The sequence below is a fragment of the Rheinheimera mesophila genome, assembly GCF_000986865.1.
Lineage (GTDB): Bacteria > Pseudomonadota > Gammaproteobacteria > Enterobacterales > Alteromonadaceae > Pararheinheimera > Pararheinheimera mesophila.
This window is the reverse complement of sequence record NZ_LAVS01000003.1, coordinates 115343-163026: the sequence shown is the minus strand read 5'-3', so window position 1 is coordinate 163026 and position 47684 is coordinate 115343. Positions and strand designations below refer to the sequence as shown.

Genomic DNA, 47684 nt, shown 5'->3' with positions numbered 1-47684 from the left:
ACAGCACCATGAGTATCTGGATGGCAGCGGTTACCCAGCCGCATTAAACGCAGACGCCATACATAAGCTGGCCCGCATAGTCGCTGTGGTCAATGAATTTGACAATCTTTGTCACCCGCAGGATATGTCGCAGGCCCGCTCACCGCACCATGCCTTATCCGTGATGTATAAAACCATGAAAGGCAAGCTGGGTGATCTGGAAATGAAGATGATGATCAAGATGATGGGGATTTATCCACCCGGAACCGTAGTTCTGCTGTCGGATCAAAGAGTAGGCATTGTTATGGCCGTGAACTCTGACTCCATGCTCTACCCCGATGTGTTGATTTATGATGCCGACGTGCCCCGGCTTGAAGCGGCTATCGTCACTTTAGAAGCCAACAAACTGTCGATTGAAAAAGTCATCAAGCCAAAAGCCTTACCCCCGGAAGTTTTCGCCTATTTAAACCCAAGAGCTCAGGTGAGTTATTTTGTTCAACAAAAAAATTAAGTCAGCTCAACGACTTCAGCTCATTATTCCGGACTGGAGCATTTTTTGCTACTGAGCTGCGTCATTTCGCTTTATAATGTCAGACCAGTTGTAAAGCTCCCTTTAACTTCTGTATACAAATCAGTGATCAGCTGTCAGGATGTAGTACGCTGAATTTTTAAACTGCTGTTTTGCAGACGACTTAACGTGGTTAATAAAGTGGTTTTATTGATCACCGGACAGAACTAAAAATTTATGAATAGTCATCCAGACTCAGAATTACTGATCTCTTTTATCTGGTTATTGACCCTGATCGCAGGTATAGCCTGGGGTTTTATGGTCAGGCCCTTACGTATAGCGCCCAAAGCCAGTGCCAGATTCTTTTTTGCTAATCTATCGTTAGGCTCTGGTATTTACCTGCTGAGCTTACAGAGCACAGCAAACAATTTCCTCCGTTGGTTTATCGCAGACTTGGCCATTTTGACCAGTTTTATGCTGATTGGCTGGGGCATACAACAACTCTTCAAATTTCGCGCAACCACAAGCCGTGATAGTTCGGTCCTTCTGCTCACCGCCTTGTTGATGCTGGTCACTCATCTGTATCAACCTGATACGGTGGTGTTAGGTATCTTGTTTTCAGTCACGGCAACGCTGTTTTTATACTCAGCCAGCAGTACCAACTTTCGGGCTATTCAAAAGGATTTTGGCAAGGTCGCAGCCTGTCTGATGTCTGCACCTTTATTTGTCGTGACGCTGATTTTTTTCGCCCGAACCCTGATCTTGCTCTGGCCAGAAACCAAAGCCGATGCCTTTGTTGCAACCTATACCGCAGAGGCTGTGCCACTGTTATGGTGTTATGTGGTCCTGACGCTAACGATCAATATCGTGATGATAGGAGGCGCCCTAGCCCGTCTGGTGGCTAAAATCCGTCAGTTTGCCGAGCGGGATCAACTGACAGGCTTATGGAATCGCAGAGCTGTGCTGAAAAAACTGCAGGAAATGCATGAGCTGTGGCAAAAGCAGCAGCAAAGCTATAGCCTGATTTTATTAGACTTAGATCACTTTAAACGGATCAATGACAGTTTAGGACATGATGCCGGAGATGCCGCTTTGCGTCGCTGTGCCACAACCCTGTCCGCCGTGGTTCGTACTCAGGATCTGGTCAGTCGTTATGGCGGTGAAGAATTTCTGCTGTTATTCCCTGGGGTCACAGCGGTTGAACTACCACTGATCGCAGAAAAGATCAGAACAACGCTGGCTGGCTGTCAGTTAATCTGGCACAACATTCCCATAGAACTCAGTGCCAGTCTGGGTTATGTCACAGTATATCCGGGTGCCAAAGCCGAACATTTGCTGACATTGGCCGACAAAGCTATGTATCAGGCTAAAGCCGAGGGTCGAAATCGGGCTTGTCTGGCAAATCCTCAATAAATGGCGGCGGGTTAGTAGCTGAAACAGCACCGATACTGTGGAGCAGATGCCGGATGATCCGTTCCGCCTGCTGTTTATACAGAGGCCACTGCAAATAATTGCCCTGAGTCAGCACCACGACCATCTCCAGCTCAGGAAACACGGCAATATACTGACCGCCATCTCCTTCAGCGGTGTAATACGAAATACCGTCTTGCTGTCGTAACCAGAAGTAGTAGCCGTAATCGCCCGCCACACTTGTGGCCTGGCGACGGGTCATTTGTCGCACCCACCCGGCAGGCAATACCTGCTCCCCCTGCCATTGCCCCTGCTGCAGATATAACACCCCGAGTTTGAGCATATCCCGGGGTCTGAGCCATAAACGAGCCGCCCCTTCAGGCAATCCATCGGGTTGGGTTTCCCAGCGATAGGAGCCGAAACCCAACTTATCAAATAGATGCTGTTTAGCCCAAAGTTGCAACGGCTGCTTCAGCTCACGCTGTATCAGTTGCAACACCAGGTTAGGTAAAGCACTGTTATAAGCCCAGCTAGTACCGGGTCCGGTATTGGGCTGTTGCAACAGATAATCGACAAAATTTTGCTGCTGCCAAAGCTTCAGCAAAGCATCCCCTGTCCATTCATCCCAGACAAAACCAGCCTGCATCGACAATAACTGGTGCAGGCTAATGCTGGCTTTTATCGGATCAGCCTGGATCATCGGATGCTCAGGTAATAGCTGTGCCAAAGTGCTGTCGACAGTCAAAGCTGTCTGCTGTATGGCGATTCCGGCTAAGGTAGCCGTGACGGCTTTTGTAACAGACGCCACATAATGGGGTTGCTCTGCAGACCAGACAAACTCCTGCTGACCTTTGACCAGGCTAATGCCTTGCTCAAAATGGATAAAGTCGTTATTGCCTTTTTGATAGTACTCCAGCACCAAAGCGCCGGATTTATACAACAGCAGACTATGCACCTGCTGATAACCCGGCTTGATTTTATTTTCAATCTGCAACAACAGTTGCTGCACTGCGGCTTGATTAAGCCCTGCATCAGCAGCACTTTTTCGTGGTAAATACAGCTCAGACTCAAAGGACTGAGCAAGAACAGCCGAGGCATCTGGTACGAATAACTGCGATGCTGCGGCGCTGGCCAAAGCGCAGTACCCCAACAAGCCGACGGCTACACTTTTGCCCGCACCGCCTGGCACAGTGTTAAAACTCCAGAGTCCGGCCAAGGCGTTGACTTTGCAGCGCCAGCTCTATCAGGCGAATACCTTGCAAAGCTTCAGTGACAGAAACCAGGTGGGGTCTGGCTTGCTGTAAACCAGCGACCAGGTGCTGGTAAAACCTTTGATAGTTGCCAGCCAGAGTTGGATAAGGCCGCTGCCCCCCGGCATCGGCTAGTACACCATACATGACTTCTGCTTCCTGCCCCCAGCCTACACCTGTGGGATGCTGGCCAGCCCTTAGTGCATCTTCTTGCGGATCCAAACCTGTTTTATGATAAGACCCCAAATCCCCCTGCAGAATAAAACGCGTGGTTGGATGTGCCGAAAACGGGCTGGAATGCAGCACCACTTCTTTGTCGGCGTAATGCAACAACAGGTGAAAATAATCCACAGTTTCGCTGCCCTGACGTAAGGCACGACAACGGGCTGTCAGTGCCTGTGGTGGGCCAAATAAGGCAAGGGCCTGATCAATCAGATGTGGCCCCAAATCATACAAAATCCCACTTCCCTCTCCTTCCTGCTCACGCCAGCGTGGCCGTGGTACAGGCCGGAAACGGTCAAAGTGCGATTCAAAGTAGCGGATAGTTCCGAGTTGACCTGAACTGAGCAACTGCTGCAACGTCAGAAAATCGCCATCAAATCGTCTGTTATGGTAGACAAATAACTGACGTTGTTGCTTGTCCGCCAGCTCAAATAGCTGCTGCCCTTGCTCTTCTGTCAATACAAAGGGCTTCTCCACCAGTACATGTTTTCCAGCCAGCAAGGCTTGTTTTGCCAACGGGTGATGACTGTCGTTAGGTGAGGTGATCACCACAAGCTCGGCGTCAGAAAGCTCGATAAGCTGATCGCCACTTGAGTAATGCTGTATATCCGGATAATCCAGCCTTAATTCGGGCTGACGACTACTGATCGCCACTAATTCAAGTTCGGGTTGCAGTCGAATAAAAGGCAAATGAAAGGTTTTGGCGGACAAACCATAACCAACAACGGCAGTTTTGATCATAAAAGCTCAAGTCACAGAAAACGCATCTGGACCTAGTGTAATACGGCAAATACAAAGAGGGAGAGAAATATCCGAGAAAACAGTAGCGTATGGTACGGGTGAGCACCATGGATGGTTGCGAATACAAAAAAACCAGCTCAAGGCTGGTTGATTCTTACTGGATGTTAAACCAGTAAAATGGCGGAGCGGACGGGACTCGAACCCGCGACCCCCGGCGTGACAGGCCGGCCATGCTTTAATAGAGAGCAACCGACTGAACTGATGTCGCCAGACAGCATGCAAAATTTAGCCGTAAAAAAACCAGCTCTAGGCTGGTTGTTTTGTTTACTGAGTCACAAACCCAGTAAAATGGCGGAGCGGACGGGACTCGAACCCGCGACCCCCGGCGTGACAGGCCGGTATTCTAACCGACTGAACTACCGCTCCGCGCTGGAGTGAGCTTTTGCTCTAGAGGCTGGTTTGCTGAAATGGCGGAGCGGACGGGACTCGAACCCGCGACCCCCGGCGTGACAGGCCGGTATTCTAACCGACTGAACTACCGCTCCGGAATCAGACAAACGATAAATGCTTAAGTGGCGGAGCGGACGGGACTCGAACCCGCGACCCCCGGCGTGACAGGCCGGTATTCTAACCGACTGAACTACCGCTCCGAAGAAGCATTTATTAAATTGGCGGAGCGGACGGGACTCGAACCCGCGACCCCCGGCGTGACAGGCCGGTATTCTAACCGACTGAACTACCGCTCCGCGCCAATACAGCGCAGCATTTTCAATTGGGTATGCTGCGTTGCGGCGGGAATAATACGGATTCACCGGTGGGCCGTCAACGACTTTTTTGCCGCTTTTGTTTATTCCTTAATCATCCGGCAAAGAAAGTTCCAGAATGTCGTTTTTCTTGTCGTTTTTTTGCGCTGGCTTGGTCATTTTTACTTCGCCCGGCCCCGGCATCGCAATAGAATCCAAATCCATTGAGTTATTCTTTTTCGCAAACAAGGTTTTAAAAGAACGGTCGGTCGCTACCATCCAGATAGCAAAACCACCACCGCCAAGAATCACCAGATTACTCAGGATCACTAAAGCCCAGGGAAAAGAGGTTTCCTCCTGTTTAACCGGCTCGCTGACCGCAGGCGTTAAAGAGGCTTTTGCCAATTCAATTGCTGCAGCAGCTTCTGTGTTGGCCTCGCTACCTGCAGGTGCCACAGGCTCAGGCTCAATCACTTCGGCGACAAAAGAAGCCACAGGTAAGGTAATCACCACATCACGTCCGGTCACGGTTTGGGCAAACAAGGTACTTTCCACCCTGTACGTACCGCTGGCGTAGTTAACAATTTTCAGTTTTTTGTCGGCCTCAGCGCTTTCCCCCAGGGTAAAGCTTTGCACTTCATTATTAGGAAAACGAACTTTGCCCTGCAGCGCAACAGACTTCGGATTAATCACCGGATCCGTGACTTTAAAGGTTAGCCAATGCAAGTCCTCCGCCTTTGTCGCTTGAGCGACCTCGAAACTAATCGGGCTTTTATGCAGAATCACTGGTTCCTGGACCACTTCCCGTGTGTACAAAGGGGTTTTGACCACAAATTTAGGTTGCCACTGCCCTGGTTTCATATCGAGTTTAAATTCACCCGTGAAAATACCATCCCGTGGTTTTTCATCAAAATTGCGTCCATCATCGGCAAAGGTCGTCAGTTCAATCACGCCAGCACCAAAATTGTCGTACTCGGCGTTGTTACTGCTGATAAACAATACATCCAGGCGCAATAAGTCACGGAAATCTTTAGCGACTATAGGTTTCCCACCATTGGTCAGCGTTGCGGTTACTTTAATAATTTCGCCCGCCATCAAATGCTCAGGTAAGGGATCGACTTTGAGTTCAATCTCTGTCAGTACCATGATTTTACTTTCAGGCAAAATTTGCCCTATGGCTTGCCAGGGCCCCGGGGTTGGCTGTTTTATTTTGATCAAATCATAGGTTTGATCGTCATACCATCGCACATCCTGATCCTCTGCATTGACGACATTAATTTTGCTGCCATCAGGCCTGACTAAGATCACGGAGGGAGAGCCACGTTTACGGAAGAACACCATGGTAATTTCTTCCACTTCGTAGTCGATGCGAAACCTGTTATCAAACAGTGGGATCTGATTTTTCGCAGGTAAGTCAGGCAATAAACTTAAACCGGTAGGATCCTCAGCGACAGGCTCAGCATCCACTGGCGCTGGGCTATCCTGCGCGACAAGTTGTAAACTGATGCACAGCAACAACAAAGAAATTAGTTTCGCCACAAGCAGCAGCCTCCTTTTTTCTGTACCAAATCCAGACGCTGCTCATGCAACTGCAATTCAGCTTCAGAGGCAAACACCACAGGTAAACGACTGGTTCTCTTCAGTTGCCCCACCACCACATTTTGCTGCGTTGTGGCTTGTTCATCATTCGCCAGGTTTAAGCTGACCTGTCCCCCTGTCATTGCCAGATACACATCAGCCAGTATCTCAGCATCCAATAATGCGCCGTGTAAAGTACGGTGGCTGTTATTGATATCGTAACGACGGCACAAGGCATCGAGGTTATTTTTTTGTCCCGGATGCGCCTCACGGGCCATTTTTAGAGTATCCAGCACAGCACATAGATCAGTGACAGGTGCCAGAGCCGGGCGCAGCAAACTAAATTCGTGATTGATAAAGCCGACGTCAAATGCGGCGTTATGGATCACCAGTTCTGCCCCCGCTATATACTGGCAAAACTGCTGAGCTATATCGGCAAAGCGGGGTTTACCAATTAAAAACTCATTGGTAATGCCGTGAACCGCTATAGCTTCCTGATCAATCAGCCGATCAGGTTGTAAATAAACATGGAAATTGTTGCCGGTCAGCCTGCGGTTGACCAGCTCCACACAACCAATTTCGATGATTCGGTGGCCTTCCTGTGGGTTTAAACCTGTGGTTTCGGTATCCAGTACTATTTGTCTTTTCAGCATTCTGATTCGTGTTCTTGCCGCTTTTACGTTAGATTATACGCCGATTTCAGTTGTGGGAAGTATCGATGCGTAAAAGGGTGGCGATTTACACAGACGGGTCTTGTCTTGGAAACCCGGGGCCTGGTGGTTATGGCGTAGTTTTACGCTACCAACAACACCAAAAAGAAATGTCTGCAGGTTACCAACAAACCACCAATAATCGGATGGAACTATTGGCGGCTATCGTTGGCCTTGAGAGTCTGAAACACCCCTGTGAGGTGGACCTGACCACAGACAGTCAATATGTGCGTTTGGGTATCACGCAGTGGCTGAGCAACTGGAAAAAAAACAACTGGAAAACCAGCCAGAAACAGCCGGTGAAAAATCAGGACTTATGGCGCCGTCTGGATGCCGCTTGTCAGGGACATCAGGTGAACTGGCATTGGGTCAAAGGTCATGCCGGTCACCCGGAAAACGAGCGTTGTGATGAATTAGCCCGGGTTGCGGCTACACATCAGGCGACTGAAGTGGACGAAGGTTTTCAAGCGTCCATCTGATAGGCGACCGCGCAGTCAGCGGATGATAGGCCACAACAGTGACACTGCGGTCACAATCAGCAATACAGAGAAGCTTTTACGCACCCAGAGTTGTGGCAGGTAAGCGGACACCACAACGCCAAGCAAGCTGCCACCGGCACCGATCAAACCTAACCAACCAATCAACTGCAGTGGTAAAGCTTCTCCCTGAAGGGACATTAGTGCGTAATGGCTGATAAACCCAGTGCTGCTTTGCAGAAAAATAAGTGCCAGGCTACAGGCGATGGCGCCAGACATCGGAATAGCAGTCACTGCCAGCAGCAGTGGCACAATCAAAAAGCCCCCCCCTACGCCTACTAATCCGGTTAATAATCCCAGACTCATTGCCACACTAGCCAACAGCCAGCCAGAGTTAATTTTCCATTGCCAAATCGTCTTACGCCACATATTGGCAGCACTGACCAGCATCAACATGGCAAGGATCAATAACTGTATCGAGGAGTGCAGCCATTGCGCTAAAACGACACCAAGCAGAGTGCCGAAAAAAGCCGGCACGGCAAAACGTCCAAACAAAGCAAAATCCAGATGACGACGCCACAAATAGGGCAGTAACGCAATAAAACTGATTTGGGCGACCACACCCAAAGAGGAAACTATGGCGACTTTTTCCGGTAAATGCACTAAATGTACCAGTACAGGCACGGTCAGGATCGATCCTCCTGAACCTAACAAGCCTACACTCAAGCCAATAATTAAGGCCGAAATCAGGACCAGAGCCGACATAAAAAACCCGCCACTTCTTAATAACTAAAAGAAATATTAAACTTCACTTAAGGAATAAGCAAGTTGAAGGGGCGGTGTATCCGCATAAAAAAAGGCCAGCGCTGGCTGACCTTGGATAACTAAACAGTACTGGTTTAATCGGCTTTTAATAACGCCTCGACTTCTTTGACAAAATCAGCATCGTCCGGCGACACTTTACTGCCGAAATGCTTCACCTGCTGCTCGTCTTTGCTCACCAAATACTTATTAAAGTTCCAGGATGGCTTTTCACCTGTTTTGGCAATTAAGGCTTTAAATACCGGGTTGGCGTCATCACCCCGCACAGCGCTTGTGGCAAACATGGGGAAAGTCACACCGTAGTTGATGTAGCAAACTTCCGCCGTTTTTTCGGCGTCATCATGCTCCTGCATAAAATCGTCAGATGGAAAACCCAATACGACTAAGCCCTGGTCTTTGTACTTCTCATACAAGCCCTGCAGCGCGGTGAATTGTGGAGTAAAGCCACATTTACTGGCCGTATTGACGATTAATAAGGTCTTGCCTTTGTAGGTTTCACATAAATCCAGTGTTTCTTTTTTACGTAACTGTGGCAGTGAATGACCAAGGATTTCGCCGCAGCTATTCGCAAAAACTGTCCCACTTGCACTGAGCAACAGCGTTGCAGTCAGCATCTTCTTTATTGTTTTCATTGGTAGCTCCTGTGATTACATGCTGTGAACTGTTACGGACCAAGTCAGATGCTGGATCTGAGCTTTGGTAACAGACCGTGGTCCAGACCAGGTTCTTTCATGCCATGATAAAAAAGGCGGCCTGAGCCGCCCTTATCGTTCCTGGCAATACCGCCAACTATTGCACTAAAGCCAGAGCTTCTAAAATTTCACGCGGCTCCACTTCAGGGCCATTTAAAGACTCATCCCAGTTGGTGCCAATCAACACGCCATCGTCATACATTTCCTGCAACCAGCCTTCACAGAACACATCCAGCGGAATAGCTTCTGGTTTGTAGTCTGACCATTCGTCCGAGCAATGCACTAAAGCCGCTTGCTGATTCGACCAGAATGGCATCACGTCTGTATCTTCAAAATCAACAGACTCCACCACCAACAAGTCTTCGCCATTGGCTAAAGTCCAAACCACACCATGGGTTTTGGCTTCTGCAATAAAATTTTGAAACACCGGATCATGTGAATATTCGCCCATGGCAACCACCTTTCTCTGAACACTAAGTTGAATTGGCACTATTAGAGCAGAAAACCCGATTAAAGACGAATTAAAATCCCCTTTCCTCTGCGCTGCTGTTCCCCTGTTTTTTAAAAATAACGTACAATTGCCGCATTCTAACCAACAAGATGAGTGACTCTATGGCTCAGTATATTTACAGCATGTACCGCATGTCGAAAGTGGTGCCGCCTAAGCGCACTATTTTAAAAGACATTTCGCTGTCGTTTTTCCCTGGTGCAAAAATTGGTGTGTTGGGTTTAAACGGTTCAGGTAAATCCAGCCTGTTGCGCATTATGGCAGGCGTGGATAAAGAGTTTGATGGTGAAGCCCGTGCTTTATCTGGTATCAATATTGGCTATTTGCCACAGGAACCAGAACTGGATCCGGAAAAAACAGTTCGCGCCGTGGTGGAAGAAGCTGTCGCTGATGTGAAAAACGCCTTAACCCGTTTGGATCAGGTCTACGCCGCTTACGCGGAAGAAAATGCCGACTTCGACGCTTTAGCCCGTGAGCAAGGTGAGCTGGAAGCTATTATTCAGGCCAAAGACGGTCATAACCTTGACAATATTCTCGACCGCGCTGCCGATGCGCTGCGTCTGCCGCCATGGGATGCGCTGATTAAGCATTTATCGGGTGGTGAACGCCGCCGGGTTGCGATTTGCCGTTTATTGTTAGAAAAACCAGATATGTTACTGCTGGACGAACCGACCAACCACCTGGATGCTGAATCTGTGGCCTGGTTAGAGCGCTTCCTGCACGATTACACTGGCACTGTAGTGGCTATTACCCACGACCGTTATTTCCTTGATAACGTCGCTGGCTGGATTTTAGAGCTGGACCGCGGTGAAGGTATTCCGTGGGAAGGTAACTACTCGTCCTGGTTAGAGCAAAAAGATGCCCGTCTGGAGCAGGAAGAACGCAGCGAAAACGCCCGTCAGCGCTCTATCAAACAGGAATTGGAATGGGTGCGTACCAATCCCAAAGGCCGTCATGCTAAGAGCAAAGCCCGTATGGCCCGTTTTGAAGAGCTGCAAAGCCAGGACTTCCAGAAACGTAACGAAACCAACGAGTTGTTTATTCCGCCAGGACCACGTTTAGGCGATAAAGTGCTGGAAGTGAAAAACCTGCGTAAAACCTTTGGTGACCGCGTGCTGATTGACGATTTAAGTTTCAGCATTCCTAAAGGCGCCATAGTGGGTATTATCGGCCCGAACGGTGCCGGCAAATCGACGCTGTTTAAGATGATCACTGGGTCGGAACAACCTGATGCAGGCACTATAGAAGTGGGCGAAACTGTGCAAATTGCCAGCGTCGATCAGTTCCGTGACAGCATGAATCCGAAAAATACCGTGTGGCAGGAAATCTCCAACGGTCAGGACATTCTGCAGATTGGCAACTTCCAAATTCCAAGCCGTGCTTATGTCGGTCGCTTTAACTTTAAAGGCAACGATCAGCAGAAGTTTATCGGCGAGTTGTCCGGTGGTGAGCGTAACCGTGTGCATTTGGCGGCGCTGTTAAAAGCTGGCGGCAACATGTTGTTACTCGACGAACCAACCAACGATTTGGACGTTGAAACTTTACGGGCTCTGGAAAACGCCATCCTCGACTTCCCGGGCTGTGCCATGGTGATCTCGCACGACCGTTGGTTCCTGGACCGTATTGCCACTCATATTCTGGATTACCGCGACGAAGGCAAAGTGAACTTCTTCGAAGGTAACTATTCAGACTACGAGACCTGGATGAAAGCCACTTACGGTGCTGATGCAATGCAACCACACCGGATCAAATACAAAAAGATCTGATTAAAAAAAGGGGGTAAAGCCAAAGCTTTCCCCCCTTTTTACTCTGGTTTGCTGTTTACACTGCGTCTTCGTTTTCTTCGCCTGTGCGGATACGAATCACACGCTCGACATCAAACACAAAAATTTTGCCATCCCCAATGCGGCCTGTCTGAGCCGTTTTGATAATAGCCTCGATACAACGCTCCACTTGCTCGTCCGGCAGCACCAGTTCAATTTTTACTTTAGGTAAAAAGTCGACCATATACTCAGCACCACGGTACAGTTCAGTATGGCCTTTCTGCCGACCAAAGCCTTTGACCTCAGTCACTGTCATGCCGGTGATATTAATTTCGGCCAGAGCTTCGCGTACATCGTCTAACTTAAACGGCTTAATAATAGCTTCAACTTTTTTCATGACTTCCTCAGCGCTGTTTCCGCATCCACGATGTGATGGGGTATCTTCTGTCTTTACCAAAGTTGCGGCTGGTCACTTTTGGACCCACGGCCGACTGGCGTCTTTTGTATTCGTTGATATCAATCAGGTTTAACACCCGACGAACTGTCGCTTCATCATAGCCCATCGCCACTATGGCGGGCAGTGACTTGTCGTGCTCGACATAAGCTTCAATCATGGCGTCTAAATCATCATAAGGTGGCAGATTGTCCTGGTCGGTTTGATCCGGCGCCAGCTCAGCCGATGGCGGTCTGTCGATCACCCGTTGTGGGATCACAGGCGAGAGGCTGTTGCGATAGTCTGCCAAACGATACACCAATGTTTTTGGCACATCTTTAATCACCGCAAAACCACCACACATATCGCCGTATAGGGTGCAGTAACCGACCGCGTTTTCGCTTTTATTGCCTGTAGTCAGCAGCATACGGCCGGTTTTGTTCGACATCGCCATCAACAGTACACCACGAATACGGGCCTGCAGGTTCTCTTCTGTCGTATCTTTTCCTTTGCCTTTAAACAGCGGTGTGAGTTGCTGCATAAAGCTGTTGTACATAGGCTCAATAGAGACTGAATCAAACTCAACACCCATCACCTGGGCCTGAGCTTTGGCATCTTCCACACTCATCGACGAAGTGTAAGCAAAAGGCAGCATCAGGGCCTGTACTTTATCGGCCCCTATTGCATCCACAGCTATCGCCAGCGTTAAGGCCGAATCAATACCACCGGATAAACCTAAAACAGCACCAGGAAAACCATTGTGCTGAATATAATGGCGGGTCGCCATCACTAAAGCAGCATAGACTTCGGCTTCAACCGATAAGCGGGGTGCAAGCTCCGTATGGCCATACTGCTGACCAGGGACCGCTAAATTGACAGTCGCCAGTTCAGGTTCACAGGCTTTACCACGGAACACTAATTGCGCATCCGGGCTCACGACCAGCGACTGGCCATCAAACACCAGCTCATCCTGTCCTACGACTTGATTGACGTAGACAAACCCCAGATGCAGATGTTTAGCTAAGGTTTGTAACAGCTCTTCACGCTGCTGCGCTTTGCCTATTTCATAAGGCGACGCGTTTAATACCAGAGCCCAGTCAGCGCCTTGCTCTTTGGCTAAAGCGGCCGGAGCACCTTGCCAGACATCTTCACAAATCAGTACGGAAAAACGTTGGCCTTTGAGCTCAAAACAACAGGCTTCAGTACCTTCAGTGAAATAACGTTTTTCATCAAACACGCCATAATTAGGCAGCGCCTGTTTGTAATAACGCGCTATCACTGCCCCGTTTTGAATGACAGAAGCGGCGTTATACAAGGCTTCGCCATCACGCCATGGGTGGCCCAGCACCAGCGTATTAGGCAACTTAGCGGCACAAATCTGTTGCAGACTTTGCTCGACCAGTAACTGAAAGTCAGGCCGCAGCAATAAGTCTTCCGGCGGGTAACCTGTTAAGGTCAGTTCAGGAAATAACAACAGATCGCTTTGACTGCCTGCGGCAATCTCCAGCACTTTAGCAGTATTTTGCGCCACAGCAGCCACAATAAAGGGCTGTTGTACCAGGGTAATAGAGACAGCAGAGGACATCTGAACCTGCACTAAAGGATGAGAAAACTGCCGCTATGGTAGCGATTTTTAGCGCCGGACTCAATCGAGCCCGAACCATAAGCCGAAACCTGTACTCATTTTAGATATTTAACATCAATGCAACTAAACTTACTCTGATGAATCCACAAGGACGTTTTGCCTATGCGTGCCTCTCACTTACCCAGCGCATCTGAGGCCTTTAGCCTGATTGAACTGTTGCTGGTGTTGACGCTCCTCGCGCTAGTGTCGACCATAGCAATGCCCGACTTAAGAGAGTTTTGGTTGCGCCTGCAAGCAGAACATTTTATGCGGCAACTGAGTCAACACTTAGCTTATGCCAGAGTACATGCCATAGCTCAGCAAGATCCGGTACAGATTTGCCCGCGCCATGGCACAGTCTGCAGCTCAGACTGGAACTCAGCCCCTATTCAACTGCATCAAAAAGCCTTACAAAACTGGCAGGATCTGCTGCTACGTGAACTAAAGCATCCGGTACATAGCCATCAGTTGTTTTACAACAGACCGTCACTGCAGTTTCGCAGTGACGGTAGTCTGGATTTATTAGAATCCGGTACTTTTATCTATTGCAGCAAAACGCCTTATCAGTGGCACTTCAGATTAACCGTCAGCCAGGCTGGGCGGAGTCGGTTATGGCAGGAAAATAAACCCTGCCCTTATTAGAAACTTAATGGGTCCAACAGACTGAACCGGGTTCACTGCTTTTTTGACCATAACTGTTCAGCAAAAATACCTGACAGCTTTTATCTTCGGTCTGAGCCTGTTGAGCCTGAGCTTTAAGCTGATAGCCCTGCTCTGTAACAACAGCACTTATTTTATAACGACCGGATTCTGTTAAAAACTGTTGAGCAGCAAAGCCAAGCTCAGTCAGATCTGCACTGTATCGTCGCTGATCCACCAACAACATTTCCTGTAAGCCAGCCACTTTTAATAGCGTCTGCATCGCTTCAGCTCTGTAACTTTTCAGTACATGATCCTGATAGCCAGGTAATAAGACCGAGGTTAAAATACCTAAAATAGCCAATACAACGACCACTTCAATAAAGCCTAATCCCTGCTGTCTGCCCCTCATTCGTAAACTCCTTCTTCGTTGTGATAGGTTCCCATCAACTGCCAGCGTGGGAAACTGTCTTGCCGAATGGCTTTGCTGCAATGAGTGCAATCTGGGCTGATCTCCAGCATCTGTTCAATCAGTACCTGCTGGCTATGCGGATCGATCAGCGAAAAACCGCCTTGCTCATTCGCTTTCACTTTCAAGGAACCAGCGGCTTGCACTAAAGGTAAGCTGGGCTGGCGATACACTGCAGAGCCATGATGTAAATGCAAAGCCGTCAAAGCTGAGCTACTTTGTTCTGCACTGCATAACTGCTCAGGGTTCTGCTTAAGCAGATTGAGATACACCACACCTGCAGCCACTAAAGGAGGCTGAGTCAAACGCCCATTCAGTTGGCTGAACCAGCCATGTTTTTGCTGAATGTGCTGCCAGTCTTGCGGCGTTAATAGTGCAAGCTCGGGGGAGCCGGGTAAAGTTCTGTCGACTAAGTCAGGCGGGGATGAGGTCATGTCACTGCTTGGTTTGAGTACAACCAATACGGTGTTTTGTTGTCGTAACGCGGCCAGTACAACCAACCATTGGCTCCGTCTTGAGTGAAAATCACTGCCAGAGCCTCCCACTGGCACGGCAGCATACAAAGTGCGGATAAACTGAACATCGCTGAGATTGAGCATGGATAAGTCAGCAACAGTCTGCATAGTGTGAAACTGCTGCTCCTCAAGCTGAACCTGCCAGAGTTGACCGGATTTCGTGCTGAACAACAGACTGTCTGACACAGTATCTCTGTCGTGATCATAAAGCACCAAAGCACCAGACAATCCAGCTATATCCTGTGTGGCAGCCAGTCTGCTTTGCAGCCGTCCTGTCATCATATCGATTTTATACAGCAGTGTTTTTGTTGCTGCTTGCGCTGTATTTGCTAATAGCACGGACAAAGCGGGCAATACAGGTTGCTCTCTCGGCTCGAGCATCAATAAGGGCTGAGCCGCAGAGCCTGCTAAATCTGCAAATCCGGCAACAGTTGCATCCAGACTCCACAGCAGCTCGATCCTCTGCTGCTCATCCAGTCTCAATGCAAAATAAACCGCAGGACTGACACTGCTGCCACTGACAATGATCAACTGATCTTCAGTTCCAAGCTGCTGCTCTGTGATCAACAAAGGCTGATGGAGCTGGGTGTCCATCTCTGCTAATTGCTGTTGTAATTGCGACAATACAGGCAATAAAGACCAGGGCAACCACCACAATGTGTTTTCTGCTTTAGCATCAGTGAATAGCTTCAGCACACCTGCATAACTGACAAGCTTATAACTGGCATCTTTAAAGCCTGGCACAGGCTGACTTTGGCTGTCTATGGTAGCGCAGGATAAACTGTCCAGCAGTGCAGGCAAGTTATTCAACCACTCTGTGGTTTGTTCAGTACTAAGCTGCAGATGCAGTGCAACGGCCTGATGTTGCGCTGTGGTCAGCTCGGTCAGTTGTACAGAACCCACTTCAGGAATATGGCTCCAGTAAGAAGCAGCCCAAAGTTGCTGACTGCACAGCAACAGACATAGCGCTAATTTATAAAACTCCATCCCCGCCTCCTTCAGACAAGGATTGTCTGACTAAGACACTGGTGACTGTGTGGTGATGCTGGGCGTGGCGCTGCGAAGTCTGCACCTGATACCACTCGCATCTGAACGTCAACTCAGTCCAGGCCGCATAATGCGCCGGACAGGGGCCAATCGAATACCGATCGGATTCAGCTGTACTTTGTTGCAGTTGCTTCAATTCCTGCAAATGCTTGCTTTGAGTTTGCTGTTTCAATTGAAAAGCTAAGGTAGCACTGCCTGCTAACTTTTGACTCAATTGTGTTTGCACCAGCATAGATAAGCTAATACAACTCAATACCAGCATTAATATCAGGGTGGTGATCAGAATAAAACCTTTAGAACCTGACATCATAACGACCTCCTCTTATAAGCGTGTGTTGCTAAATGCCACAGAACTGCTGACTAACAGGCGCCGGAACGGGTCAGAAGGAGCCTTAAACCACTCTTGGCCCATCTGATACAACTGATTGTTTTGATAACTAAAGTCTTCATCTAAGCTGCGTAGCAGCACGTAAAATTTGATATTGATAATACGATGTTTCTGTTGCTGCCAGTGCGCAAGTTGCATCTGCCTGGTTGCCAGATAATAATCAACCTGACCGTCTAAATTGCCGTCCAGACCGAATTCAAAATGCATTCTCTCGACCCCGTCCAATACAGAGTCTGTGGTCATCAGATTTTGTCCGGCAGCGTTACGGATCAACCGTTTACGCATCAATACAGGAATAACCTTGCCGGAGTGTTTTTGTTCCGCAATATAAAAAACCTGATGAGAATAGGGCCAATACGAGGAATCTGGCATTAAGTTAGCACTGGAACTGGTCACAAATTGACTAGTGGCAGGTGAAGTTTCAAAATAAACCCGGTTCTGACGCATTTGAGTTGCGGTCAGGCTGACCCCCACAATTCGTTTAAACTGCAGTAGCTCAGAGCCAGCCTTGGGCTGATTCAAACAAGCCAGATGATGATGCTGTTCCACCAGTTGCGCATACAATCCCAGATAGGGCTGGCCTTGCACTGGAAAACTGCCGGCATCAAAGTCTGCGGCACAATCGCCCAACACAGGAGCAAGCTGATGAGTCGCTGATGCAACATCAGCCAGACTGCGGCCAGCGAAAAACATCAGATTAGGTAACTCAGCCTGGAACACCGTCATCAGCATCTGACTGTTTTGTTGTAGTTGTACCAATTGCTGAGTTTGACGATTGGACTGCTGAGTCGCAAACAAAGTCCCAATCAGAAAGGCCATCAGCACTAAACCCAGGGTCAGGCTGATCAGCAACTCCACCAAAGTGAAGCCACGCATTTTAAGGGACCACCATAGAAATTTGCAGACGGTTGGGTGATACATCGCAGACAGAGGCTGGGCGCTGGAGTTGTACTTTAGCCACAGAGCGCCAGCTCAACTGGATCTTTGTCTGCCCGGCCTGCTGTCCGATACAAAGCGCAGGTTGTTGTAACAGCTGTAAACTTTGTGAATGACCAGAGGCACTCAAGGTACTGTATAAATGATACTGACTGAGTTGCGCTGCATCACAGAGATAATTTGGGCTGCAAACAGCAGGCTGCTCAGTTGTCCAGAGTGGATGTGTACCCTGGTAATCGGCAAAAACCCTGTTATGGCTTGCCATTCGTTCAGCCAACTCGGCTGTCAGAGCTAAAGCTATGGTGTGTTGGGTGGCCAGAATGACTTGCTGACGCGCAAACAAAGAAGCGCCTAAAGCGCCCAGTCCTGTCAGGCACAGCAAAAATAAACTGATCAGAACTTCGGTAAAGGTAAAACCAGAGGCCTGTGGCATATCCCGACGCCCGTGCAAGTCCATTTACCTTAAATTTACCTCTGTTCCTTAAAAGGTCAAACTCTGTCGGCAGTTTTTCCCAATGGTCGCACCAGTAGCGTCTTAGTAGACTTCACTCCAGGCACTCATGCTGCTCGGTGTGGCTGCGCTGGAACCTGCACTGCTATCCAATTGCCACATTTGTTGAGCGACGCCGTTTTCGCTTAATAAATCCCGGGCGGTTTCGAGCGATCCTTTGTCGTATCTGAAAGTGGCTTTGCCGCCGCCATCTACATCAAATACAAAAGTTGCCTCAGCTTTGCCAAAACTCCACTCACCGGTATTGGCGTCCTGCAACGGGTTGGCGAATACCACAGCGCCCCCCAATACGCCACCATTACCGCCACCCGAAATAGTAAAAGTCTGACCTGTGACAATAATCAGGCCTTCAAAACTGGGCGTACCAGAAAAAGACAAGTTCCCTTCCACCACTAAAATACCGGCACCGCTGTTGTTTCCTTTTAATTGCAGCGGACCGCTGTGATAAGTAATACGGGGAACTGCTACTGTGCCCATATTATTCGGAGCAACGCCACGTTGTGCCACAGGCAACGCATAATACTCAGCCTTTAACGCCGCAATAAACTCAGCCATTTTCTGCGGATCACCAAAAGGGTCATCAAATTCAACTTTTTTGATGCCACCTTTGTAATTATCCATCCGGCCCTTGCTGTTAATATCAGTTTCCATCAGCTCGACATTAGCATCAGTGTTGGTGGCAAGGGCTGGTCCTATCGCATTTCCCTGAGCGTCCAGCTCACCGATGATTTCAAATGAAGCACTGTTCGCGGTGTCAAAGGTTTTGATGTTGCCTATGATATTCATCGCCGCAAGATTACCCGAGGCTTTCGCTTGTTGATACAAGGCCTGTACTTTGCGTTGAACGCCGGTATTACTGATAGTGCCGACGCTGACAAGAAGCGCAAATCCAGGATTAGACACATAATCAACAGATTCCAATCGCCACTGTGCACTGTTTTGTAAATTCTGCTGGCCTGCGTTAATCGCCGCCAGAGTCGCGGCACTGTCTCCCCACAAACCAGCATTTGCCGGGTCATCAAACCAGACTTTCGCGCGTACCAGGCCACTTTCTGCGGCCATAAAAGCTTCTGAAGCCTGTTTTTGATTAGAAGCAATGCGCTCCGCCAACTGGGTATTGCCTATGCCTGCTATGCCAACCACGGTCGCGACAGCTAACAACATCAGACTGACAATCAGTACTGCACCGCGTTCTTGGTATCTCATGACTCAGCCTCCTGAAGCTGCAGCTACAAATTTTTGTGTCATCACCGCATTGCGCAGTGCCACCCGAAAGCTGAACTGATGTTGCTGGCTATAATCCGCTGCTCCGGTACTCAACTGGACCTGGGTGAGTAATGTCACCGCATTGCCACAAGCAACCACCACTGATTCTGCATCCAGGCAACTAAAAAGCACTGTCTGTATGTTATCAGCGATCACAGCCGCAGCTTCGCCTGTCACGGTACGGTGAAGCTCTGCATCATTCGTCAGTTGATAGGTGATCACGGCTGCGCCCTGATTGATCGTCAGTGTGTCAAAGCTCGCATTCAGAGCCACAGCACTGGCCCCTCGGACATCATTCAGCACACTATCAGTGACAAAACTGACATGGCCCTGCAGCACACTGAAACGCTGTGACTCGCGATATGCGTGTTGCCCGGCAACAAAAATCTGAATGCCACCCCAAATCAGAATAATGCCAAGGGTTAAACCAATCAGTAACTCAACCAGAGTCAGGCCATAGTGCAACGCTATATTGATCGCCCGGCCAGACCTCATGGATATAAATCCAGCGCGTAGGTGAAATGAGTCTCCGCACTGCCGCTAAACCGGCTCTCATCCCAATTGACATGAATAATGTAAGTGGTCTCTCCAACTGCAGGTGCTGTGATCGTCGCGGCCAAACCGGGCAAAGTTAAACGTCCATCCTCAGCACTTTGCCAGTGTTCTTGCCACTGCTGAGCCAGTTCTGCTGTGGTTAAAGGTGCAGCAGACGCACTGTTGGCCCAGAGACGTTCCCCGGCATCCATTGCGATCACTGTTGCTAAAGTACGTTGGTATGCTGAATGACTATTTTGCAAAGACTTGAGCTGTAAACCAGCCATACCTAACAGACCAAAGGACAGGATCAACACCGAAACCAGAACTTCCAGTACACTGAATCCTGCTGAGAATCGGAGTGAGAGCATCAACTACATCCTCCCTGCTCTACGGCTATCTGGCCCCCTAAACTAACGAAGAGATGACGATCTAAATCAGCATATCCGCTATACGACAAGGTGATACAGGCTTGCGCCGCCGCCCGGCCTTTGGCATCAAACAAAACAGTGGTGTCATCGGCCAGCAGGATGTCTGCAGTATCATGACTCATTGATCGTAAAAGCTGTGTATCTGCAAGCCGGGTAACGTCAGCCTGCCACCCCTCGTCTGTGTCGGACAAGGTGAGTTGTATCGTCTGCTGCTGCTTGATCGCTTCAGAGCGGGTGAACTGAAGTAACGCCAGCAGTGCATTCGCCTGACTGCGTACCGTATTTTGTTTGAGCATAGTATCCATCGCAGGCACTGCAATAAGGGTCAGGATCAACATCAGGCTTACTGCCATCATAAGTTCGATCAAACTAAAACCTGAGTGCCGCTGCTGAAGCATTTACCAGCACTCCTGTGGATTAGAGCCGCCTTTTTCACCGCGCTGGTTTAGAGTAAAAGTGCTACAGAGGGAATCTGCACTTTGGGCTCCAGTGGCTGTTGCGGTCAATGTAAAGGCTGTGTCCGTTATTTCGGCGGAAATAGTGTAAAAACCACCGCTGGATGAGGTTGCTAAAGATAATCCGGTGTAACTATTGCTCTGCGTGAACTGGCGTTCTAATTGCTGCGACAGGGTAAACAAGCTTTCTACCGCGTCAGCCCGGCGGGATACCATGATGTAATCCTGGTACGCGGGCAAGGCTATGGCAAAAAGGATACCAGCGACAGTAATGGCGATCATTAACTCAATCAGGCTGAAACCCAAATCATAAAACTTGTTCAAAGACGGTGAACTCCTGCGGCAAAACCCCACTGCGCCAGTAGCCTAACTTTAGCAAAGTCTGCTGCATTAGCCAGTGGCTGGCTCCACAGCCGCAGGATTTAGTGCCTGACTTCTGCACAGAGCAGAAAATCAGCCAAAAAAAAGCCCCGTATTCACGAGGCTTGTTAGTTATCTTAATTCTGCTGGCACCGCAAAAATCACGTTTTCTTCACGGCCTGGATGCTCAATCACTTGTTTACCCCCCCATTCCGTCAGGCGCTGCACCACTTGCTGCACCAGCACTTCAGGCGCAGAAGCCCCGGCAGTCACGCCGACAGATTTAACGTCTTTCAGCCAGTCCTGCTGAATATCCGCTGCAGTATCAATCAGATAGGAGCGGCAACCCATTTTTTCAGCCAGTTCCCGCAAGCGGTTCGAATTACTGCTGTTCTTCGCGCCAACGACCAGCAACAATTCGGCTTTGGCCGAGAGTTCACGCACCGCATCCTGCCGGTTTTGGGTGGCGTAACAAATATCGTCTTTACGCGGCCCTTCAATATCAGGGAAGCGTGTGCGCAGCGCATCTATCACATCAGCGGTATCATCGACAGATAACGTAGTCTGGCTACTGAAACAAAGCTGGGATGGATTTTTCACCTGCAGCTTTTCGACATCTTCCACAGACTCCACCAGATAAATACCACCTTGTGGGTTGTCGTATTGGCCCATAGTGCCTTCGACTTCCGGGTGTCCGGCATGACCAATCAGAATACATTCAATACCTTTACGACTGGCGCGGGTGACTTCCATATGTACCTTAGTCACCAAAGGACAGGTGGCATCAAAGACTTTCAGGCCCCGTTGTTTGGCATGTTCACGCACCGCTTGCGATACGCCATGAGCACTGAAAATCACGATGGCGTCATCCGGCACTTCGTTCAGCTCGTCGACAAACACAGCACCAGCGCGACGTAAGCCATCGACCACAAACTTGTTATGTACCACTTCATGGCGCACATAAATCGGCGGCTCGTAAATTTCCAGCGCACGAGACACTATGCTGATAGCACGGTCAACTCCGGCACAAAAACCCCGTGGATTGGCGAGTAAGATATCCATAATTAATTGATAACCTGTACGATTTCAACATTAAAGGTCAGAGTCTGGCCGGCCAGCGGATGGTTAAAATCCACAGTGACAGACTCGCCCACCACTTCACGAATAAGTCCTGGCAATTCAGAACCGTCTGGCATCGCAAAACCGACGATCATGCCGACTTTGGCCGGAGCCTCGGCTGAAAACTTACTGCGGTCGACATAATAAATATTGTCAGGATTGGGCATACCGTAGGCATCTTCCGGTGCCAGGGTAAAAGTACGTTTATCCCCAGCCGCCATACCGCTTAACTGAGCTTCAAAAGCAGGCGACAAGCTACCATCGCCCATTTGCAACTTGGCTGGTTTGTTATGCACGCGGGTACTTTCGGCGGCACTGCCGTCGGACAACTTAATATCAAAGTGAAATATCACAGTACTGCCTGGACCTATGATCACTGCTTGTCTCCTGAAGTGGCTTGCTGGTTTTCGCTGCTGAAGCTATCCCAGATCAGTAAAACGGCGCCAATGCTGATAGCACAATCGGCAATATTAAAAATAGGGTAATGCCAGTTCTGATAAAACACATGCAGAAAATCCACCACATAACCGTACAGGCTGCGGTCGATTAAATTGCCAATAGCACCACTGATAATCAGGCTGAGCGCCAAAGATAACTTCAACTGGCTTTTGGCTAAACGGCTTAACCAGATGGCTAATACGATGCTGACCACTACAGCGATCAGGGTAAAAAACCAACGTTGCCAGCCACCAGCATCGCCTAAAAACGAAAAGGCAGCGCCATAGTTGCGGGCATAAGTAAAATTAAACACCGGCAACAAAGACACAGATTCGCCTAAGCTGAAGTTCTGAATCACCCAGATTTTGCTCAACTGATCAGCCACTAACACCAACAGTACCAACCACCACCAGCGCCAGCCAGTTTCTCTGAATAAATGCATCAGGCAAACTTCCTTACTTCACCAGCACCTTCAACGTTATCGACACAACGCAGACAAATCAGCGGATGTGCTGGATGCTGACCGACATCATGTCTGTGGTGCCAGCAACGATCACATTTAGGTGCAGTGGAGGCATTGACTACCACAAACAGGTTGTCCATGTCGGTGACGACTGCATCCGCAGGCGCCGCATCGCTGGACACCACCGCAGTAGAAGTGAGCAAAGCAAAACGTAACTCATCACCAATCGACATCAGATCTGTTGCCAATTGACCTTTGGCATACAAGGTCACTTCAGCCTGCAAGGACGCACCAATTTTGCCATCACGACGGCCTACTTCCAGCACCTTGTTGACGGCATCACGCACTTCCAGCAGTTGTTGCCAGAAGGCATTATCAAACTGACCGGCTGGTACATGATCTAACCCCTGATACCAGACTTCGGTAAAGACAAACTCGCTATGCTGCCCTGGCATCACTTCCCAGATTTCCTGCGCTGTGAAGCTCATGATAGGCGCCATCCAGCGCACCATGGCCTGCACCACATGGAATAACGCAGTCTGACAGGAGCGACGGGCTAAACCATCAGTTTTAGCCGTGTATTGACGGTCTTTAATCACGTCTAAGTAGAAACTACCCAACTCGACAGTACAGAAATTCATTAACTTCTGGCTGACCTGATGGAACTGATAGTTTTCATAGGCGTCGACAATTTCCTGCTGCAATTTAGCCGCACGTTGCACCAGCCATAAATCCAGTTGCACCATCTCTGCAAAGGGTACCGATTGTGTCTCTGGCTCAAAACCTTTTAAGTTCGCTAAAAGGAAACGGGCTGTGTTACGGATACGGCGGTATTTGTCGGCAGCGCGGTTTAAGATTTCATCCGAGACTGTCATCTCTGAGGTGTAATCTGTGGTGGCGACCCATAAGCGCAGAATATCAGCACCTAACTTGTTCATCACGTCCTGTGGCGACACCACATTGCCCAGCGACTTGGACATTTTGCGGCCTTCGCCATCGACGGTAAAACCATGGGTCAGTACTTGTTTGTAGGGCGCGTGGTGTTTAATCGCTACACCTGTCATCAGAGACGACATAAACCAGCCACGGTGCTGATCCGACCCTTCTAAATAGAGATCCGCCTGCGTGGCACCATGGAATTCAGCACGAGGCTCAATCACACAAGCGTGCGTCACGCCTGAGTCAAACCAAACGTCCAGCGTGTCTGTCACTTTGACATATTGAGCGGCATCAGCACCTAATAATGTTTCTGGCTCTAAGTCAAACCAGGCCTGAATACCAGACTGTTCCACCAGCTTGGCCACTTGTTCCATTAAAGCCGGCGTATTGGGGTGCAAGGCACTGGTGTCTTTATCAACAAAAAGTGCAATAGGCACACCCCAGGTCCGCTGACGGGAAATACACCAGTCCGGACGACCTGCCACCATGTTTTCAATCCGCTGCTGACCCCAGTCTGGGATCCAGCGGGTTTGGTTAATTTGTTCTAACGAGGTGCTGCGCAGGCCTTTTTGTTCCATGCTGACAAACCACTGTGGTGTGGCACGGAAAATAATAGGAGTTTTATGGCGCCAGCAATGCGGGTAGCTATGCGTTAAGGCTTTATGCACCAAGAGCTTGCCAGCCTCTTTTAAGGCTTCCACCACAGAATCGTTGGCTTTAAATACATGCTGACCAGCAAATAAAGGCGTATCCGGCAGATAAACACCGTTTGCCCCCACCGGGTTAGCTACTTCTAAGTTGTAGAGCTTACCGACAGTAAAGTCTTCCGGGCCATGGCCTGGCGCCGTATGTACGGCACCAGTACCAGAATCGGTGGTGACGTGCTCACCTAAGATCACCGGCACGGCAAAGTCATACAGCGGGTGTTTTAATTGCACCAGCTCCAGTGCCTGACCTTTGCAGAAGCCTAAATTATGGTAGTGCTCCAGACCAGCACGGGCCATCACTGTAGTGACTAAGTCTGTGGCTACAATTAAGCGCTCTGGGCCATTGGGGCCTTGTTCGACTTGTACCAGGCTGTACTCAATTTTGGCATTCAGCGCTACAGCTCGGTTAGCAGGTATAGTCCATGGCGTCGTGGTCCAAATCACCACAGACACAGGGCCAGAACCAGTGTGACCTTCAGGGTGATCAAATTTATTCACGTCCGCTTCGTTCACCAGGGTGAAACGTACATCAATAGCTGGCGATACTTTATCCTGATACTCCACTTCAGCTTCAGCCAAAGCAGAACCACAGTCGGTACACCAGTGCACTGGCTTAAAGCCTTGCTGCAGGTGGCCATTATCAATGATACGGCCTAAAGAGCGGATGATATTGGCTTCTGTGGCAAAATCCATAGTGCGGTATGGATTGTCCCAATCGCCTAACACGCCTAAACGAATAAAGTCGACTTTTTGTGCTTCGATTTGCGTCAGTGCATAATCACGGCATTTTTGACGGAACTCTGCAGCGCTTAATTTCACACCTGGCTTACCGTATTTCTTCTCAACCACCAGCTCTATCGGCAGACCGTGACAGTCCCAGCCCGGCACATAAGGGGCATCAAAGTCAGACAAGGTCTTGGCTTTTACAATCATATCCTTGAGGATTTTATTGACCGCATGACCAATGTGAATGTTACCGTTGGCGTATGGAGGGCCATCGTGCAGGATAAAGGTTTTTTTACCTTGTTTGGCCTGACGAATTTTCTGGTACAGATTTTTTTCTGTCCAGTTGGCTAACATCTGCGGCTCACGCTGCGCCAGGTTGGCGCGCATGGCAAAAGCCGTGTCCGGTAAATTCAAAGTCTGCTTGTAGTCAGTCATCCGTTGTTGTTCCGTGTTCTTTAAAGTTTAAATTCGTGTCACTGTGCCGTGCTTTAAGCGGATGGCAAAGCAAAATAATCGCGCGCCTGCTGCGCATCTAAGGCAATTTGTTGCTGCAATTGCGCAAGGCCATCAAAACGTCGCTCCGGCCTGATTTTCTTTTTTAAAATCACTTCGATCTGTTGGCCATATAAGTCGCCGTTAAAATCAAAGAAATGCGCTTCCAGTTGCTCTTTTTTACCTTGTAGCGTCGGTCTTGAACCAATATTGGCCACACCATGGTAAAGCCCCATTTGGGTGACAGCTTCAATGGCATAGACGCCATGCACAGGTAAATTCTTTCGGTACAGCCAGACATTGGCCGTCGGGAAACCCAACTGCCGCCCGACTTTCTGGCCATGCCGCACCCGCCCCATTAACGAAAAAGGCCGGCCTAACATCTGGGCCGCAAGTTCAAGTTGATCCTGCTCCAGCGCCTGTCGAATTAAAGTGCTACTCACGCGCTGATTGTTTTGTTTCAGGCTGGCTGTGTTACCCAAGCCAAACCCATGTTTGGCCGCCGCTTGCTGTAACAAGGCGAAATTACCGGCGCGATTTTTTCCAAAACAAAAATCATCGCCAACAATTAAATGCTTAACGCCAAGCTTGTTCAGTAACAAATCCTGAATAAATTGTTCCGGCTCCTGACTGGCAAATTGACGGGTAAAAGGCACGCAGAGCATGCGGTCCACCCCTTGTTGCGCCAGCCAGTGGTACTTTTCGCGAAAACGACATAACCGCGCGGGCGCACCGGCTGGGTTAAATAATTCCAGTGGCTGAGGCTCAAATACCATCACCACTGCAGGTAACTTTAACTCCGCCGCTATAGCTTTCAACTGAGCCAGCACAGCCTGATGCCCCAGATGTACGCCATCAAAATTACCGATAGTTAACACACAGCCCTGATGTCTGGGTTGAATTGTATGTAAGCCGCGAATTAACTCCATCCGGTATTTTTACTCTGCTGCCGTCGAAAAGTGCCCGATTATAACCGCATAATCATTTGCTTTCAGCATTTGTCTGGCGTTTAAAATCGCTCAAACGCACACCAAAGGCAAAAAGTAAAACAAAGTAGGCCAGGATAGCAAAAGCAAAATAGGCCAACAAATGCAGCACTTGTCCTGATAAACCTAAGGCAATCCAGCCAGTCAGATCCGGTGTCACATAAAATAAACACCCAGCCATTAATGCTGCAGCACTAAAAGCTTTGGCAATAAACCAGCAGGTTTTGCTGCTAAAGCTATATATATCGCGCTGTTTCAGGCCACGATATAACAACCAGGCATTCAAAGTACCTGATAAAGCGGTCGCCAGCGCCAGACCAACGTAACTTAAAAAAGGTGCCAGCATCAGGTTAAAGCCCATATTGGCCACCATAGCAATAATGGCAATTCGCACCGGCGTTTTAATGTCCTGCCGCGCATAAAAAGCCGGTGCCAGCACTTTAATCAGCATCAGCGCTACTAAACCGCTGTTATAAGCAATCAGGCTGTGCGAAGTTTTAACGACGTCCTCAGCCGTGAACTCACCACGCATAAACACCGAGGCAATAATAGGTTCAGCCAGCACTATTAAGCCCAGCATAGATGGAATGCCAAACAAACAAATAAAACGTACTGCCCAATCCAGAGTGTATTTAAAGGCGGCCTCACTGGCTGCGGCGTAATGACGGGATAAGCCAGGTAAAATCACGGTAGCAATAGCAATACCGAACAAACCTAACGGAAACTCCAGTAAACGGTCGGAGTAATACAACCAACTGACGGCACCTGTGACTAAAAAGGATGCGATTATGGCATCCAGTAGCAAATTAATCTGACTAACCGATACGCCAAATAACGCCGGGATCATCAAAGTGCGGATTTTTGTCACGTTTGGATCCTGCCAGCCCCAACGTGGCAGCACTAATAATCCGGCTTTGGCTAAAAACGGCAGTTGGAATAAAAACTGAATCAAGCCCCCTAAAAACACCCCCCAGGCGATGGCCTCCGCTGGATTTTCCAGCTGTGGTGCCAGGTAAATAGCCGAGCCTATCATGGCGACATTTAAAAACACCGGGGTAAAAGCCGCCACAGCAAATTTGTTATAGGTGTTCAGTACCGCACCGGATAAAGCGACAAAAGTAATAAACCACAAATAGGGAAAGGTAATTTTCAACAGGAAACTGGCCTGCAGGTATTTGTCGCCCTCTGGCGCTCCGTCCAAATAGGCATTAAACCAACCAGCGCCGAATAACATCATCAACACAGGAGAGCCAACCACAGCCAGTACAGTGACGACTGTGACAATCAAGCCTAAAGTGCCGGCCGCTTTGGCAATCAGCTCGCGCACCGCATCATCACCATGTTTTTCTTTCACTTCAGCCAGTACAGGCACAAAAGCTTGTGAAAACGCTCCTTCAGCAAATAAACGTCGTAAAAAATTCGGAATACGGTTGGCCATAAAAAATACGTCGGCCATAGCGCCAGCACCTAACACATTGGCGACAATCACATCCCGGACTAAACCAAGCACCCGTGAAATAAGGGTCATAAAGCTTACGATCATGCCCGATTTTAATAATTTTCCTGACACAGACTGCTCCTGCAACGACATTTCTGTTATTTTCACCTGAGTCAGAGTGGATTACCAGCCAAGGGCTGATTTTATTCTGCAATCTGTCAAGGAAAGCATTTGACAAGGGCCTACAAAATAGGCATATTATGCGGCCTTTAAAGGTCCCGGTTTAGTTTTTAGGAGTGTTACCTTGGCTAACATTAAGTCTGCTAAGAAGCGCGCTATTCAATCTGAAAAGCGTCGTCAGCAAAACGCAAGTCAGCGCTCAATGATGCGTACTTTCATGAAGAAAACATACGCTGCAGTGTTAACTGCTGACTTAGCTGCTTCACAAGAAGCGTTCAAAAAGATGGTTCCAATTTTGGATCGTATGGCAGACAAAGGTCTGATCCATAAGAACAAAGCTGCCCGTCATAAGTCACGTTTAAATGCACATGTTAAAGCTTTAGCGACTAAAGCTGCTTAATAGTCATGAAGCTGTTGTTCGCAACAGCTTATTGCAACAGTGCATTAAAAAAACCACCGCAAGGTGGTTTTTTTATGTCTGATTTCACACCGATGTCAATCATGCACTTTTGCATTCACGGCCATCCATGGCACTAATAGCCTCAGAGCGCTGTACTATTTCTTTTCACAATAGAGTTTATGCAACAATCGAATCAAAGCGACAGCTTCTTCGCTCTGGATCCGATAAAACACGGTTTGCGCTTCTTTGCGGGTTTTCACCAGTTTTTGCCGTCTGAGTACAGCTAAATGTTGAGACAAAGCCGACTGACTTAAACCTAACTTTTCGTTCATTTCGGTGACTGATAATTCAGACTCCAGCAAATAACACAAAATCAACAAACGGCGTTCATTGGAAACCGCCTTCAGCAGCTTGGCTGCCTGTGCCGAGTTCTTCAGCATTTCTTCCAATTTCATTTTGTTGCTTCTTTGATCTAAAAACAACATTATGCAACTCTGGGCTTTACAGTGGCAATACGATCTATTCTCATCTGTCGTGTTTCAGACTGCACCTGACTCATCAGAACGCGACCATGCATTCGGATCGCCATACAACTGACTCCCTGCTTTCACCTTTTATCGCAATAAGAAACTTCATGCAGATCTGAGCATGGTACAGTGGACGCACTGGTTGATCACAGAGTGCATAACACAGATGAACATTTGGCAAGGAATTATTATCGGCGCTTTATTCGCGCCATCAGTTTGGGCTGCGACTACTCCAGCCTCAATGGATCAGGATTTAGCCTATCAACTGGTGGAGTCGCTCACTGTTGAAGTCGGTCCCCGCATCGCAGGTAGCGAAGCCGATCGTCGCGCCGTGCAGTGGGCGCTGAATAAGTTTACACAATTGGGTTATGACAAAGTATGGACTGAAGAATTTGATATGCCCGGCTGGACCCGCGGTCAGGCCAGCCTTGAGGTCGTTTCGCCTTTTGCTCAACCTTTTGTATTGACGTCCTTGGGCGGTTCGGTCGGGACTCCTAAAGCAGGTATTCGTGCCTCTGTCGTGATGTTTGACAGTATTGAAGCTTTAGAAAAAGCCGATGCGGCTGCTGTGAAAGGTAAAATTGTGTTTATTAACAAGCCAATGACCAAAGACAAGTCAGGCTCTTTTTACGGGCAAGTGGTGGCAGCTCGCTCTCGCGGTGCAGTAGAAGCGGCCAAATTAGGGGCTGTGGCTATAGTGATTCGTTCCGTAGGCACCAGCAACAACAGGTTTGCCCATACCGGAACTATGAAATATGACGAAACTATCGCTAAAATTCCGGCAGTGGCGATCTCTGTACCTGATGCACAGAATTTGGCAAAAATGCTCGAACGCTCATCCAGAGTAGAGTTAAAACTACAGATGGAAAATCAATTAGAAAAAGCCACCAGTCACAACGTCATCGCAGAAATAACAGGCACAGAAAAACCTGAAGAAATAGTCTTGATCAGTGGCCATCTGGATTCATGGGATCAAGGCACTGGCGCGTTGGATGATGGTGCTGGGGTGGCCTTAGTCATGGCCACAGGCGCCTTGATTAAACAAAAAATCAAGCCAAAACGCACCATCAGGGTTGTGTTATACGGTAATGAAGAAGGGGGATTACTCGGAGCCAGAGCCTATGCAGCCAAACACCATAAAGATTTGGACAAGCATGTGTTAGCGGCAGAATCTGACTTTGGTGCAGGCCGGATCTGGCAAATCGAAAGCCGTTTTGGTGACAAAGCTCTGCCTTTTGCCAAAGAGTTGCAACAAAAACTGGCTCATCTGGATATTGCTTTAGGTGGCAATAGCACTTATGGCGGCCCTGATGTATCCGTATTGGCGCAGGCTGGCGTGCCCGTTGTTGCCTTGTCGCAAGATGGCACTGATTATTTTGATTATCACCATACCCCCAACGACACGCTGGACAAAATAGACCCGGATTCGTTAAAACAAAACTTGCAAGCTTGGCTTATCATGACTGAAACTGTTGCCAACAGCTCAGTTAATTTACGTCACTAATGGCCAAACAAATTAAAAAGGCCTCGCTTTTAAGCGAGGCCGATAAACAAAAACTATTAAAAAAGGCGGGCAACAAAAAGCCCCTGACTCAACCTCAGACTACGACTTCTGCTTCTGCGGTTGGACGCGGCCTGTCCGGTTCCGCCAACAGGCTTGCCACAGAGCAATACACTGTGGTTTCCACCAAAAAAAATATCAAACTCTGGCTGAGTTTGGTTTTGCTCCTGCTGATGGCCTTTGTGATAGCACCTAAACCTCAGTTACTGGAGTACCACAGCGCGGGATTAACGACTCAAAGTATTTATATGCCAGGCTGGTTTGGTGCTGAAGGCATTATTCTTGATACCAATCAACGCGCAGTATTGGCAGAGGATGAACAAAGGCTGTATTTATGTTTTGCTGACCAAAGCAAAGAACAGTGCGCTAAATACCAGTTACGTCAGCAACAAGGATTTATCGCGGCAGCAATTTTTTGGGCTTCGTCCGATCGATAACATCAGATGTTGGATCAGGAATGCCGGCGACAACAGATCCGGCATAACCAAAGCTGTATCCCCACCACCAGAAAAATCATCGCCGATGGATAGAGTAAAAAACTCTGCCCATAGTTAAACAACAAAACGCCGCAACTCAGATAAACAAAGGGCTGCAACTCATAACACCAAAAGGGCAATGTGCCTTGCTCTTTAAATTTAATTCCATATGGACTACGACGTTTGTCTGTACGTATTACCCAGACTATTGCACCAACAAATATCAATACAACACCTGATAAGGCAGCAGTCCAGTGTGGTAGCCAGAGTGCGGTTTGCGCCCCGCTAATCACGTATAAGTAAGGTAAAGTTTCATAAAGCCGTTCCGGGATCATGATGCTCTCCTTGCAGGAATGAACTTCACTTTAACTATAGTTAAAAAGTTAAATATTTGTTATTTAACGTCGATTTTTGTATCCAAAAACACCTAAATTATTGAGTCTGAAAGAAACTATTTTTAGCGATAAAAGGTCATTATCAAAGGCTGGCGAAAAACCCATAGCTCCCTACTGCGACTTCAAATGGGGCGGGTATATAATACGACAATTCACAGTCAGCTTAAGGTGGAGTAGTACATATGCATGACGAAGAGCTGGACTTATTTTTACAGGAAATGGCTGGAGTAAAACGCTTCACTGCTGATGCTGTTGCTGATCCAAATGGGGAGCATAGCCCAAGCCTGGCGCAACAGGCCCGGCGTAAAGCCGCCGAGCAAGACATGGAATACGATCCTAATTACCTCTCCATGGAATATGTCGATTTGGTGGCACCAGACGAGGTGATGGCCTACAAAAAAGATGGTGTGCAGGATGGTGTGTACAAGAATCTACGGCTGGGCAAATATCAGATGGACGCCACTCTGAATCTGTTGGGTAAAACCCTGGTGGAAGCACGCGCTGCTTTGTTTAGCTTTATTGCGGAGTGTCACCAACGAGGGATCCGAACCTTGTTGATCCACCACGGTATGGGACGCGATAGTAAACCTCATCCTGCCATTTTAAAAAGTTACTGCTTTAAATGGTTACCACAAATACCAGAAGTATTGGCTTGCCATACCGCCTTAAAACCTCATGGTGGTTATGCGGCCACTTATGTGTTGTTGCAGAAAAATGCGGAGCAAAAACGGGAAAACCGTGAAAGACACCAGAAGAAATAACAAATACCCCCACCAGGTGGGGGCATTTGGTCAGTTCAATCCTTCGACCGACTGCTGTCCTTGTGAACCTTGAGTCACTTGAGTAGCTTCAGCTTTTGTTAAAAAAGCCGACAATGCCATTAATAACACCAAAATGGCGATTGCAGTAAAGCCAAAACCGCGACTGGACGCTTTACGCATACAAAACCTCAGACTAAAAAATATTGTTATTGTTCTTGCTTTTTTGTGGATCTTGATCAATCCAAAACCAGTGTAGACAACTTGTTGTTTAGTTACAAGATTTACAATCATTTACAGTCAATTTTCTGATAAAGAAACAATCAGAGACAGACCAAGCGTCTCTGACTCAGCCGATGTACTGAGGGGCTTTAGTCTTTTGTGGCGAGTTTTTGCTGCAATGCGGCTACTGCCTGACGGGCAGCTTCCTGTTGCAAACTATAAAATTGCTGTTGATATTCAAACTCTACCGCCTGACTGTGCTCTTTACAGTGCACTAACTGACGCATCGAACTTTTGGTTTGTCGCACTAAAGCCGTAGGTACTGCGGCTAAGTCAGCCGTCATCGCCAAAGCTCTGGGCAAAAGTTGCTCGACGGCTAATACTTCTTTGACTAAACCGTACTGCCAGGCCTGTTCAGCCGAAAGTTTTTCACCACAAAACAACATAGCCATCGCTTGTTGCCAGCCGATCAATTGTGGCAGTAGCCAGCCATGCCCTCCACCAGGGTGCAATGCTAACTGGAAAAAGCGGCTGTCAAACCAGGCCTCTTTGCTGGCTAAACGAATATCACAGACCATGGCCAGATTCATTCCTGCCCCAACGGCGGGACCATTCACCAAGGCAATGGTGAGCAAAGGAGAATCAGCCACCTGACTAAAGGCCTGATACAACTGCCTGAGTTCTGTGCCATCTCCATCTGCCGCATGTTGTAACACAGCTAAATCAGCACCAGCACAAAAAGCCCGCTCTGTGCCCATCACACATAAGACTTTCAGTTCATCGTCCAGACTCAATTGATGCACAGCCGCTGCAATTTGCAGCGCACTTTCCGGAGTTAACAAGTTACGTTTTTCTGCTGCAGTCAGTTGTAACAGCGCAACATGACCGTGTTTTTCAATGCTAAAACTTGCCATCAGTAGCCTCTTTCCCTGTTGACCAGATGCATTAAAGGTAGCCCATTTAACGTACGTTGATAATTTTCAACAATCTGATGAATAGCAGTATCTACGTTAGTCACCGCAGAGCAATGCGGTGTCACCAACACAGCCGGATGCTGCCAGTATGGATCCACTGCAGGCAAAGGCTCTTCCCGGAACACATCCAGACAAGCCGCCTGCAACTGGCCGGAATCTAAAGCCGCTAACAGAGCAGCATCATCGACTATGGCACCCCGGGCAACGTTAACCAGAATAGCGCCGGCTTTAAAAGCACGAAGACGCTCTGTGTTTAAAAAGTTATTGGTATCAGGTGTCAGAGGCAATAAACAAATCACTAAATCAGCAGCAGAGACAGCCTTGATAAAACCTTCTTCACCAGCGTAACTCTCAATACCATCCAGCAGTTTTATACTGCGTGACCAGCCACTGACCTGATAACCCTGCTGGACAAAGTACTGCGCCGCCGCCTGCCCCAACTCACCTAAACCCAATACGCAAATATGCTTTATTAAGCGTGGGCTTTTGGGTTTCCAAAGCTGTTTTTGCTGCTGACGCTGGAATACATCCAGCCGTAGTTGGTAATGCAACACTATGCCTGCCAGATAGTTGACCATAGAGGACGCCAAAGCAGGGTCGACAATTCGGCTTAAGGGTAAATCCGGCAAAGTTGGATCCGACACTATGCTGTCGACACCGGCACCAAAAGACTGCAGGCTTTTTAAATTACTTAATGCGGCTAACGAACCTTGTGGTTGTTTCCACACCACGGCCATCTGCACCTGATCAGGTGCAGTGTAATGGGGCCATTGCTGAATAAGTACGCCAGGCAACAACATATTTAGCTTTTCGATTAAAGCATCTAACTTACGATCGGGGATCACCAGGGCTATCGACATCTGTTCACCAAAGCTTCAAGTTTTCGTCATCTCTCTGACACGGGCTGGTCCCATTCTACCCGAGCCTGAACAAGCAAGGCCAACAATTCGCAGGAGCTTTGTATGCTGCATTGTCGAACTATCTTCTTGTCTGACATTCATTTGGGAAACAAAGACTGTCAGGCCACCTACCTGCTGAACTTCCTCAATCACACCAAAGCCGACACCATTTACCTGCTGGGCGATATCCTCGACCTGTGGGCGATGCAAAAACAAGTGTGCTGGAGCCCGGAGCAAAATGCGGTGATCCAAAGCCTGCTGGCCAAAGCCGATCAAGGTACGGAAGTGATCTATATACCGGGCAATCATGATGAAGAATTTCGCCATTGGGCTGGCCGTCAGTTTGGCACCATCAAGTTGCAATTACGTGGTTGCCACACCACAGCGTTAGGTAAAAAGCTGCTGCTATTGCACGGCGATGAGTTTGATAAAGAGGTCAACTTTGGCCGTTTTCACGCCTGGCTGGGTGACAACCTGTACGACTTCCTGTTGTTTTTAAACCGCTGGAGCAACCGTATTCGCCGGGCTTTAGGTGGGCGTTATTTCAGTTTGGCGGCTTTTATTAAAAGCAAAGTGCCAGGTGCTCAGCAGGCCATTGCCCGTTACCGGGACGCCGCAGTAGCCAAAGCCAAACGCTCAGGGTTTGACGGTGTGGTCTGTGGTCATATTCATCATCCAGAAATCAGCCTGCAGGACGGTATTATTTACTGCAACGATGGCGACTGGATTGATAACTGCACTGCTTTGATAGAGCAGCAGGATGGCTCACTGACGTTGTATCACTGGACGGAACAAAGCCACACCCTGGCCGCTCTGCCACTGGCGGTGCGCAGCGACGAACAACCTGCTCAAAGCAAAGTCGCCTGAGCAGGCAATTGTCCTTTGCCGATAAAGCTACAGCTTGCTGAACTGCATCATCAGGCATTTGGACTCTGTCCAGCCCACTGCGCTTAAAACTTCTACAAAAAGCCATAAATCTGACGCATTTTTGTCATCTTAGCCCCCTACTCTCTGCATAGACAAAGGTCCTTACAGAGGAATCGCTATGATCAGTGTTGACCAAATGCTGCAGACCCATCTGCCAAAACTCGAACAAAAACCCTGGTTAGCTAAACCGGTCAAAGGCGCCTTACGCCAACTGCTGCACGAACAGGAATTTATTGCCTTCGCCAAACGTTACCCACATTTGCAAGGTATTGAATTTGTAGAACAAGTACTGGACTACTTTAATTTCGCCTACGCAGTGCGTGATAACGAAGTGGAGCGCATTCCAAGTACTGGCCGGGTGGTGATTATTGCCAACCACCCTATAGGCTCCTTAGACGGTTTAGCCCTGATTAAACTGGTGCGGGATATCCGACCCGACGTCAAAGTGATCGCCAACCAACTGTTGATGGCGATTGAACCTCTGCATTCTCTGCTGTTACCGGTCAACAATATGAGTGGAGGCACAGAGCGCAGCCGGATTGATCGCATCAGTGATCACTTAGCCGCTGAAGGCGCGCTGATTTTATTTCCGGCCGGTGAAGTATCGCGCTTAAAGCCCAATGGGATCCGTGATGGCAAATGGCATGGTGGTTTTTTACGTTTTGCCATGAATGCCAAAGCGCCTATTTTGCCGATTTATATTGATGGCCGGAATTCAGCGATGTTTTATGGCGCTTCGATGATTTATAAACCTCTGGCCACCATGTTACTGGTGCAGGAAATGTTTAATCAGAAGCATAAAAATATTGCGATGCGGATTGGTGAACAAATCCCTTACGACAGCTTTGCTCATCTGCAGTTAGAAACTCAGGCCAAAGTGAAGCTGTTTAAAAAGCACCTGTACCGTCTGGCTAAAAATAAATCGCCACTATTTAAAACCCAAACGGCGATAGCCCATCCTGAAGATCGCATTTTGCTGAAAAAAGCAGTGGAGGCATGTCCACTGCTGGGCGAAACCGGCGATGGCAAACAAATCTATTTATACCAGTATCAACAAAGCTCACCTGTACTGCGCGAAATTGGCCGTTTACGCGAAATTGCCTTTAGAGCCGTTGGCGAAGGCAGCGGTCAGCGCCGTGATATTGACCAATACGACAGCTACTACGAGCAACTGATTTTATGGGATAAAGACGACTTAGAAATAGTGGGCGCTTACCGCTTTGCCAACACCGCCAAAGTGATGGCCGAAAAGGGCCTGGCCGGTTTGTATACAGCCTCATTGTTCCGTTTTAATCAGGCCATGACGCCTTATTTAGATCAGGGACTGGAGCTTGGCCGTAGTTTTGTCCAGCCACGTTATTGGGGTAAACGTAGCTTGGATTATTTATGGTATGGCATAGGGGCTTACTTAAAGCAAAACCCGCAGATCCGCTATTTATTTGGTGGCGTCAGTTTATCCAACAGCTACCCCAAAGCGGCCCGGGATCTGATGGTGTATTTCTACAGCCTGTATTTCCGCTGCCCGGAACACAGTGCTGAACCAAACATTCCTTATGAATTACCTATGGAGACCATGAGCCAGTTACAGCAGCATTTTAGCGGTGATAACTACAGCCAGGATTTTGTCCAGCTCAAACACCTACTGGCCAATATGGGCGTCAGTATTCCCACCTTGTACAAACAATACAGTGAATTGACTGAACCCGGTGGTGTGCGCTTTTTGGCTTTTGGTATCGATCCCGACTTTGCCGACTGTGTTGATGGTCTGGTGTTGGTGGATATGACCAAACTGAAGGACAATAAAAAAGCCCGCTATATTGCTTGAGTCCGCACAAAGAGCAGCCTGAGCAGAACTCTTCAGGCTGCTTTTTCAATTCCCGCCCGCCAGTTTTTTGTTTTATATCAATAAAAACTCTAAACAGAGGGCAGCTTTATCGCAACTATTGATCTGGGGCAAAGTTTCACCACGACATAAGCGCAGAATGACGCCAGTTTTTCAAGCTAAGGATCATTCTGATGAAAACAAGTTATAAAACAATAGCCTCGTTATTATTAGCCGCCTCTGCGGCCCCGGCTCTGGCCAACTGGTCAGTCAATATGGGCGCTATTACTGTCAGCCCTCAAGACTCCAGTAAGCCTCTGAATACAGTAGAGGCTGTAGCAGGCTTACCAGCAAACTCCACTGAAGTCACAGTGAATACCAACACCCAATTGGGCATTACGATAGACTACCAACTGGATAAACACTGGACGCTGGAACTGATAGCGGCCACCCCATTCAGCCACGATGTCACAGTACAAGGCTCAGCCATAGACGGACTGGCGCTGGGCAAGACTAAACATTTACCGCCAACACTGCTAGCCCAGTATCATTTTGAGGTAGGAGACAGCAGATTCGACCCCTTTGTTGGTGTAGGTCTGAATTACACTAACTTCTTTAAGGAAAAAGTCTCAGGGGAATTAGTCAGTACACTGCAAGCATTAAATGTGGCAGACACAAAGGACAAAGTAGAATTAAAGTTAAAAGACTCCTGGGGACTGGCCATGCAGGCAGGCATGAATATCAAACTGGCAGACCACTGGAGTGCTCATCTGATGCTCAGTAAAATGGATATAGACACTACAGGCCGCGTACTGGTGAATAACAACAGTATCCAATCGGTTGACGTCAGTATCGATCCTTATGTCTGGATGATGGCAGCACGCTACTCATTTTAACCTTGTACACCAGCTCTGGGCTTATCACAGAGCTGGTGTAGAGTTTGACCTGCCTTGTGATAGTCCTTAGTCTTAGAGCTGCTTTTCAGTCGAAAAATATCCTATAGTGATGCTAAATGGGGCTATGTAGTGAAAAGTCGTTGAACATCAATCCAATTAAACTCAGTGCTGTAGTGATGGTCCTGTTGTTTGTCATGCGGCCCCTCAGTGCGGCTCAGACGCCACATCAGGTGGTGTATTCCTGGCCAAAAGCGATGGCGGCGGACAGCAGGGGCCATTATCCGATAGCGCTGTTGCATCTTGCTCTTGAGAAGTCAGGACAAAGCTATAATCCGGTGCCCAGCGAGACTGCATTATCACAATACAGAACCTTGCGTCAGCTCGAACTGAACCAGGGTATAGATGTGGTCTGGACTATGAGTTCACCAGAACGCGAGCAGCAATTACGACCAGTACGTATTCCGATAGACAGAGGCTTAATTGGCTGGCGCCTGCTGCTGATCCGCCAGCAGGACGAACAACGATTCTTACAACTTAAAGACGAGGCACAACTCAAAGCATTAAAAACAATTCAGGGACTGGACTGGCCCGACTATCACATTCTACAAAGCAATGGATTTCGTACCAGCAGCAGCGCCAGCTATCAGGGCATGTTTAACATGCTGCAGGCCAGACGTATCGATTACTTCCCCCGTTCTGTCACCGAATTGCCCGCTGAACTGGTCGCATTTAAACAGGCAGATTTGATGGCCTCTCCGAAATGGGTGCTGTATTACCCTGCTGTACTGTATTTTTTTGTGAATAAAAACAATACTAAACTGGCACAGGATATAGAAAATGGACTACGTATTGCGATAGCAGATGGCAGCATGAAGCAGCTTTTCCTTCAACATTTTGGGGCGGCCATCCAACAAGCTGATCTACCAAACCGCACTGTACTGAGGCTGCATAATCCATTACTGACACCTGATACACCGCTGTCCGAGCACGAACTGTGGTTTAACCCGCAAAAAGGATATTAACAGTGAAAACCAACCTGTTTCTGCAGATCGCATCCAACCGTCGTCTGGCCTGGCGCATGCTAAGCACCATGTTAGTTTTAACCATCAGTGCTGCTGTTATTGCCAGTCTTTGTCAGATTTATCTTGGTTACCAACAGGCGGTGCATCAAATCAACAGCCGTTATACTGAATTGGAGCAAGGGATTTTACCCGGTCTGACCAATGCTCTGTGGACCATGGATGATGCAAGAATTACCGCTCATCTGGAGAGCCTGATGTCAGTGCGCGATGTAGGATCCATCCGGTTGCAGGACGAGTTAGGACAAGTTCAGCAGCGGCACAGGGCTGATTTTGGTGCGGCTTTGTCTGTCCGCAGCTTTGAGCTCTACCATACCGAAGGCGAAGAGCGGCACAAGGTCGGCACTCTGGATATCACCATGAGCAGGAAAAGAGCAGAGCAAAAGCTCAAAGAAATTGCACAAACCACTGCCATTACCACCTTAAGTATCCTCAGTGTCAGCGCTATCGTGATGTTGTGGTTATTTCACCGCTGGATCAGTCAGCCTTTGAACCGGGTTGCTACTTACGCAGAACAGATAGACTTTAATCATCTGGGACAGGACTTGAGCTTAAATCGTCGGGGTCGGGCGCCATCAGACGAGCTGGATATCGTAGTGCAAGCCATAAATAAACTGCGATGGCGCGTGCAACAGGAGTTCGCCAGACGTAATCAGGCTGAAACTGAACTGATGAAACACAGGGATCAATTAGAGCAATTGGTAGCTGAGCGCACGCTGTTACTGGAACAGCAATCTGCTGAGCTGGCCGAACAAAATGTCGAACTCAATGCGTATGCCCATACTGTTGCTCACGATTTAAAACATCCACTGACCAGTCTGATCGGTTTTTCCAGCCTACTTTCTCAGCCTGAACTCGGATTAACTGTGGAGCAACAGCAACAGTACCTGCTATTGATAAAACAATCTGCGCTGAAAATGAACAGCATTATCAATGCCCTGCTGCAATTGGCTAATGTACGGAGTGACACTGCACTGCAAATCAGTGTGGTGGATATGGAACTTGGGGCTGCAGAGGCCATAAAACGACTGGAATCTTTTGCTAAAGAGCATCAGGCGACATTGCATAAAGCCACCGAGTTACCGCAGGCTTTAGGTCATCCGCAATGGATCGAAGAGGTGTGGGTAAATTACCTTTCAAACGCAATAAAGTATGGAGGTCCGCACGCGGAGATCACTGTAGGTGCCGAGCCTCAGGGCAACATGATCCACTATTGGGTCCGGGATCAGGGCCAAGGTGTCCAACCTGAGCACAGAGCCGGGTTATTTCAAGCTTTTAACCGGCTCGATACACTCAAGGCTGATGGCCATGGTTTGGGGTTGTCTATCGTCAAGCGTATAGTGTCGAAACTGGGCGGTGAGGTAGGTTACGACTTCGATACATCAGGCAGTGTGTTCTGGTTTACATTACCCGCCGCACTTTAACTTAGCATTAACCTGTCCAAATGCAACTGCGCATGCTGAAACTGGATCCCGATCGATAAACCACGTTCTTCCAGTCTGGAGTTACGGACTTCGCCCTGGATCTGCTGATCTATACCGGTTTTTTCACACTGAATATGTAAGATCACAGGAGCAAGATTGACCTTACTGCCCTGATGAGACGGGTCGAACAGAAAACGGCACCCACCACTGGATACGTCCACCAAATGCCCTTTGAAACTACGGCTGTTGCTTACAACTTCAAGATTCAGACGCACAGAAGCAGGAATAAAAATACTACTTCGTCTTTCATTACGTAAAGCCCGGCGCTGGATCGACTGAGGAAAGCTGATAACGGCCAGCTTGTCCGGAAAACGCATCAACTGCAGCAGCTCAGATTTAAAAGCAAAACATTCACCTACTGCATCTTCCACTAAAAAACGACACACCACGGCAAGACCATTGATAAAAAACCGGTCGGGCAAAACGTCATCGTCAATACGGAATAAAATGTATTTGCCGGCTTTGTAACCCACCAGTTCACAGTTACAACGGCTTTTGCGTTGATCCAACAGCTCAAGGTCAAAACGCTGGCCAATTTTTACATGGGACAGCCATTCTTTATTGTCAGTTTGTTCAGCACTCACAGCTACTTGCATACCTTATCCTTCAGGCTTCACCGACTTCATGTCGGACATCTCACGCGAATGGGTGAAAAAAGAGATAAGTCTAGTTTGTAAAAAAATGTGTCTGGGATCAAGAGGAAAACGAAAATATCTGCAAATACAATAAAAACGAACGATCAATTTAATAAAAATTTTACATAAAAAAACAAAACCTGCCGAAGCAGGTTTTGTTGTTATTATTTTTCGCTATTAGCCTAACCAGACTCGCGCGTTGCGGAACATTCGCATCCACGGGCTGTCTTCCTGCCATTCATCCGGATGCCAGCTATTGGCCACAGTGCGGAAGACCCGCTCAGGGTGAGGCATCATGATAGTGACACGGCCATCCGTCGTCGTTAACGAGGTAATACCCAGCGGTGAACCGTTTGGATTCGACGGGTATTGGGTGGTGACGTTGCCGTAGTTATCAACAAAACGTAAGGCCACAGTGCCGCTTTGATCGGCCGCCTGCAACGCTGCTTGTGAGGCAAACTCGGTATGTCCTTCACCGTGAGAGACAGCAATAGGCATACGGGAACCGGCCATACCTCTAAAGAATAACGAGGCACTTTCCTGCACTTCGACCAGACTGAAACGGGCTTCAAAGCGTTCAGACTTGTTACGGACAAAACGTGGCCATAAATCAGCGCCAGGGATCAAGCTCTTCAGATTCGACATCATCTGACAGCCGTTACAAACCCCCAAGCTGAAAGTCGTTTCACGTTCAAAAAACGCCGCAAATTCAGCGCGGGCTCTGTCGTTAAACAGCACAGACTTAGCCCAGCCTTCACCAGCCCCTAATACGTCACCGTAAGAGAAGCCACCGCACGCCACTAAGCCGTTGAATTCAGCCAGTGTACGACGACCTGATAAGATATCGCTCATATGCACGTCGACCGCATTAAAGCCAGCTCTGTTGTAGGCCGCTGCCATTTCAACGTGAGAGTTCACACCCTGCTCACGCAAAATAGCCACTTTCGGCTGTACACCTTTGAGGATATAAGGTGCTGCCACATCTTCGTTCAGATCAAAGCTTAATTTGACGTTTAAGCCGGGGTCTGTCACATCCGCTTTAGCCACAAATTCCTGACGCGCGCCTTCCGGGTTATCCCGCATCAACTGCATCTGATAGGTAGTTTCAGCCCAGATGGTACGTAAAGTAGTACGGCTGTTGCTATACACCAGTTGGTCGCCACGGCTGATCTGAATTTGATCGTCCGTCGTCACTTCACCTAATAAATGCGCCACCGCTGCCAGGTTATGCTGAGCCAGAATCGCTTGCACCACAGGTAAATCGCTGTTTGCAACTTGTAACACGGCGCCTAACTCTTCACTGAACAGTACAGCCAGATTATCGGCGCCTAACGCCTGGATATCCACTTTGATACCAGCTTTACCCGCAAAGGCCATTTCCGCTAATGTCACAAACAAACCACCGTCAGAGCGGTCGTGGTAGGCCAGCAGTTTCTGCTGGGCCACTAAAGCCTGTATTGCCTGATAGAAGTTCAGCAGTAATTCAGGGCTTTCCAGATCCGGCGCTGTCTGACCGAGTTGCTTATAGACCTGAGCTAAACAGGATGCGCCTAAACGATTAGCGCCCTGACCTAAATCCAACAAAATAAGGCTGGTTGCGCCTTTGTCGGTGCGTAGCTGCGGGGTCACAGTACGGCGCACATCTTCAACCCGGGCAAAAGCAGTGATAATCAAGGATAAAGGCGAAGTCACTGTCTTCTGTTCGCCATCCTGTTGCCAACTGGTTTTCATCGACATCGAATCTTTACCTACAGGGATAGTTAACCCCATCGCAGGGCATAACTCTTCACCTATAGCTTTGACGGCCTGGTATAAACCAGCGTCTTCACCCGGGTGACCTGCAGCAGACATCCAGTTCGCCGACAGTTTGATATGTTTAATATCACCAATCTGTGTCGCGGCAATGTTAGTAATAGCTTCAGCCACAGCTAAACGGGCGGACGCGGCGAAGTCTAATAAGGCCACTGGGGTACGTTCGCCCATCGACATGGCTTCGCCATGGTAAGTGTCATACGAAGCGGCAGTTACACCACAGTTCGCTACAGGCACCTGCCAAGGACCCACCATCTGATCACGGGCCACTAAACCTGTGACTGTGCGATCGCCTATGGTGATCAGGAAAGTCTTTTCAGCAATAGTAGGTAAACGCAATAAACGTTCAGCCGCATCGGCTACTGTGACACCATTCAGATCTAAGGCCTTGCCTTCCGTCACCTGAGATTTCACATCACGGTGCATTTTAGGCGCTTTGCCCAGCAGCACGTTCAATGGCAAGTCAATAGGCGTATTGCCAAAATGCTGGTCAGACAGGGTCAGGTGATGTTCAGCAGTGGCTTCACCTACCACTGCATAAGGTGCACGTTCACGCTTACAAATCTCCTCGAATACCGACATACGATCGGCAGGGATAGCCATCACATAGCGTTCTTGTGATTCGTTACACCAGATTTCCAGTGGTGACATGCCAGGTTCATCGTTAGGTACGTTACGCAATTCAAACTTACCACCCACGCCACCATCGTTGACCAGCTCAGGGAAGGCGTTAGATAAACCACCAGCCCCTACGTCATGGATAAAACAAATTGGGTTTTGATCACCCAACTGCCAGCAGCGGTCGATCACTTCCTGACAACGGCGTTCAATTTCTGGGTTTTCACGTTGTACTGAAGCAAAGTCTAAATCTTCCGCCGACTGGCCTGATGCCATAGACGAAGCAGCGCCGCCACCTAAACCTATGTTCATCGCCGGGCCACCCAGTACTACTAATTTAGCACCAACAGGCATTTGACCTTTTTGCACGTGCTCAGCCCGGATATTGCCCATACCACCGGCAATCATAATAGGCTTGTGGTAACCCCGAACTTCTTCGCCATTATGGCTAGGCACTTTTTCTTCGTAAGTACGGAAGTAACCGAGAATATTTGGACGGCCAAATTCGTTGTTAAAAGCAGCGCCGCCCAACGGACCTTCGGTCATGATATCCAGTGCAGTGACAATGCGCTCTGGTTTGCCAAAATCGGTTTCCCACGGCTGTTCAAAACCTGGAATACGCAAATTCGATACAGAGAAACCTGTCAGGCCAGCTTTGGGTTTGGCGCCCACACCTGTGGCACCTTCGTCACGAATTTCACCACCAGAACCAGTGGCAGCGCCCGGGAATGGCGAAATGGCTGTTGGGTGGTTATGAGTTTCCACTTTCATCAACACATGAATATCTTCATGGTTGTAGCCATATTCCTGAGTGTCGGCAGACGGGAAAAAACGACCGGCTTTTGAGCCTGTCATCACAGCGGCATTGTCTTTGTAAGCCGACAACACATGATCCGGCGTTTTTTCAAAGGTGTTTTTGATCATTTTAAACAGCGACTTCGGCTGTTGTTCGCCGTCTATGGTCCAGTCGGCGTTAAAAATTTTATGACGGCAGTGCTCAGAGTTGGCCTGCGCAAACATATAAAGTTCGATATCATTTGGATTGCGGCCCAACTGATTAAAATTGGTCACCAGATAATCGATTTCATCCTCGGCTAAAGCCAGGCCCATCTCGATATTGGCTTTGACTAAAGCCTCGCGGCCGCCGTTGATAATGTCCACTGAACTTAAAGGCGCAGGTTCGGCTTTATGGAACAAAGCAGAGGCTTGTTCAAACTCACTGAATACCACTTCCATCATGCGGTCGTGTAACAGAGCTTTGAGTTGCTTCAGCTCTGCTTCAGTTAAAGTGGCAGAAGTCTGCACATAATAAGCTACACCACGCTCTAAACGTTTGACCTGACTCAGGCCACAGTTTTTAGCAATATCAGTCGCTTTGGAGGACCATGGAGAAATAGTACCGGGGCGAGGTGTCACCAGCAGCAATAAACCTTCAGGTTTATGGCTGACAATAGTAGGTCCGTAAGTCAGCAACTTGCTTAAAATAGTCTGTTGTTCGGCCGACAGTTCGCTGCTTAGATCAGCAAAATGCATAAATTCGGCATACACACCATGCACAGGCAAATTGGCTTTAACACAAAGATCGAGGAACTTCTGAACTCTAAACTCGGACAGTGCAGGTGCACCACGCAGGATCAACATAGGTTTATTTTCCGTTGGTTGAGCGACAATGGAACCCAAAATCAGGCGCCGCATTATAAAGAAAAAACGCCTGCAATGGTATGAATAAGATCTGACGACCCGCAGGAATTTTGGTATAAATGGCGCTCTTTGTGATGAAAGGCAGAACCGGATGATTCGATTTGGTATTTTAGGAGCTGTATTAACAGCAGTAGTCTCTTGCACTCCGGTGCAGGAACCTGTTCAGCTTCATGAAATTTATCAAAGAGATAGCCTTCGGGTTGGCATTTTAAACAGTCCGACCAGCTACTATGTAGGTGCCGACGGCCCGACCGGTTATGACTACGAATTGTCGGTTGCTTTAGCTGACAAATTGGGTGTGGAACTGGAGCTTTTTCCCAGTTATCAGCGTGAAGAGCTGCTACAAAAACTGGATTCAGGTCAGGTCGATTATATTGCAGGCGGGTTAGCTGTCACCGAAAGTCGCAAACAAAAATACCGTATAGCACCGGCTTATTTATGGCGCAACGAAGTACTGGTGTACCGAAAAGGCCAGACTAAACCAACCAGCTTTGCAGACATCAAAGCGCCGATCCTGGTACCTAAAGACAGCTCACTAGCCGAAACCTTAAGTGCGGTACAACAAGACCACCCCCAGTTGCAGTGGCAAGAAAGTGAATCCGAAGATGCTGACGAGCTGTTGCAACAAGTCGAAGACGGCAAAATTCCTTATACCCTGGTTGATTCCAACTTATTGGCGGTCAATCAACGCTTCTTTCCTAATTTAGCTGTCGCCTTTAAGGTCAAAGAACAACAGCCCGTCGCCTGGTTGTTGAGCAACAAAGCAGATGATTCCTTCTGGGCGGTATTGATTGAGTTTTTTGGTCAAAGTTATCAGTCCGGCGATTTATTAAGTCTGGAAGATAAGTACTTTGGCCATATCCGCCGTTTTGATTATGTCGCGACTCTGGATTACATCAAAGCCATTGAAAAAGACCTGCCCCGTTATCAGCCATTATTTGAAAAATATGCCGGTAACTTCGACTGGCGTTTACTGGCCGCTATCGGCTATCAGGAATCAAACTGGCGGCCTGATGCGCGTAGCTCCACCGGTGTGGTGGGCATGATGATGTTAACAGTAGGCACGGCGCAAATGATGGGGGTCAGTAGTCGTCTGGACCCGGCACAAAGCATCAGAGGGGGCAGTAAATACCTGCAACGTATGCTGGAAACTATTCCTGAGCGTATTCAGATGCCAGACCGGCTCTGGTTTGCCATAGCGGCTTACAATATTGGATGGGGTCATGTCGAAAGTGCCCGCGTCCTGACGGAGCGTGACGGCGCAAATCCGGATCAATGGCATGAAGTGAAACAACGTTTACCTTTACTGCAGCAAAAACGTTATTACCAGAACACTAAACTTGGTTATGCCCGTGGTGCTCAGGCTGTTTATTACGTCGAAAATGTGCGTCGCTTCTACGACACCCTGTTATGGGTCGATGAAAAGAAAAAAACCGAACAAAGGTTAGATCAGCAAAAACAGCGGCTTAATGAGCAGTTCGGCGATAAAGCGGTAAATTCACCAGAAAAGTCAGAGAATATCAGTGCTTTGAAGCAGTCTTAATCTTGTATATACATTGCTAAGCTTCTATATTAGCGAACTTAATTTGGAGTCATTGCATGTTAAAACGTAAAAAACCGAAAATGCTGCGCAAGCGGCGATTAATAGACGTTGCATCCAGCAGAAGACGAGTCAGTCGCAATATGGCGATGCTGAAACTGAACAGACGTCGCCGTTCTTTTCAGTCCATTCAGGATATGGCCAACACCAATGAGGCTATTGCTTAACCTGCCCTTCCCCTGCACTCTGTTGTTTTTCCTGCTGTTTTAACGCTTTTTGTTCTGCTCTGCGACGACGGAAAAATTCGGACAGTTTGTCTGCGCATTGCTGCGCCAGTGGACCATCCTGTACCTCCAACTGGTGATTCAGCACAGGATGCCGCACTATATCCAGCACTGAGCCAGCAGCGCCAGTTTTGGCATCTTTAGCGCCAAACACCAGACGTTTTACTCTGCTGTGC

Annotated in this window: 49 protein-coding genes and 5 tRNA genes (1 of these 54 cut by a window edge); 16 read left to right on the top strand and 38 right to left on the bottom strand. The window is 48.4% G+C overall.

All coding sequences use genetic code 11. The features are described 5' to 3' along the window. Window positions 1-490 (top strand): HD-GYP domain-containing protein (locus tag SD53_RS02795; RefSeq protein ID WP_046518687.1); only part of this gene is annotated, 490 nt, incomplete at its 5' end. Between the two features lie 234 nt (window positions 491-724). Continuing rightward, window positions 725-1900 (top strand): GGDEF domain-containing protein, encoded by a 1176-nt coding sequence (locus SD53_RS02790; protein ID WP_046518686.1) that lies wholly within the window; start codon window positions 725-727, stop codon window positions 1898-1900. On the opposite strand, the gene SD53_RS02785 is transcribed toward SD53_RS02790, so the two are convergent. The 9 genes from SD53_RS02785 to dnaQ form a co-directional block, all read right to left on the bottom strand. Then, a complete protein-coding gene (locus SD53_RS02785) occupies window positions 1854-3086 on the bottom strand; it encodes a serine hydrolase domain-containing protein (RefSeq protein ID WP_241481742.1) in 1233 nt (410 codons plus the stop codon). The two genes, SD53_RS02790 and SD53_RS02785, sit on opposite strands and share 47 nt — an antisense overlap. Window positions 3087-3090: 4 nt before the next feature. After that, window positions 3091-4110, bottom strand: a complete 1020-nt coding sequence (locus SD53_RS02780; protein WP_046518685.1) for an oxidoreductase — start codon at window positions 4108-4110, stop codon at window positions 3091-3093. A gap of 178 nt (window positions 4111-4288) precedes the next feature. Further along, window positions 4289-4369, bottom strand: a tRNA-Asp gene (locus tag SD53_RS02775). Window positions 4370-4459: 90 nt separating this feature from the next. Beyond that, a tRNA-Asp gene (locus SD53_RS02770) sits at window positions 4460-4536 on the bottom strand. A 42-nt stretch (window positions 4537-4578) separates the two neighbouring features. Beyond that, window positions 4579-4655, bottom strand: a tRNA-Asp gene (locus SD53_RS02765). 28 nt (window positions 4656-4683) lie between these two features. Beyond that, a tRNA-Asp gene (locus SD53_RS02760) sits at window positions 4684-4760 on the bottom strand. Between the two features lie 19 nt (window positions 4761-4779). Further along, a tRNA-Asp gene (locus tag SD53_RS02755) sits at window positions 4780-4856 on the bottom strand. A 108-nt stretch (window positions 4857-4964) separates the two neighbouring features. Next, on the bottom strand, window positions 4965-6392 hold the full coding sequence (locus tag SD53_RS02750) for a TIGR03503 family protein (protein ID WP_052749227.1): 1428 nt from the start codon (window positions 6390-6392) through the stop codon (window positions 4965-4967). After that, on the bottom strand, window positions 6380-7084 hold the full coding sequence (gene dnaQ / locus SD53_RS02745; RefSeq protein ID WP_046518684.1) for a DNA polymerase III subunit epsilon: 705 nt from the start codon (window positions 7082-7084) through the stop codon (window positions 6380-6382). Before dnaQ ends, SD53_RS02750 begins: the two co-directional genes overlap by 13 nt. A 65-nt stretch (window positions 7085-7149) precedes the next feature. Between dnaQ and rnhA the strand changes: the two genes are divergently transcribed. Next, window positions 7150-7620 (top strand): ribonuclease HI, encoded by a 471-nt coding sequence (rnhA, locus tag SD53_RS02740; RefSeq protein ID WP_046518683.1) that lies wholly within the window; start codon window positions 7150-7152, stop codon window positions 7618-7620. Between the two features lie 15 nt (window positions 7621-7635). Here the strand turns inward: rnhA and SD53_RS02735 are convergent, their stop codons facing one another. The 3 genes from SD53_RS02735 to SD53_RS02725 form a co-directional block, all read right to left on the bottom strand. Beyond that, a complete protein-coding gene (locus tag SD53_RS02735) occupies window positions 7636-8382 on the bottom strand; it encodes a sulfite exporter TauE/SafE family protein (protein WP_046518682.1) in 747 nt (248 codons plus the stop codon). 134 nt (window positions 8383-8516) lie between these two features. Further along, complete coding sequence (locus SD53_RS02730) at window positions 8517-9071, bottom strand: glutathione peroxidase (RefSeq protein WP_106693124.1); 555 nt, start codon at window positions 9069-9071, stop codon at window positions 8517-8519. A gap of 157 nt (window positions 9072-9228) precedes the next feature. After that, window positions 9229-9582 (bottom strand): DUF2750 domain-containing protein, encoded by a 354-nt coding sequence (locus tag SD53_RS02725; RefSeq protein WP_046518680.1) that lies wholly within the window; start codon window positions 9580-9582, stop codon window positions 9229-9231. Window positions 9583-9743: 161 nt separating this feature from the next. Between SD53_RS02725 and ettA the strand changes: the two genes are divergently transcribed. Beyond that, on the top strand, window positions 9744-11405 hold the full coding sequence (gene ettA, locus SD53_RS02720; protein ID WP_046518679.1) for an energy-dependent translational throttle protein EttA: 1662 nt from the start codon (window positions 9744-9746) through the stop codon (window positions 11403-11405). Window positions 11406-11460: 55 nt separating this feature from the next. On the opposite strand, the gene glnB is transcribed toward ettA, so the two are convergent. Continuing rightward, window positions 11461-11799, bottom strand: a complete 339-nt coding sequence (glnB, locus tag SD53_RS02715; RefSeq protein ID WP_046518678.1) for a nitrogen regulatory protein P-II — start codon at window positions 11797-11799, stop codon at window positions 11461-11463. A gap of 7 nt (window positions 11800-11806) precedes the next feature. Then, the gene (locus SD53_RS02710) at window positions 11807-13420 is read right to left on the bottom strand and encodes an NAD+ synthase (protein WP_046518677.1); all 1614 of its coding nucleotides are present in this window, start codon (window positions 13418-13420) and stop codon (window positions 11807-11809) included. Window positions 13421-13582: 162 nt separating this feature from the next. Between SD53_RS02710 and SD53_RS02705 the strand changes: the two genes are divergently transcribed. Next, window positions 13583-14101: a GspH/FimT family protein gene (locus tag SD53_RS02705; protein WP_046518676.1), complete on the top strand. Its 519-nt coding sequence runs from the start codon at window positions 13583-13585 to the stop codon at window positions 14099-14101. Window positions 14102-14105: 4 nt separating this feature from the next. On the opposite strand, the gene SD53_RS02700 is transcribed toward SD53_RS02705, so the two are convergent. The 16 genes from SD53_RS02700 to murJ all read right to left on the bottom strand — a co-directional run bounded on the left by SD53_RS02700 (window position 14106) and on the right by murJ (window position 28450). Further along, window positions 14106-14510 (bottom strand): type IV pilin protein, encoded by a 405-nt coding sequence (locus SD53_RS02700; RefSeq protein WP_046518675.1) that lies wholly within the window; start codon window positions 14508-14510, stop codon window positions 14106-14108. Further along, window positions 14507-16069 (bottom strand): hypothetical protein, encoded by a 1563-nt coding sequence (locus SD53_RS02695; protein WP_046518674.1) that lies wholly within the window; start codon window positions 16067-16069, stop codon window positions 14507-14509. The genes SD53_RS02700 and SD53_RS02695 overlap by 4 nt, the downstream gene beginning before the upstream one ends. Continuing rightward, window positions 16056-16439, bottom strand: coding sequence for a hypothetical protein (locus tag SD53_RS02690; RefSeq protein ID WP_046518673.1), 384 nt, complete (start codon window positions 16437-16439; stop codon window positions 16056-16058). Before SD53_RS02690 ends, SD53_RS02695 begins: the two co-directional genes overlap by 14 nt. A 12-nt stretch (window positions 16440-16451) precedes the next feature. After that, window positions 16452-17393 (bottom strand): PilW family protein, encoded by a 942-nt coding sequence (locus SD53_RS02685; protein ID WP_046518672.1) that lies wholly within the window; start codon window positions 17391-17393, stop codon window positions 16452-16454. 1 nt (window position 17394) lies between these two features. Next, window positions 17395-17910, bottom strand: coding sequence for a type IV pilus modification PilV family protein (locus tag SD53_RS02680; protein WP_046518671.1), 516 nt, complete (start codon window positions 17908-17910; stop codon window positions 17395-17397). Window positions 17911-17988: 78 nt separating this feature from the next. Beyond that, on the bottom strand, window positions 17989-19170 hold the full coding sequence (locus SD53_RS02675) for a pilus assembly PilX family protein (protein WP_046518670.1): 1182 nt from the start codon (window positions 19168-19170) through the stop codon (window positions 17989-17991). 3 nt (window positions 19171-19173) lie between these two features. Continuing rightward, entirely contained in the window at window positions 19174-19725 is a 552-nt protein-coding gene (locus SD53_RS02670) for a PilW family protein (protein ID WP_046518669.1), read from the bottom strand. Then, window positions 19722-20135: a type IV pilus modification protein PilV gene (pilV, locus tag SD53_RS02665; protein ID WP_046518668.1), complete on the bottom strand. Its 414-nt coding sequence runs from the start codon at window positions 20133-20135 to the stop codon at window positions 19722-19724. Before pilV ends, SD53_RS02670 begins: the two co-directional genes overlap by 4 nt. Continuing rightward, complete coding sequence (locus SD53_RS17910; RefSeq protein WP_052749226.1) at window positions 20135-20593, bottom strand: GspH/FimT family pseudopilin; 459 nt, start codon at window positions 20591-20593, stop codon at window positions 20135-20137. Before SD53_RS17910 ends, pilV begins: the two co-directional genes overlap by 1 nt. Further along, complete coding sequence (locus tag SD53_RS02655) at window positions 20594-20974, bottom strand: type IV pilin protein (protein WP_052749225.1); 381 nt, start codon at window positions 20972-20974, stop codon at window positions 20594-20596. Between the two features lie 168 nt (window positions 20975-21142). Then, a complete protein-coding gene (gene ispH, locus SD53_RS02650; protein WP_046518667.1) occupies window positions 21143-22072 on the bottom strand; it encodes a 4-hydroxy-3-methylbut-2-enyl diphosphate reductase in 930 nt (309 codons plus the stop codon). A gap of 2 nt (window positions 22073-22074) precedes the next feature. After that, window positions 22075-22506 (bottom strand): FKBP-type peptidyl-prolyl cis-trans isomerase, encoded by a 432-nt coding sequence (gene fkpB / locus SD53_RS02645; protein ID WP_046518666.1) that lies wholly within the window; start codon window positions 22504-22506, stop codon window positions 22075-22077. Further along, on the bottom strand, window positions 22503-23009 hold the full coding sequence (lspA, locus tag SD53_RS02640) for a signal peptidase II (RefSeq protein WP_046518665.1): 507 nt from the start codon (window positions 23007-23009) through the stop codon (window positions 22503-22505). The genes fkpB and lspA overlap by 4 nt, the downstream gene beginning before the upstream one ends. Further along, window positions 23009-25837, bottom strand: coding sequence for an isoleucine--tRNA ligase (gene ileS, locus SD53_RS02635; RefSeq protein WP_046518664.1), 2829 nt, complete (start codon window positions 25835-25837; stop codon window positions 23009-23011). The genes lspA and ileS overlap by 1 nt, the downstream gene beginning before the upstream one ends. Before the next feature lie 53 nt (window positions 25838-25890). Continuing rightward, window positions 25891-26823, bottom strand: coding sequence for a bifunctional riboflavin kinase/FAD synthetase (ribF, locus tag SD53_RS02630; protein ID WP_046518663.1), 933 nt, complete (start codon window positions 26821-26823; stop codon window positions 25891-25893). 52 nt (window positions 26824-26875) lie between these two features. Further along, window positions 26876-28450 carry a murein biosynthesis integral membrane protein MurJ gene (gene murJ, locus SD53_RS02625; RefSeq protein WP_046518702.1) on the bottom strand — a complete coding sequence of 525 codons (1575 nt, stop codon included), beginning with the start codon at window positions 28448-28450 and terminating at the stop codon, window positions 26876-26878. Window positions 28451-28622: 172 nt separating this feature from the next. On the opposite strand from murJ, the gene rpsT reads away from it, so the two are divergent. Beyond that, window positions 28623-28898 carry a 30S ribosomal protein S20 gene (gene rpsT, locus SD53_RS02620; RefSeq protein WP_008900529.1) on the top strand — a complete coding sequence of 92 codons (276 nt, stop codon included), beginning with the start codon at window positions 28623-28625 and terminating at the stop codon, window positions 28896-28898. Window positions 28899-29053: 155 nt separating this feature from the next. Here rpsT and SD53_RS02615 read toward each other — a convergent pair whose 3' ends face one another. Further along, complete coding sequence (locus SD53_RS02615) at window positions 29054-29353, bottom strand: ArsR/SmtB family transcription factor (protein WP_046518701.1); 300 nt, start codon at window positions 29351-29353, stop codon at window positions 29054-29056. A 238-nt stretch (window positions 29354-29591) separates the two neighbouring features. Between SD53_RS02615 and SD53_RS02610 the strand changes: the two genes are divergently transcribed. Together SD53_RS02610 and SD53_RS18585 are read left to right on the top strand one after the other, a co-directional pair. Beyond that, complete coding sequence (locus SD53_RS02610; protein ID WP_046518700.1) at window positions 29592-30929, top strand: M20/M25/M40 family metallo-hydrolase; 1338 nt, start codon at window positions 29592-29594, stop codon at window positions 30927-30929. Window positions 30930-31102: 173 nt separating this feature from the next. Then, window positions 31103-31423: a hypothetical protein gene (locus tag SD53_RS18585; RefSeq protein WP_125060851.1), complete on the top strand. Its 321-nt coding sequence runs from the start codon at window positions 31103-31105 to the stop codon at window positions 31421-31423. A 14-nt stretch (window positions 31424-31437) separates the two neighbouring features. Here the strand turns inward: SD53_RS18585 and SD53_RS17905 are convergent, their stop codons facing one another. After that, window positions 31438-31797, bottom strand: coding sequence for a hypothetical protein (locus SD53_RS17905; protein ID WP_052749224.1), 360 nt, complete (start codon window positions 31795-31797; stop codon window positions 31438-31440). Window positions 31798-32039: 242 nt separating this feature from the next. On the opposite strand from SD53_RS17905, the gene smrA reads away from it, so the two are divergent. Continuing rightward, window positions 32040-32618, top strand: a complete 579-nt coding sequence (gene smrA, locus SD53_RS02595; RefSeq protein ID WP_046518661.1) for a DNA endonuclease SmrA — start codon at window positions 32040-32042, stop codon at window positions 32616-32618. A 30-nt stretch (window positions 32619-32648) separates the two neighbouring features. Here smrA and SD53_RS18735 read toward each other — a convergent pair whose 3' ends face one another. The 3 genes from SD53_RS18735 to SD53_RS02585 form a co-directional block, all read right to left on the bottom strand. After that, a complete protein-coding gene (locus SD53_RS18735; RefSeq protein ID WP_173425681.1) occupies window positions 32649-32798 on the bottom strand; it encodes a hypothetical protein in 150 nt (49 codons plus the stop codon). 188 nt (window positions 32799-32986) lie between these two features. Next, entirely contained in the window at window positions 32987-33751 is a 765-nt protein-coding gene (locus SD53_RS02590; RefSeq protein WP_046518660.1) for an enoyl-CoA hydratase-related protein, read from the bottom strand. Beyond that, on the bottom strand, window positions 33751-34671 hold the full coding sequence (locus SD53_RS02585) for a 2-hydroxyacid dehydrogenase (RefSeq protein ID WP_046518659.1): 921 nt from the start codon (window positions 34669-34671) through the stop codon (window positions 33751-33753). The genes SD53_RS02590 and SD53_RS02585 overlap by 1 nt, the downstream gene beginning before the upstream one ends. Window positions 34672-34773: 102 nt before the next feature. Between SD53_RS02585 and SD53_RS02580 the strand changes: the two genes are divergently transcribed. From SD53_RS02580 to SD53_RS17900, 5 genes are all read left to right on the top strand, one after another. Continuing rightward, entirely contained in the window at window positions 34774-35577 is an 804-nt protein-coding gene (locus SD53_RS02580; RefSeq protein ID WP_046518658.1) for a UDP-2,3-diacylglucosamine diphosphatase, read from the top strand. A gap of 178 nt (window positions 35578-35755) precedes the next feature. Further along, the gene (olsF, locus tag SD53_RS02575; RefSeq protein ID WP_046518657.1) at window positions 35756-37462 is read left to right on the top strand and encodes a bifunctional ornithine lipid synthase OlsF; all 1707 of its coding nucleotides are present in this window, start codon (window positions 35756-35758) and stop codon (window positions 37460-37462) included. Window positions 37463-37653: 191 nt separating this feature from the next. Then, the gene (locus SD53_RS02570; protein ID WP_046518656.1) at window positions 37654-38355 is read left to right on the top strand and encodes an OmpW/AlkL family protein; all 702 of its coding nucleotides are present in this window, start codon (window positions 37654-37656) and stop codon (window positions 38353-38355) included. A 140-nt stretch (window positions 38356-38495) separates the two neighbouring features. Further along, window positions 38496-39377 carry a type 2 periplasmic-binding domain-containing protein gene (locus tag SD53_RS02565; protein WP_125060852.1) on the top strand — a complete coding sequence of 294 codons (882 nt, stop codon included), beginning with the start codon at window positions 38496-38498 and terminating at the stop codon, window positions 39375-39377. A gap of 2 nt (window positions 39378-39379) precedes the next feature. After that, the gene (locus tag SD53_RS17900) at window positions 39380-40858 is read left to right on the top strand and encodes a sensor histidine kinase (RefSeq protein ID WP_052749222.1); all 1479 of its coding nucleotides are present in this window, start codon (window positions 39380-39382) and stop codon (window positions 40856-40858) included. On the opposite strand, the gene SD53_RS02555 is transcribed toward SD53_RS17900, so the two are convergent. Further along, window positions 40855-41514 carry a PilZ domain-containing protein gene (locus SD53_RS02555; protein WP_046518655.1) on the bottom strand — a complete coding sequence of 220 codons (660 nt, stop codon included), beginning with the start codon at window positions 41512-41514 and terminating at the stop codon, window positions 40855-40857. The two genes, SD53_RS17900 and SD53_RS02555, sit on opposite strands and share 4 nt — an antisense overlap. A gap of 216 nt (window positions 41515-41730) precedes the next feature. Further along, a complete protein-coding gene (purL, locus tag SD53_RS02550; RefSeq protein ID WP_046518696.1) occupies window positions 41731-45624 on the bottom strand; it encodes a phosphoribosylformylglycinamidine synthase in 3894 nt (1297 codons plus the stop codon). A gap of 151 nt (window positions 45625-45775) precedes the next feature. On the opposite strand from purL, the gene mltF reads away from it, so the two are divergent. Both mltF and SD53_RS18730 read left to right on the top strand, forming a co-directional pair. Further along, complete coding sequence (gene mltF / locus SD53_RS02545) at window positions 45776-47227, top strand: membrane-bound lytic murein transglycosylase MltF (RefSeq protein WP_046518654.1); 1452 nt, start codon at window positions 45776-45778, stop codon at window positions 47225-47227. Window positions 47228-47283: 56 nt separating this feature from the next. Beyond that, window positions 47284-47451, top strand: a complete 168-nt coding sequence (locus SD53_RS18730) for a hypothetical protein (RefSeq protein ID WP_173425680.1) — start codon at window positions 47284-47286, stop codon at window positions 47449-47451. On the opposite strand, the gene tadA is transcribed toward SD53_RS18730, so the two are convergent. Next, window positions 47441-47684, bottom strand: the final stretch of a protein-coding gene (tadA, locus tag SD53_RS02540) for a tRNA adenosine(34) deaminase TadA (protein WP_082101753.1). The gene runs 278 nt beyond the window's last position; the window shows 244 of its 522 coding nt (coding positions 279-522); the start codon falls outside the window, past its right edge — the gene reads right to left on this strand; its stop codon occupies window positions 47441-47443. The two genes, SD53_RS18730 and tadA, sit on opposite strands and share 11 nt — an antisense overlap.

Excerpts from the sequence above, each read along its gene's own strand:
- SD53_RS18735 (WP_173425681.1), bottom strand. The coding sequence starts at position 32,798 with ATGCGTAAAGCGTCCAGTCGCGGTTTTGGCTTTACTGCAATCGCCATT.
- SD53_RS17905 (WP_052749224.1), bottom strand. The coding sequence starts at position 31,797 with ATGATCCCGGAACGGCTTTATGAAACTTTACCTTACTTATACGTGATT.
- SD53_RS02570 (WP_046518656.1), top strand. The coding sequence starts at position 37,654 with ATGAAAACAAGTTATAAAACAATAGCCTCGTTATTATTAGCCGCCTCT.
- SD53_RS02675 (WP_046518670.1), bottom strand. The coding sequence starts at position 19,170 with ATGAGATACCAAGAACGCGGTGCAGTACTGATTGTCAGTCTGATGTTG.
- rnhA (WP_046518683.1), top strand. The coding sequence starts at position 7,150 with ATGCGTAAAAGGGTGGCGATTTACACAGACGGGTCTTGTCTTGGAAAC.
- SD53_RS02700 (WP_046518675.1), bottom strand. The coding sequence starts at position 14,510 with ATGAGGGGCAGACAGCAGGGATTAGGCTTTATTGAAGTGGTCGTTGTA.
- dnaQ (WP_046518684.1), bottom strand. The coding sequence starts at position 7,084 with ATGCTGAAAAGACAAATAGTACTGGATACCGAAACCACAGGTTTAAAC.
- SD53_RS02780 (WP_046518685.1), bottom strand. The coding sequence starts at position 4,110 with ATGATCAAAACTGCCGTTGTTGGTTATGGTTTGTCCGCCAAAACCTTT.
- SD53_RS02555 (WP_046518655.1), bottom strand. The coding sequence starts at position 41,514 with ATGCAAGTAGCTGTGAGTGCTGAACAAACTGACAATAAAGAATGGCTG.
- SD53_RS18730 (WP_173425680.1), top strand. The coding sequence starts at position 47,284 with ATGTTAAAACGTAAAAAACCGAAAATGCTGCGCAAGCGGCGATTAATA.
- ribF (WP_046518663.1), bottom strand. The coding sequence starts at position 26,823 with ATGGAGTTAATTCGCGGCTTACATACAATTCAACCCAGACATCAGGGC.
- SD53_RS02725 (WP_046518680.1), bottom strand. The coding sequence starts at position 9,582 with ATGGGCGAATATTCACATGATCCGGTGTTTCAAAATTTTATTGCAGAA.
- ileS (WP_046518664.1), bottom strand. The coding sequence starts at position 25,837 with ATGACTGACTACAAGCAGACTTTGAATTTACCGGACACGGCTTTTGCC.
- SD53_RS02690 (WP_046518673.1), bottom strand. The coding sequence starts at position 16,439 with ATGATGTCAGGTTCTAAAGGTTTTATTCTGATCACCACCCTGATATTA.
- mltF (WP_046518654.1), top strand. The coding sequence starts at position 45,776 with ATGATTCGATTTGGTATTTTAGGAGCTGTATTAACAGCAGTAGTCTCT.
- SD53_RS02705 (WP_046518676.1), top strand. The coding sequence starts at position 13,583 with ATGCGTGCCTCTCACTTACCCAGCGCATCTGAGGCCTTTAGCCTGATT.
- pilV (WP_046518668.1), bottom strand. The coding sequence starts at position 20,135 with ATGCTCTCACTCCGATTCTCAGCAGGATTCAGTGTACTGGAAGTTCTG.
- SD53_RS02680 (WP_046518671.1), bottom strand. The coding sequence starts at position 17,910 with ATGGACTTGCACGGGCGTCGGGATATGCCACAGGCCTCTGGTTTTACC.
- SD53_RS02730 (WP_106693124.1), bottom strand. The coding sequence starts at position 9,071 with ATGAAAACAATAAAGAAGATGCTGACTGCAACGCTGTTGCTCAGTGCA.
- ettA (WP_046518679.1), top strand. The coding sequence starts at position 9,744 with ATGGCTCAGTATATTTACAGCATGTACCGCATGTCGAAAGTGGTGCCG.
- SD53_RS02790 (WP_046518686.1), top strand. The coding sequence starts at position 725 with ATGAATAGTCATCCAGACTCAGAATTACTGATCTCTTTTATCTGGTTA.
- SD53_RS02590 (WP_046518660.1), bottom strand. The coding sequence starts at position 33,751 with ATGGCAAGTTTTAGCATTGAAAAACACGGTCATGTTGCGCTGTTACAA.
- olsF (WP_046518657.1), top strand. The coding sequence starts at position 35,756 with ATGATCAGTGTTGACCAAATGCTGCAGACCCATCTGCCAAAACTCGAA.
- SD53_RS02710 (WP_046518677.1), bottom strand. The coding sequence starts at position 13,420 with ATGTCCTCTGCTGTCTCTATTACCCTGGTACAACAGCCCTTTATTGTG.
- lspA (WP_046518665.1), bottom strand. The coding sequence starts at position 23,009 with ATGCATTTATTCAGAGAAACTGGCTGGCGCTGGTGGTGGTTGGTACTG.
- glnB (WP_046518678.1), bottom strand. The coding sequence starts at position 11,799 with ATGAAAAAAGTTGAAGCTATTATTAAGCCGTTTAAGTTAGACGATGTA.
- SD53_RS02685 (WP_046518672.1), bottom strand. The coding sequence starts at position 17,393 with ATGCGTGGCTTCACTTTGGTGGAGTTGCTGATCAGCCTGACCCTGGGT.
- purL (WP_046518696.1), bottom strand. The coding sequence starts at position 45,624 with ATGTTGATCCTGCGTGGTGCACCTGCACTGTCCGAGTTTAGAGTTCAG.
- SD53_RS02580 (WP_046518658.1), top strand. The coding sequence starts at position 34,774 with ATGCTGCATTGTCGAACTATCTTCTTGTCTGACATTCATTTGGGAAAC.
- smrA (WP_046518661.1), top strand. The coding sequence starts at position 32,040 with ATGCATGACGAAGAGCTGGACTTATTTTTACAGGAAATGGCTGGAGTA.
- SD53_RS02695 (WP_046518674.1), bottom strand. The coding sequence starts at position 16,069 with ATGGAGTTTTATAAATTAGCGCTATGTCTGTTGCTGTGCAGTCAGCAA.
- SD53_RS02735 (WP_046518682.1), bottom strand. The coding sequence starts at position 8,382 with ATGTCGGCTCTGGTCCTGATTTCGGCCTTAATTATTGGCTTGAGTGTA.
- SD53_RS02585 (WP_046518659.1), bottom strand. The coding sequence starts at position 34,671 with ATGTCGATAGCCCTGGTGATCCCCGATCGTAAGTTAGATGCTTTAATC.
- ispH (WP_046518667.1), bottom strand. The coding sequence starts at position 22,072 with ATGGATATCTTACTCGCCAATCCACGGGGTTTTTGTGCCGGAGTTGAC.
- SD53_RS02670 (WP_046518669.1), bottom strand. The coding sequence starts at position 19,725 with ATGAGGTCTGGCCGGGCGATCAATATAGCGTTGCACTATGGCCTGACT.
- SD53_RS17910 (WP_052749226.1), bottom strand. The coding sequence starts at position 20,593 with ATGCTTCAGCAGCGGCACTCAGGTTTTAGTTTGATCGAACTTATGATG.
- SD53_RS02610 (WP_046518700.1), top strand. The coding sequence starts at position 29,592 with ATGAACATTTGGCAAGGAATTATTATCGGCGCTTTATTCGCGCCATCA.
- SD53_RS02615 (WP_046518701.1), bottom strand. The coding sequence starts at position 29,353 with ATGAAATTGGAAGAAATGCTGAAGAACTCGGCACAGGCAGCCAAGCTG.